Origin of the sequence: Myxococcus sp. XM-1-1-1 (assembly GCF_020037095.1) — a bacterium.
GTDB lineage: Bacteria > Myxococcota > Myxococcia > Myxococcales > Myxococcaceae > Myxococcus > Myxococcus fulvus.
Genome location: NZ_JAIQDH010000034.1, coordinates 1 through 55,141, shown reverse-complemented (window position 1 = coordinate 55,141; position 55,141 = coordinate 1). Strand labels below are relative to the sequence as shown.

53 protein-coding genes and 5 tRNA genes (1 of these 58 cut by a window edge) are annotated in these 55,141 nt (G+C 70.2%); 30 read left to right on the top strand and 28 right to left on the bottom strand.

The window, feature by feature from the left end:
• Positions 1–124, top strand: the 3' end of a protein-coding gene (locus tag K8640_RS39230; RefSeq protein ID WP_223751760.1) for a M48 family metallopeptidase. Its footprint begins 695 nt before the window's first position; only the last 124 of its 819 coding nucleotides appear in the window; its start codon lies beyond the left edge, outside the window; its stop codon occupies positions 122–124.
• 122 nt (positions 125–246) lie between these two features.
• Entirely contained in the window at positions 247–948 is a 702-nt protein-coding gene (locus tag K8640_RS39225) for a VOC family protein (RefSeq protein ID WP_223751759.1), read from the top strand.
• 33 nt (positions 949–981) lie between these two features.
• Here the strand turns inward: K8640_RS39225 and K8640_RS39220 are convergent, their stop codons facing one another.
• From K8640_RS39220 to K8640_RS39195, 6 genes are read right to left on the bottom strand one after another with little or no spacing between them, the layout of a single operon-like run.
• Positions 982–1,518 (bottom strand): AAA family ATPase, encoded by a 537-nt coding sequence (locus K8640_RS39220; RefSeq protein ID WP_223751758.1) that lies wholly within the window; start codon positions 1,516–1,518, stop codon positions 982–984.
• A 15-nt stretch (positions 1,519–1,533) separates the two neighbouring features.
• Positions 1,534–2,016, bottom strand: a complete 483-nt coding sequence (locus tag K8640_RS39215; protein WP_141332445.1) for a MaoC family dehydratase N-terminal domain-containing protein — start codon at positions 2,014–2,016, stop codon at positions 1,534–1,536.
• A 6-nt stretch (positions 2,017–2,022) separates the two neighbouring features.
• Positions 2,023–2,418, bottom strand: a complete 396-nt coding sequence (locus tag K8640_RS39210; RefSeq protein WP_223751757.1) for a MaoC/PaaZ C-terminal domain-containing protein — start codon at positions 2,416–2,418, stop codon at positions 2,023–2,025.
• 47 nt (positions 2,419–2,465) lie between these two features.
• On the bottom strand, positions 2,466–3,596 hold the full coding sequence (locus K8640_RS39205; RefSeq protein WP_194869521.1) for an SDR family oxidoreductase: 1,131 nt from the start codon (positions 3,594–3,596) through the stop codon (positions 2,466–2,468).
• A gap of 23 nt (positions 3,597–3,619) precedes the next feature.
• Entirely contained in the window at positions 3,620–4,216 is a 597-nt protein-coding gene (gene coaE, locus K8640_RS39200) for a dephospho-CoA kinase (RefSeq protein ID WP_223751756.1), read from the bottom strand.
• Between the two features lie 10 nt (positions 4,217–4,226).
• Positions 4,227–4,691, bottom strand: coding sequence for a hypothetical protein (locus K8640_RS39195; RefSeq protein WP_223751755.1), 465 nt, complete (start codon positions 4,689–4,691; stop codon positions 4,227–4,229).
• A 133-nt stretch (positions 4,692–4,824) separates the two neighbouring features.
• On the opposite strand from K8640_RS39195, the gene K8640_RS39190 reads away from it, so the two are divergent.
• The 6 genes from K8640_RS39190 (at position 4,825) to K8640_RS39165 (ending at position 11,094) form a co-directional block, all read left to right on the top strand.
• Complete coding sequence (locus tag K8640_RS39190; protein ID WP_141332449.1) at positions 4,825–5,331, top strand: cytochrome c3 family protein; 507 nt, start codon at positions 4,825–4,827, stop codon at positions 5,329–5,331.
• Positions 5,332–5,338: 7 nt separating this feature from the next.
• On the top strand, positions 5,339–5,986 hold the full coding sequence (gene yihA / locus K8640_RS39185) for a ribosome biogenesis GTP-binding protein YihA/YsxC (protein ID WP_141332450.1): 648 nt from the start codon (positions 5,339–5,341) through the stop codon (positions 5,984–5,986).
• 72 nt (positions 5,987–6,058) lie between these two features.
• Positions 6,059–7,726: a DUF6178 family protein gene (locus K8640_RS39180; protein WP_223751754.1), complete on the top strand. Its 1,668-nt coding sequence runs from the start codon at positions 6,059–6,061 to the stop codon at positions 7,724–7,726.
• 150 nt (positions 7,727–7,876) lie between these two features.
• Entirely contained in the window at positions 7,877–9,163 is a 1,287-nt protein-coding gene (exoJ, locus tag K8640_RS39175; RefSeq protein ID WP_223751753.1) for a spore coat polysaccharide polymerase ExoJ, read from the top strand.
• The gene (gene exoK / locus K8640_RS39170; RefSeq protein WP_223751752.1) at positions 9,153–10,301 is read left to right on the top strand and encodes a spore coat polysaccharide biosynthesis glycosyltransferase ExoK; all 1,149 of its coding nucleotides are present in this window, start codon (positions 9,153–9,155) and stop codon (positions 10,299–10,301) included. The genes exoJ and exoK overlap by 11 nt, the downstream gene beginning before the upstream one ends.
• Positions 10,302–10,407: 106 nt before the next feature.
• Positions 10,408–11,094, top strand: coding sequence for a DUF4097 family beta strand repeat-containing protein (locus K8640_RS39165; RefSeq protein ID WP_223751751.1), 687 nt, complete (start codon positions 10,408–10,410; stop codon positions 11,092–11,094).
• Positions 11,095–11,225: 131 nt separating this feature from the next.
• Here K8640_RS39165 and K8640_RS39160 read toward each other — a convergent pair whose 3' ends face one another.
• Genes K8640_RS39160 through K8640_RS39145 form a run of 4 tightly spaced genes read right to left on the bottom strand, consistent with a single transcriptional unit; the run spans position 11,226 to position 14,993 of the window.
• Positions 11,226–12,338, bottom strand: a complete 1,113-nt coding sequence (locus tag K8640_RS39160) for a quinone-dependent dihydroorotate dehydrogenase (protein WP_223751750.1) — start codon at positions 12,336–12,338, stop codon at positions 11,226–11,228.
• 9 nt (positions 12,339–12,347) lie between these two features.
• Positions 12,348–13,343: a hypothetical protein gene (locus K8640_RS39155; RefSeq protein WP_046713272.1), complete on the bottom strand. Its 996-nt coding sequence runs from the start codon at positions 13,341–13,343 to the stop codon at positions 12,348–12,350.
• A gap of 46 nt (positions 13,344–13,389) precedes the next feature.
• Positions 13,390–14,124, bottom strand: coding sequence for a Smr/MutS family protein (locus K8640_RS39150; RefSeq protein ID WP_223751749.1), 735 nt, complete (start codon positions 14,122–14,124; stop codon positions 13,390–13,392).
• Positions 14,125–14,171: 47 nt separating this feature from the next.
• The gene (locus K8640_RS39145; RefSeq protein WP_223751748.1) at positions 14,172–14,993 is read right to left on the bottom strand and encodes a molecular chaperone DjiA; all 822 of its coding nucleotides are present in this window, start codon (positions 14,991–14,993) and stop codon (positions 14,172–14,174) included.
• 55 nt (positions 14,994–15,048) lie between these two features.
• Here K8640_RS39145 and folD point away from each other — a divergent pair, with 55 nt between their 5' ends.
• Together folD and K8640_RS39135 are read left to right on the top strand one after the other, a co-directional pair.
• Positions 15,049–15,912 carry a bifunctional methylenetetrahydrofolate dehydrogenase/methenyltetrahydrofolate cyclohydrolase FolD gene (folD, locus tag K8640_RS39140; protein WP_223751747.1) on the top strand — a complete coding sequence of 288 codons (864 nt, stop codon included), beginning with the start codon at positions 15,049–15,051 and terminating at the stop codon, positions 15,910–15,912.
• A gap of 318 nt (positions 15,913–16,230) precedes the next feature.
• Positions 16,231–17,346 (top strand): triacylglycerol lipase, encoded by a 1,116-nt coding sequence (locus K8640_RS39135; protein ID WP_223751746.1) that lies wholly within the window; start codon positions 16,231–16,233, stop codon positions 17,344–17,346.
• A 22-nt stretch (positions 17,347–17,368) separates the two neighbouring features.
• On the opposite strand, the gene K8640_RS39130 is transcribed toward K8640_RS39135, so the two are convergent.
• The 3 genes from K8640_RS39130 to K8640_RS39120 form a co-directional block, all read right to left on the bottom strand.
• On the bottom strand, positions 17,369–18,004 hold the full coding sequence (locus K8640_RS39130; protein WP_223751745.1) for a TIGR02265 family protein: 636 nt from the start codon (positions 18,002–18,004) through the stop codon (positions 17,369–17,371).
• Positions 18,005–18,035: 31 nt separating this feature from the next.
• Complete coding sequence (locus tag K8640_RS39125; protein WP_046713278.1) at positions 18,036–18,656, bottom strand: TIGR02265 family protein; 621 nt, start codon at positions 18,654–18,656, stop codon at positions 18,036–18,038.
• A 406-nt stretch (positions 18,657–19,062) separates the two neighbouring features.
• On the bottom strand, positions 19,063–20,271 hold the full coding sequence (locus tag K8640_RS39120) for an OmpA family protein (protein ID WP_223751744.1): 1,209 nt from the start codon (positions 20,269–20,271) through the stop codon (positions 19,063–19,065).
• A gap of 270 nt (positions 20,272–20,541) precedes the next feature.
• Here K8640_RS39120 and K8640_RS39115 point away from each other — a divergent pair, with 270 nt between their 5' ends.
• The gene (locus tag K8640_RS39115; protein WP_223751743.1) at positions 20,542–21,498 is read left to right on the top strand and encodes an ADP-ribosylglycohydrolase family protein; all 957 of its coding nucleotides are present in this window, start codon (positions 20,542–20,544) and stop codon (positions 21,496–21,498) included.
• A 407-nt stretch (positions 21,499–21,905) separates the two neighbouring features.
• Positions 21,906–23,438, top strand: a complete 1,533-nt coding sequence (locus K8640_RS39110) for a sensor histidine kinase (protein ID WP_223751742.1) — start codon at positions 21,906–21,908, stop codon at positions 23,436–23,438.
• A 9-nt stretch (positions 23,439–23,447) separates the two neighbouring features.
• On the opposite strand, the gene K8640_RS39105 is transcribed toward K8640_RS39110, so the two are convergent.
• The 4 genes from K8640_RS39105 to metF form a co-directional block, all read right to left on the bottom strand.
• Positions 23,448–23,960: a hypothetical protein gene (locus tag K8640_RS39105; protein WP_223751741.1), complete on the bottom strand. Its 513-nt coding sequence runs from the start codon at positions 23,958–23,960 to the stop codon at positions 23,448–23,450.
• Positions 23,961–24,133: 173 nt separating this feature from the next.
• Entirely contained in the window at positions 24,134–24,685 is a 552-nt protein-coding gene (locus K8640_RS39100; RefSeq protein WP_223751740.1) for a hypothetical protein, read from the bottom strand.
• A gap of 177 nt (positions 24,686–24,862) precedes the next feature.
• Positions 24,863–25,285, bottom strand: coding sequence for a hypothetical protein (locus K8640_RS39095; protein ID WP_223751739.1), 423 nt, complete (start codon positions 25,283–25,285; stop codon positions 24,863–24,865).
• On the bottom strand, positions 25,282–26,154 hold the full coding sequence (metF, locus tag K8640_RS39090; protein WP_223751738.1) for a methylenetetrahydrofolate reductase [NAD(P)H]: 873 nt from the start codon (positions 26,152–26,154) through the stop codon (positions 25,282–25,284). The genes K8640_RS39095 and metF overlap by 4 nt, the downstream gene beginning before the upstream one ends.
• A gap of 95 nt (positions 26,155–26,249) precedes the next feature.
• Here metF and gcvT point away from each other — a divergent pair, with 95 nt between their 5' ends.
• The 3 genes from gcvT (at position 26,250) to gcvP (ending at position 30,756) form a co-directional block, all read left to right on the top strand.
• The gene (gene gcvT, locus K8640_RS39085) at positions 26,250–27,335 is read left to right on the top strand and encodes a glycine cleavage system aminomethyltransferase GcvT (protein WP_223751737.1); all 1,086 of its coding nucleotides are present in this window, start codon (positions 26,250–26,252) and stop codon (positions 27,333–27,335) included.
• A gap of 30 nt (positions 27,336–27,365) precedes the next feature.
• Positions 27,366–27,758: a glycine cleavage system protein GcvH gene (gene gcvH / locus K8640_RS39080; RefSeq protein ID WP_223751736.1), complete on the top strand. Its 393-nt coding sequence runs from the start codon at positions 27,366–27,368 to the stop codon at positions 27,756–27,758.
• 88 nt (positions 27,759–27,846) lie between these two features.
• Positions 27,847–30,756, top strand: a complete 2,910-nt coding sequence (gene gcvP, locus K8640_RS39075) for an aminomethyl-transferring glycine dehydrogenase (RefSeq protein ID WP_223751735.1) — start codon at positions 27,847–27,849, stop codon at positions 30,754–30,756.
• Positions 30,757–30,839: 83 nt separating this feature from the next.
• Here the strand turns inward: gcvP and K8640_RS39070 are convergent, their stop codons facing one another.
• From K8640_RS39070 to K8640_RS39060, 3 genes are all read right to left on the bottom strand, one after another.
• A complete protein-coding gene (locus K8640_RS39070) occupies positions 30,840–31,778 on the bottom strand; it encodes a cation diffusion facilitator family transporter (RefSeq protein WP_223751734.1) in 939 nt (312 codons plus the stop codon).
• A 63-nt stretch (positions 31,779–31,841) separates the two neighbouring features.
• Complete coding sequence (locus K8640_RS39065) at positions 31,842–33,086, bottom strand: energy transducer TonB (protein WP_223751733.1); 1,245 nt, start codon at positions 33,084–33,086, stop codon at positions 31,842–31,844.
• 121 nt (positions 33,087–33,207) lie between these two features.
• On the bottom strand, positions 33,208–34,989 hold the full coding sequence (locus tag K8640_RS39060; protein WP_223751732.1) for a SpoIID/LytB domain-containing protein: 1,782 nt from the start codon (positions 34,987–34,989) through the stop codon (positions 33,208–33,210).
• 120 nt (positions 34,990–35,109) lie between these two features.
• Here K8640_RS39060 and K8640_RS39055 point away from each other — a divergent pair, with 120 nt between their 5' ends.
• Positions 35,110–36,762, top strand: coding sequence for a nitrous oxide reductase family maturation protein NosD (locus tag K8640_RS39055; RefSeq protein ID WP_223751731.1), 1,653 nt, complete (start codon positions 35,110–35,112; stop codon positions 36,760–36,762).
• A gap of 98 nt (positions 36,763–36,860) precedes the next feature.
• Here the strand turns inward: K8640_RS39055 and K8640_RS39050 are convergent.
• A tRNA-Cys gene (locus tag K8640_RS39050) sits at positions 36,861–36,932 on the bottom strand.
• 160 nt (positions 36,933–37,092) lie between these two features.
• On the opposite strand from K8640_RS39050, the gene K8640_RS39045 reads away from it, so the two are divergent.
• The 4 genes from K8640_RS39045 (at position 37,093) to fdxA (ending at position 40,301) form a co-directional block, all read left to right on the top strand.
• Entirely contained in the window at positions 37,093–38,244 is a 1,152-nt protein-coding gene (locus tag K8640_RS39045) for an acyl-CoA dehydrogenase family protein (protein ID WP_223751730.1), read from the top strand.
• Positions 38,245–38,341: 97 nt separating this feature from the next.
• Entirely contained in the window at positions 38,342–38,695 is a 354-nt protein-coding gene (locus K8640_RS39040) for a rhodanese-like domain-containing protein (RefSeq protein WP_223751729.1), read from the top strand.
• A gap of 73 nt (positions 38,696–38,768) precedes the next feature.
• Positions 38,769–39,857, top strand: coding sequence for an aspartate-semialdehyde dehydrogenase (asd, locus tag K8640_RS39035; protein WP_223751728.1), 1,089 nt, complete (start codon positions 38,769–38,771; stop codon positions 39,855–39,857).
• A gap of 108 nt (positions 39,858–39,965) precedes the next feature.
• Entirely contained in the window at positions 39,966–40,301 is a 336-nt protein-coding gene (gene fdxA / locus K8640_RS39030; protein ID WP_223751727.1) for a ferredoxin FdxA, read from the top strand.
• Positions 40,302–40,391: 90 nt separating this feature from the next.
• Here the strand turns inward: fdxA and K8640_RS39025 are convergent, their stop codons facing one another.
• The 3 genes from K8640_RS39025 to K8640_RS39015 all read right to left on the bottom strand — a co-directional run bounded on the left by K8640_RS39025 (position 40,392) and on the right by K8640_RS39015 (position 43,560).
• Positions 40,392–40,973: a hypothetical protein gene (locus tag K8640_RS39025; RefSeq protein ID WP_223751726.1), complete on the bottom strand. Its 582-nt coding sequence runs from the start codon at positions 40,971–40,973 to the stop codon at positions 40,392–40,394.
• Positions 40,974–41,323: 350 nt separating this feature from the next.
• Positions 41,324–42,376, bottom strand: a complete 1,053-nt coding sequence (locus K8640_RS39020) for a hypothetical protein (protein WP_141332229.1) — start codon at positions 42,374–42,376, stop codon at positions 41,324–41,326.
• A gap of 14 nt (positions 42,377–42,390) precedes the next feature.
• Positions 42,391–43,560: an MFS transporter gene (locus K8640_RS39015; RefSeq protein WP_223751725.1), complete on the bottom strand. Its 1,170-nt coding sequence runs from the start codon at positions 43,558–43,560 to the stop codon at positions 42,391–42,393.
• Between the two features lie 78 nt (positions 43,561–43,638).
• Between K8640_RS39015 and K8640_RS39010 the strand changes: the two genes are divergently transcribed.
• Positions 43,639–44,115, top strand: coding sequence for a GNAT family N-acetyltransferase (locus tag K8640_RS39010; RefSeq protein ID WP_141332227.1), 477 nt, complete (start codon positions 43,639–43,641; stop codon positions 44,113–44,115).
• Positions 44,116–44,127: 12 nt separating this feature from the next.
• On the opposite strand, the gene hrpB is transcribed toward K8640_RS39010, so the two are convergent.
• The 4 genes from hrpB to K8640_RS38990 all read right to left on the bottom strand — a co-directional run bounded on the left by hrpB (position 44,128) and on the right by K8640_RS38990 (position 50,090).
• Entirely contained in the window at positions 44,128–46,692 is a 2,565-nt protein-coding gene (gene hrpB / locus K8640_RS39005; RefSeq protein WP_223751724.1) for an ATP-dependent helicase HrpB, read from the bottom strand.
• 305 nt (positions 46,693–46,997) lie between these two features.
• Positions 46,998–48,563, bottom strand: a complete 1,566-nt coding sequence (locus K8640_RS39000; RefSeq protein ID WP_223751723.1) for a hypothetical protein — start codon at positions 48,561–48,563, stop codon at positions 46,998–47,000.
• Between the two features lie 149 nt (positions 48,564–48,712).
• A complete protein-coding gene (locus tag K8640_RS38995) occupies positions 48,713–49,417 on the bottom strand; it encodes an HAD family hydrolase (RefSeq protein WP_223751722.1) in 705 nt (234 codons plus the stop codon).
• 34 nt (positions 49,418–49,451) lie between these two features.
• Positions 49,452–50,090, bottom strand: a complete 639-nt coding sequence (locus K8640_RS38990; RefSeq protein ID WP_223751721.1) for a HEAT repeat domain-containing protein — start codon at positions 50,088–50,090, stop codon at positions 49,452–49,454.
• 87 nt (positions 50,091–50,177) lie between these two features.
• On the opposite strand from K8640_RS38990, the gene K8640_RS38985 reads away from it, so the two are divergent.
• The 9 genes from K8640_RS38985 to K8640_RS38945 all read left to right on the top strand — a co-directional run bounded on the left by K8640_RS38985 (position 50,178) and on the right by K8640_RS38945 (position 55,057).
• Positions 50,178–50,570, top strand: a complete 393-nt coding sequence (locus K8640_RS38985) for a hypothetical protein (RefSeq protein ID WP_223751720.1) — start codon at positions 50,178–50,180, stop codon at positions 50,568–50,570.
• 251 nt (positions 50,571–50,821) lie between these two features.
• Complete coding sequence (gene cglB, locus K8640_RS38980) at positions 50,822–52,105, top strand: adventurous gliding motility lipoprotein CglB (protein ID WP_223751719.1); 1,284 nt, start codon at positions 50,822–50,824, stop codon at positions 52,103–52,105.
• Between the two features lie 84 nt (positions 52,106–52,189).
• Positions 52,190–53,185 carry a RimK family alpha-L-glutamate ligase gene (locus K8640_RS38975; protein ID WP_223751718.1) on the top strand — a complete coding sequence of 332 codons (996 nt, stop codon included), beginning with the start codon at positions 52,190–52,192 and terminating at the stop codon, positions 53,183–53,185.
• 63 nt (positions 53,186–53,248) lie between these two features.
• On the top strand, positions 53,249–53,698 hold the full coding sequence (locus K8640_RS38970; protein WP_223751717.1) for a hypothetical protein: 450 nt from the start codon (positions 53,249–53,251) through the stop codon (positions 53,696–53,698).
• 5 nt (positions 53,699–53,703) lie between these two features.
• Complete coding sequence (gene rlmB / locus K8640_RS38965) at positions 53,704–54,510, top strand: 23S rRNA (guanosine(2251)-2'-O)-methyltransferase RlmB (RefSeq protein ID WP_223751716.1); 807 nt, start codon at positions 53,704–53,706, stop codon at positions 54,508–54,510.
• A 128-nt stretch (positions 54,511–54,638) separates the two neighbouring features.
• Positions 54,639–54,711: transfer RNA gene (locus tag K8640_RS38960), tRNA-Thr, on the top strand.
• Between the two features lie 75 nt (positions 54,712–54,786).
• Positions 54,787–54,870: transfer RNA gene (locus K8640_RS38955), tRNA-Tyr, on the top strand.
• Positions 54,871–54,879: 9 nt separating this feature from the next.
• Positions 54,880–54,955 (top strand) — tRNA-Gly (locus K8640_RS38950).
• Positions 54,956–54,981: 26 nt separating this feature from the next.
• Positions 54,982–55,057 (top strand) — tRNA-Thr (locus tag K8640_RS38945).
• Positions 55,058–55,141 lie beyond the last annotated feature (84 nt).

Sequence of the window (55,141 nt, the reverse complement as noted above, 5' to 3'; positions counted from 1 at the left end):
GCTCGCGCAGATCGACGGCGCCGTGACGTTCGAGGACCTGTTCTCGCTGTCGGGGATGACGCGGCTGGATACCGCCCGCATCCTCGCGCAGCTCCTCGACGAAGGCGTCATCGCCGCCGCCTGAGTCCCGATTCGGCTGCTGCACCTCCATTCCGTCTGGCCTGATTGACAGTTGGCTGTCTGGATGACAGGTTCCTGTCTTGTCGCGCGGCTTTCCAGGACCGCGTTTGAAGAGGAGCACCTGCCATGCACGCGGATGCCAGCATCCCGGCGTTGCCCTGTGTGGAACTGGAGTCGACGCTCGCGTTCTACGGCTTGCTGGGCTTCGACGTGACGTACCAGCAGCGCACGCCGAATCCCTACGCGGCGACCCGACGAGGGGGCGCTCATCTCCACTTCTTCGGCTTGAAGGGCCTGGACCCGGCGACGGCCTTCAGCACCTGTCTCATCATCGTGGACGAGGTCGAACGTCTGCACGAGCACTTCGCGAGCGCCTTGCGCGAGCAGTACGGAAAGCTGCCCCTGCGTGGCGTCCCCCGAATCACCCGGATGCGGACGGGGCAGTCGCGCTTCACCATCGTCGACCCCTCTGGGAACTCGGTCATCTTCATCCGTCGTGACGAGCCCTCGGGCCACGGGGATGACGGGCAGGAGCCCCAGTCCGCCCTGGCCAAGGCGCTGAAGACCGCGCGCCGCTTGCGCGACTTCAAGAACGACGATGCCTCCGCGGCCAAGGTCCTCGATGTCGCGCTGAAGAAGCCCGACGGGGGGACGGTGGTGGAGCGGGCACGCGCATGCCTGGCGCGCGCTGAGTTGGCCGTGGTGCTGGACGACGCGCCGAGGGCGAAGTCCCTGCTGCGAGAGCTGGACTCCCTGACCTTGTCGAAGCTGGAGCGGGGCTCCCTGCAGGACGAGCGTGAGTCCCTGGAGCGCCTCCTCCGAGTCTGAGCCGTCAGCCCATGGTCCGCGGCGGGCGCCTCGTTACCGTGAGAGGTGCTCGAGGATCTGCTTCGCGCGTGTCCTCGGACTCCCCTCGACTTCGAGCACCGCCACGCCGAGCCCATGCGGGTTGTCGAGGAGCAGCTCCTTCAACGTCTCATCCACGGCTTGCCGCAGCTCCGCGTCCTCCGAGGCGGAGAGCGCGATCCGATCCGGCGACTCGATGCCGACGAACACCACCAGGTCGAGCTTGCGCAGGGCCTCGCGCACCCGCGGCAGCCACGCGTCCAGGTCGAACGCGTCACCGTCCTCGTGGGCCCGGAGGTAGCCGAGGAAGTCCACGGGGCACCGGTCGAACAACACGTCGCGCCCGTCCTCCTCCGCCAGGTTCTCGAGGGAGCGAACCAGCTGCGCCTCGAAGTCCTCCAGGGACGGGGGCTGCGCGAACTCGTGCCCCTCTTCCTCCAGCTGGTGGTACGGCTCATCCACCGTCACGTAGGAAGAGGGCAGCAGCTCCGCCAGCTCCTCGAGGAGCGTCGACTTGCCCGCGCGATGGGTACCGCAGAAGGCGATCCTCATGGCGCGAGCGGGGGACTACGAACCGCGGATGACGGCGGTCCAGGTGCCCTTCACCACCACGTCGCCGCGCTGGTTGCGCGACTCGCTGGTGACGACGACGAACTCCATGCCCGCCTTCTCATAGATGTTCGCGATGCGGCCCGTGGTGGTCATCACATCGCCCGGCCGCATGACGTCCAGGAACTCCAGCTCCTGCTCGCCATGCACCAGCATCAGCAGATTCACGCCCAGCTCCGGGTCCGCCACCGCCGAGCCGAAGGGCCGGATGGCGAAGACGACGGCGAAGCTGGGGAACGCAATCAAATCCCCATACGGCCCCGCCTTCGCGGCCTGCTCGTCGTGGAGGAGGGGACTGACGTGCGCGGGAGCCTCGCCCGGCGTGCCCGCGGCCGGGTGCGCGCCGCCGAGCGCCAGCGCGAACTCGCGCAGCTTCTCCGCGCCAATCGTGTACGTGTACGGGCCGTATTCCCGGCCGATGAAGCGCTTGTCGATGGCCATGGTGGTCTATCCCAGGGAGGCTTCGACGACGGCGCCCTTGAGGACGGCCTCGCCGCGCTGATTGGTGGCGGTGACTTCGGTGACCACCCGGTCGCCCTCGATGGACGTCACCTTGCCCTCGAACGTCACGGTGTCCTCGGGGCGCACGGGGCGTGAGAAGCGCACCTTCACCCTGCGGATGCGGCCCGGGTCTCCCACGAAGACCGCCACGGCCTCCACCGCCCAGCCCAGGGTGCACAACCCCTGGAGGATGACGCCCCCCAGGCCGGCCACCTTGCCGACCTCCGGGTCGATGTGGATGGGATTGAAGTCCCCGGATGCGCCCGCGTAGTAGATCGGCCGGTACAGGTCGCACTCGCGGACATGCGTGAAGGTGTCGCCTACCTGGAACGTGCGTGCCATGAGGCCATCCTGTCTAGCACGGCCGGCCCCACGCCCAGCCCACGAACTCACCCCGTCGCGGTGCCCTGGTCCAGCGGGTCCTCCACCTCGGAGCCCTCGCGGCGCTTGCGGTACTGCTCCCGCACGTACGCCACCAGCTGGTCCAGATACGACGACAGGGGAGGGCAGCGCACCCCCGAGCCATCGAGCAGCTCCAGCGTGTTGTGGCAGTTGTAGATGGCCAGGTGGTTCACGTAGCTGATGGCCGCGCGCTGCGGACGCGCCAGCTTCTCCAGCACCGGCAGCCGCAGCATCACGTCGGCGGCGCGCGCGGACAGGTTGAAGCGCGGCAGCTTCTTGTTCGCCTTCTCCGCGATGAGCTCGTACACGCGCCGCGCGCTCATGGGGTTCGGGTCCACCAGGTGGAAGGTGCGCCCCGCCGCGCGAGGGTCCTTCGACAGCCGCCACACCGCCTCCACCACGAAGTCCACCGGCACCACGTTCAGCGGCGCCACGCCGTTGCCCGGCAGGGGCAGCGGCACGACGAGCGGCGACGTCACCAGCAGGATGCCCAGGTAGTAGGGCCCCTCGAACTTGTCGATCTCCCCCGTGCGCGAGTCGCCCACCACGCTGGAGGGCCGGTACACCGTCACGGGCAGCGTCGCCCCCGCGCGCGTCACCAGCCGCTCGGCCTGGAACTTGGTCTCCTCGTACGGGTTCCTGAAGCCCTGGCCCCGGTCCAGCTCGTCCTCGGCGATGACGCCCAGCCGGTCTCCGGACACGTAGCAGGTGGAGAAGTGGTTGAAGCGCGCCAGGTGCTCGCAGTCGCGCGCCAGCTCCAGCATGTTGCGCGTGCCGTCCACGTTGACGCGCCATGCGGTGTCCTTGGGCACGCCCAGCTGCGCGACGGCGGCCAGGTGGAAGATGTCCGTCACCCGCTCGCACAGGCGCTGGTACTCCTCGCCCGACAGGCCCAGGTGCATGTCCACCACGTCGCCGGTGAGCAGCTCCACGGTGGCGCCCTTCAGCTTGGAGGCGTGCTTCTGGGCCTCCTTCAGCGCCTTGGGCTGGACCAGCGCGTACACGTGGCCCTTCGGGTCCTCCCGGGCGATGTGCTCCACCAGCCGCTTGCCGATGAACCCGGGGTAGCCGGTGATGAAGTACGTCCCGCCGCCGGCCTTCTTGCGCGTCTCGCTCATTGCGCGCGCAGCATACTCGCCCGTCAGCCGCGCGCGAGCATGGCGCGCCAGACCGACTCCACTTGCTCCCGGGTGGACGTCAGATCCCCGCTGTTGTCGATGACCCACGTGGCCACCGCCCGCTTGTCGTCCAGGGGGAGCTGGGAGGCCAGCCGCGCCTCCGCCGCCGCCGCGTCCAGCCCGTCGCGCGCCATCAGCCGCGCCTTCTGCACGTCCCGGGGCACCCACACCACCGCCGTGCCCTCCATCCAGGCGTGCATCCCGGACTCCACGAGCAGCGGGACGTCGTAGACCACCCGGGTGACGCCTCGGGCCTCCAGGGCCAGGACCTTCTCGAGGAAGGCCTCGCGCACCAGGGGGTGGGTGATGGCGTTGAGGGCGGCGCGCTCCTCGTCGTTCCCGAAGACGCGCGCGCCCAGCTTCGCCCGGTCCAGCCGGCCATCCGGGCCCACCACGCCGGGGAAGCGCTCGGCGATGGCGGCCAGCCCCGGGGTGCCCGGCTCCACCACCTCGCGGGCGAGCACGTCCGCGTCGAGCACCTCCGCGCCCAGCTCCCGCAGCATCCGGGTGACGGTGCTCTTGCCGGAGGAGATGCCGCCCGTCAGCCCGAAGACGTGCACGGGCGCGGACCTACTTCGCGGCCTTCTGCGTGGTGAACGTGAGCGACTGCACCGTCTTGCCGTCCTCGTTGAAGAAGATGGCCAGCCCCAGCTTGGGGTAGAGGAAGTAGGTGCGGAAGTCGTCCGTCAGCTTGCGCTGGTAGCAGGGCGCCGAGGGCACCGGACCCGAGGGGCACGCGGGGCCGTAGCTCGTCTCGATGGTCTCCTTGTCGATGATGGGCCCGGGGAACACGTCGATGCGCTCGATGACCCCGCCGGCATCCACCTTGAACTGTGCCTGGCTGGTGCCCTTGATGGCCTCCTTGCCCAGGTAGGCGATGGTCTCCTTGCCGTCCTGGCTCACGGTGCGCGAGGGCTCACCGAACTTCTTGACCACCTCGTCCTTCTTCGTGACGCCGGGCTCCACGCCCTGCCAGGGCTTGGCGACAGCGGGAAGGGAGACGGCCACCACGGCGAGCGCAATCAAGGTCCTCATCACGACATCCTCCCTAATGGAAAGGGCGGGCGGGGCTCAAGCGCTGCCCTCTCTTTTCAACGGACGATTCCCGCTGGCATTCAACCACGAGACGCCTTGCCCCGTCCGGGGGGGAGTGTTACTTCGCGAGGTCATGCGCGCTCCTGGCATCCGGCTCCTGCCCGTCCTCCTGCTGGCCCTCTGCGGCGTGGCGGGGGCGGCTGATTTCGTCGGCGCTGACAGCTGCAAGGGCTGCCACCCGGAGGCCTACGAGGCGTGGATGCAGTCCAAGCACGCCCGGGCCGTGAGCTCCCTGTCCGAGCAGCAGCAGAAGGACGGCCGCTGCCTGTCGTGCCACTCGCCGGATCAGGTGGCCCAGACGCAGGCGAGTGTGAGCTGTGAGACATGTCACGGCGGGGGGCAGTACTACTCGCCGGAGTACGTGATGAAGGACCCGGAGCTGGCGCGGCTGGTGGGGCTGGTGGACCCATCCGAGAAGCAGTGCCGCTCCTGCCATGACGCCTCCTCGCCCTCCCTGCGGCCGTTCGACTTCAAGGAGTCGCTGAAGGCCATCGACCATTGGTCCGCCGAGCGCGCCCGCAGGGCCGCCCGGACCGAGGCGACCCCGGCGACGCCTCCTCCCGCCACCGCGAAGAAATAGCCGCAACGTGATCAAGATTCTCGACGCCCGCTTCGTCATCACCGCCGTGGAGCCCAAGGGCTATCCGCAGGGGCACACCGCGGAGGTGGCCTTCGTGGGCCGCTCCAACGTGGGCAAGTCCTCCATGATCAACACGCTCACCCACCGCAAGAAGCTGGTGCGCGTGTCGAACACCCCCGGACGCACGCGCACGCTCAACTTCTTCGACGTGGACCTGGAGCGCGGCACCGCCCGCTACCAGGTGCGCCTGTGCGATCTGCCCGGCTACGGCTTCGCCCGCGCCAGCAAGACGGACAAGGCCCAGTGGGAGAAGATGATCACCACCTACCTGGAGAAGCGGCACCGCCTGGAGGTCGTGGTGAGCATCATCGACGCGGAGGTGGGTCCCACGCCGGACGACCTGGCCACGCTCGACTACCTCCAGGCCCACAAGCGCAAGGTGATGGTGGTCGCCACCAAGATCGACCGCCTCACCAAGGCGAAGACGCGCCCCCGGCTCCAGGAGCTGGCGAAGCTGATGGACCTGCCGCTGGAGGCGGTGCTGCCCTTCTCCTCCACGGAGCGGCGGGGCGTGGACGAGGTCTGGGGCGCGCTGCTGGACACCTTCGGCCGCGCCTCGAGGGTGCGCGCCGAAGCCGCCCAGGACCCGGACTGACTCCATCGGGTAGTGGCCGCTTGGGCGGGGTTCCCCTCCCGGTGGGAGGGGCCCTGTGGTAGGCACGCCGCCGTGTCCGAGAACGGCAAGGGAAATGGCAGGGATTCGCAGCTCGCCTTGCGCGAGCTGCAGCAGCGGTTGATGGGGCTGTCGCCCCGGCGGCGGATGGAAGCGCTGCTGGAGGGCGCGGATGCGGGCGCGGTGGTGCGCGCGCTGCCTCCGGAGAGCCTCTACCTCACCATCCAGGAGGTGGGCCTGGCGGACGCGACGGAGCTGGTACAGCTCGCGTCCCCCGCGCAGTTCCGCGCCTTCGTGGACCTGGGCGCGTGGAAGCGCGACAAGGTGGACCCGCACGCCGCGCTCACGTGGCTGCGCGCCGCGCGCGGCGGCTTCGACGACACCGCCGAGTACCTGCGCAAGCTGCACGCGCTGGACCTGGAGGTGCTGGAGCTGGTGCTGCGCGAGTTCGTCGTGCTGCATGACCGGGAGGAGAACCCGGACGTCAACCCGCAGGGCGTGACGCTGGAGACGCCCGAGGGGCGCTACCTGGTGGAGATCACCGCCGAGGGCGTGGAGATGTCCGCCGTGCGCGCGCTCGTCAACGACCTCATCGCGGAGAACCCCTTCGAGGCCGTGCGCCTGCTGGAGGCCGTGCGCTGGGAGATTCCCGGTGAGCTGGAGGAGACGGCCTTCCAGTTCCGCAGGGGGCGCCTGGTGGACATGGGCTTCCCGTCGCTGGAGGACGCGGTGGCGCTCTTCAGTCGCGTGGACCTGGCCGCGCCGAAGAAGCCCCTCGTCACCAGCGCGCTGGCCGCTTCGCAGGGCCACGTGGACTACCTCGATGCGTCCTTCCGGGGCCTGACGGCGCTGGAGCGGCAGAACGCCGAGGACGAGCTCGCGGGCGTCGCCAACGCGGCGCTGGTCGCGGAGCTGGAGGACCCGGGCGACCTGGACGCCGTGCGCCGCGTGGGGGAGATGACGCGCGACTCCCTGTCGCTCGGCCTGGAGTACCTGACGGGCGCGGACCCCTCGCAGGCGACGGAGGTGCTGCGCGACGTGCCCCTCAGGCGCGTCTTCCAGACGGGCTTCACGCTGACGCTCCAGCTCAAGTACCGCGCGGACCGGCTGGCGAAGTCTCCCGGCGCCGTGGTGGACGGCGTGCTGCTGGTGCTGCCGGAGGAGGCCGCCGCGCTGGAGGCCCTGCGCCGCAAGCGCCCCCGTCGCGCGCTGAAGGTGGAGGGCGCGGAGCCCGTGCCCTTCCGCTCCCTGCGGGAGATTTCCGCCAGCGAGGCGGTGCTCACGCGCGCGGAGGCGCAGGTGGACGTGCTGCGCGGGGTGCTGGGCGGGACGCCCGAGGCGGCGCGCCAGGCCGTGGCCCGCTTCGGCGCGCCGCTCGAGTCGCTGGGGGTCCCGCGCCTGTTCGCCGCCGTGGTGGCCATGGCCATCCTGGACGGCCGGGCGGAAGCGCGCCCCGTGCCCCTGGGCCGTGGGGCGGAGCTGGGCGCCCGTCTCTTCGAGGGCACCCCGCAGGCGCCCCGGCTGCATGCGTCCGCGGCTGAACGCGCGCTGGCGGGGCTGGAGGGCGCGGTGCCCCAGACCGCCCGCGAGGAGCTGCGCCGCATGGTGGGCGTGACGCTCGCGAAGCTGCTGGAGGAGCTGGGCGCGGCGTGGCTCGAGGACACGACGTGGAGCCCCGTGGCCTCCGAAGTGCTCCCGATGGAGAGCGGCCCGGTCCCGTAGCTTTTTCAGCCTGGGAGGGTCTCCGTGCGCCGGAGGCCCTCCGGGCCCGTGGAGATCCAGGCGGTTGCGAGCCCGACTCCTGGCACGCCCTCTGCTTTCAGGCAGCCCCACGCGGAGGTGTACGCGCGTGACTGCCAGAGGAGGAGGGACATGGTGCCGGGAGAGCAGGGGCAGCGCCGTGACGTGTGGGCCTTCTATTCGCTGACCGCTTTCGCCGCGGTGATGTACGCGGTGCCGGGCGAATGGATTCCGGCCATGGCGCCGCTGCGGCTGGCGCTGATGACGTCGGTGGTGGCGGCGGGTTTGATGTTGATTCGCAGGTTGGGGCGCGGCGAGCCGCTCTACCTGGACGGAGCGCGAGGGTGGGCGCTCATCGGCTTCTCCTCGCTGGCGGTCCTGTCCGTGTCGTGGGCGGTGAACGCGGAGGTCGCGCGCTACACGGGCATCGAGCTCTTGAAGCTGACGGCCATCTACCTGACGCTCGTCAACGTCATCACCAGCGGCAAGCGGCTGGTCGTCGTGTGCGGCGCCATGGTGCTGGCCTCGGTGGTGACGTCCATCGGCGTCATCAACTGGTACATGGTGGGCGAGGACCTGGTGGAGGGCTTCCGCGCGCGCTGGGTGGGCGTGTACGCGGATCCGAACCACATGGCCATGAACCTGGTGCTGGTGGTGCCGCTGGCGGTGGCCTTCGTGGCCCGCAAGGGCAGCGCCTGGGTGTGGCGGATTGCCTGTCTGGTGGCGGCGGTGCTGGCGGTGGTGGCCATCGTCCTGTCGCACTCGCGCGGCGGCTTCATCGGCCTGACCGTGGCGATGGGCCTGTGGGCCTTCCGTGAGAAGCGCCGCATCCAGGCCATCGTCGTGGGCTCGCTCTTCGTGGTGGGCCTGGTGGTGTTCGCGCCGGAGAGCTTCTGGGCGCGCAACGAGACGGTGGCGGCCTTCCACGAGGACGCGTCCGCCATGGGCCGCGTCTACGCGTGGCAGGTGGCCAGCCGCATGAGCCTGGACAAGCCGCTGTTGGGCGTGGGCGCGGGCAGCTTCCGCTACGCGTGGGCGGAGTACGCGCCTCCGGAGGCGACGCGCGCGTACGTGGCGCACAACATCTTCCTGGACGTCATCGGAGAGCTGGGCTGGGTGGGCCTGGCCTTCTTCCTGGTGTTCGCGGGAGGCGCGTCGGGCGGGGCGTTCGCCGCGTCGGCCAGCCGCACGATGGGGTGGATGGCGCGAGCGCTGTCGGCCTCGGTGGCCGGCTATCTCGTGTGTGACTTGTTCTCCGGCTACATCCTGTCCGCGCACTGCTACGTGCTCTTCGGCCTGGCGGCCGCCGCGCACCGCATCGCCCGGGCGGAGGAGGCCAAGGAGTCGCTGGGTGTGCCAGAGGGGCGCTCGTCCGCCGCACCGGTGGGGGCGTGGGAGGGGTCGGGACATGCGGCGTGAAGAGGTGATGATGGGGGCCAGGCCCATGCGCCTGGTGCAGTTCACCCGCTCGTTCCACATCGGCGGGACGGAGGTGCAGGTGCTGGAGCTGCTCCGGGGCCTGCCCCCCAGCTACCAGCTCCAGGTCGCCGTGCTCGAGGACGCGGGCCCGCTGATGGGCGCGGTGTGGAAGCTGGGCCACACCGCGGAGAGCTTCCCGCTCAAGGGCTCCGTCGCGCAGCCGAACACCGCGTACCAGGTGATGCGCATGGCCCGGTGGCTGAAGTCCAACCGCGTGGACCTGGTCCACGTGCACGACTTCTACTCCACGCTCATCGCCGTGCCCGCCGCGAAGCTCGCCGGCGTGAAGGTCATCGTCGGCCGGTTGGACTTGTCCCACTGGCAGGGCACCGCCCGGCGCGCCGTGCACTCGCGGCTGACGGCCATGGCGGACCACGTGGTGGCCAACGCGGAGGCCATCCGGCGCATGCTGGTGGAGGAGGAGGGCCTGTCCGCCTCCCGCGTGTCCGTCATCCACAACGGCCTGGACCTGGCCCGCTTCGATGCGCGCATGCGCGAGGGCCTCAAGGCGCCGCTGCCGGACACCGGTGACGCGCCGGTGCTCGTGCACGTCGCCAACATGAACCACCCGGTGAAGCGCCAGGAGGACCTGCTGCTCGCCCTGGCCATGCTCCACCACGGCGGCACGCCGCTGCATGCCTTCCTCGTGGGCGACGGTCCCCGCAGGAAGGGCCTGGAGAAGCTGGCCGCGGAGCTGGGCGTCTCCGACACCGTCCACTTCCTGCGTCATCGCACGGACGTGGCCGCCATCCTGTCTCGCGCCACCGTGGGCGTGCTGTGCTCCAGCGCGGAGGGCATGTCCAACGCCGTCATGGAGGGCATGGCCGCGGGCCTGCCCATGGTCGTGACACGCGTGGGCGGCAACACCGACCTGGTGCGCGATGGCGAGCGCGGGCTCGTCGTCCCGCCCGAGCGCCCCGCCCAGCTCGCCCAGGCCATCAGCCAGCTCCTCTCGGACCCCGAGAAGGCCCGTCGCATGGGCCGCTCTGCCCGGGACTTCGTCGCCCGCGAGCTGTCCCTGGAGCGGCTGATCCGCCTCCATGACGCGCTGTATCAACGGGTGGTCCACGGCCACTAGCCAGGGAATGTCAGACCGCCGTGGATACTTCGCGTCGTTCGCCGGCAATGGGGGGCCGGCTCCTCCGTAGGGTGGGGTGGACCTACCCTACCTCGGAGCACCCGCCATGTTGCTGCCCCTCCTGGCCATCCTCGCCGCCGCGCCGGCGACCCAGACCTGGAAGTTCGACACGGACGGAACCCCTCAGGTTCACCTGTCCAATGTTAATGGCGCCGTTCGCGTAGATGCGGTAGACGGGAATAGTGTGGTAATCGAGGCTGTTCCGGAAAATCCCGGAGATTCCGGTCCTCGGATGGACGTCGAGGTCACCCAGGAGGGTGACGAGGTGCGGGCGAGGGCGTGCTGCGGCCCCTGCGAGGAGCGGTGGCAGTCGTGCAAGGGCACGGCGGGGGCGGTGCGCTTCGTGGTGAAGGTGCCGAAGGCGTCGGAGCTGGAAGTGTCGGTGGTGAACGCGGGGGTGGTGGTGAAGGGGGTGACGGGCCCGCAGAAGCACTCCACCGTCAACGGCCGTGTGGAAGTGAACGGCTCGGAGCGACGTTTGTCGGTGAGCAGCGTTGAGGGAGAGGTGGTACTGGCTCCCCGGAAGCTCGAGGACACGGAGGTCAGCACGGTGTCGGGCAACGTCCGGCTGAAGCTGCCGGAGCGAGCGGACGCGCGGGTGGAATTCAGTTCCGTGGGGGGCAGTTTCAACGGGAGCTCTGTCAGCCTCGGGTCGAAGAAGAAGACCTACGGCGCGGGCACCCACACGGTGGAAGTGAGCACTGTCGGAGGCTCGCTGACCGTCCAGGAATAGCTTTCGAGGCCCGTCTCCAAGTCAGACGGCCCGGGGCGCTCGCCGGTGAAACTCCAAGGCGCCGGCGAGCGCTCACTTTTTTACGCGGGGCCCCTCGTCCTCCCATGGCGGAGCGAGGGGCCCTTCGTGTTTCAGGGCGCGTCGTCGTCGCCCTGGACGGTGCCCGGGTCTCCGCGGTGATCCGCGCCCACCAACTGGGCGACGCTCTGGTACCCATCCCTCTCGAGCATCTGGGCCAGCGTGGGCAGAAGCCCCCGCACCATGCCCGGCCCCTCGTAGATGAAGCCCGTGTAGACCTGCACCAGGGACGCGCCCGCGCGCAGCTTCTGGAACACGTCCGCCGCGGTGAAGACGCCGCCCACGCCGATGATGGGCAGCTTCCCGCCCGAGCGCTGGTACGCGCGCGCGATGACGGCGTTGGATGCCTCACGCACGGGCGCGCCGGACAGGCCGCCGGCCTCCTTCGCGAGCGGGTGCTCGAAGGGCCGGGCCACCGTGGTGTTGGTGGCGATGAGGCCGGCGAGCTTCTGGGCCAGCGCCACGTCCACCACCTCGTCCACCGCCTCGGGCGTCAGGTCCGGGGCGATCTTGAGGAACAGCGGCTTGCCCGGCGCCACGGTGTCCAGCCGCGCCCGCACCGTGCCCAGGAGCGCCGACAGCACCTCCGGCTCCTGCAGCTTGCGCAGGCCCGGCGTGTTGGGGGACGACGCGTTGACCACCACGTAGTCACCCAGGGGCCCGAGCGCGTCCACGCACGCGACGTAGTCCTCCACCGCGCGCTCCAGCGGCGTGTCCTTGTTCTTGCCCAGGTTCACGCCCACGGGACCGGGGTGCCAGGTGCGCGCGCGCAAGTGCTGGGCGGCCACGGCGGCGCCGTGGTTGTTGAAGCCCATGCGGTTGATGACGGCCTGGTGCTCCGGCAGGCGGAACAGGCGGGGCGTCGGGTTGCCGGGCTGGGGGCGGGGGGTGACGGTGCCCACCTCCACGGCGGAGAAGCCGCAGGCGAACAGGCCGTCCACCGCCTCCGCGTCCTTGTCCAGGCCCGCGGCCAGGGCCACCGGGTGGGCGAAGCGCAGCCCGGCGACCTCCACCGCGAGCGAGGCCGGCACGCCCTCCAGCGCCCGCTCCCGCAGGGACTCGCACAGGTCGCGCGAGTGCCCCAGCTGGCGCAGGCCCCAGAGCCCCAGCCGGTGCGCGCGTTCGGCGTCCAGCTTGAAGAGCAGCGAGCGAGTCAGTCCGTACATGCTCGCTGCTCAGCCCGGGATGAACGACGCCTGGCGCGCCCACGCCAGCGTCTGGTCCACCTGCTCCGGCGTGAGGATGCCGTGGCTCTCGATGAGCTCGATCTCCCGGCGCATGTCCGTCTCGAGCAGGTAGGGGCCGTCGGTGTTGATGGTGAACTTCACCTTGCGGTCCCAGAACGTCCGGACGATGTGGCGCAGCTCCTCGATGCCCTCCACCGCCTTGGTGTGCAGGTTGGAGGTGGGGCACAGCTCCAGGACGATGTCCTGCTCGCGCAGCACCTTCATCGCGTTCTCGTCATAGGCCGCGCGGATGCCATGGCCGATGCGGTGCGGCTTGAGCTTGTCCACCACGGACATGACGCCCTCGGCGCCCGTGCCCTTCGTCTCACCCGTGTGCACCGTGCACTTCAGGCCCGCCTTGCGCGCCCGGCCGAAGAGGTCCTCGTACTGGGCCACCACCTCCGGCTTGAGCTCCATCGCGTTCGTCTCCGTGCCGGCCAGGTCGATGCCGTACACGCCGCGCGTGCGGTACTTGATGGCCTTGTCCACGAGGATGCTGTTGAGCCGGTGGTCGAACTCGCGCGCCAGGCAGAAGATGAAGCCCACCTTCACGCCGTACTCGAGCACCGCCCGGTCCATGCCGCGAAGCGCGGCGTGGATGATGTGGTCCAGGTCCAGCTCCGAGTGCAGGTTGCGCTTCATCGGGTTGAAGCGCAGCTCGATCTGCGTCACCCGGCTGCCGCGGTACTCCTTGCCGATGATCTCGTAGACGGAGCGTTCGATCGCGCTCGGCGACGACTGGATCTTCTCCGTCCAGGTGTGGAGGATCTTCAGGTAGTCATCCAGGCTGCCCACCTTGCCCGGACGGGAGGTGATGAGCTCCACGAAGTCGAAGTACGTCTTGACGGGGAGCTTGAAGCCTTGCTGATGGGCGATGGACCAGAGGATGTGGGGGGCCACCGAGCCGCCCACGTGGATGTGCAGGTCGATCAGTTCGCGTGCCATGGCGGCATGTATGCACAGTGCCGGGCGCGCGTAAAGGATACGGCCGTCACCTGCGCAGCAGCAGGTACAGCGCCCCCGTCCCACCGTCTTGCGGACGTGCGGTGCAGAACGCCAGCACCGCCGCGTTGATGCGCTTCTGCGCGAGCCACGCCTTGAGCAGCTCCTTCAACACCGGCAGCTGTTGCTTGGAGTGCAAACCGCGGCCGTGGACCACCAGCACGCAGCGGCGGCGGGCGCGGCGGCTGTCGGACAGGAAACGCTCCAGCGCGGCGCGGGCCTCCAGCTGCGTCATGCCGTGCAAGTCCAGCTGCCCCTGGATGGAGAAGTCCCCGCGCCGGAGCGAGCGCAGCAGGTTGCGGTCGACGCCGGGCCCCAGGCCCTCGATGTGCTCGCCCACCTCGGCGATGTCGAACTCGCCCGGGCCGCCGGCGACCAGCTCGCTCAGCTCCGCGAGCGCCTCCGCGTTCTCGTCCACCAGCTCCGGCAGGCGGGGGTTGGACTTGGGGGGCTCGCCGCGGTGGGTGATCTGCGCCACGCCGTCCATGGCGGAGAAGAAGAGGGACGCCTCGTCCTCGGGGCTCTCGTGCGCGGCTTGGCTCTTGCGCGCGGGGGCGGCGGGCGGGGGCGCCTTCTGCTTGCGAGCCTCCTCCGCCGCGCGGGCCTGGGCCTCCTTCTCCTTCTTCTCCTGCTCCTGGATGCCCTTGATGGCGCTCTTGAAGGGGTTGTTGTGGAAGGCCTCTTCCTTCTTCTTGGGCGGGGGCGGCTTGCGGTGCTGGCTCATGGGGGGGGCTTTCTCTTCGAGTCGCTCGCGCGGGTTGTAACCCAGGGCTACAGGCCGCGCAGGCGTCGGATTTCCTCGTAGGCGTCGCGGACCTCCTGGAAGCGGCGGGCCACCTCGTCGGCGTCCTCGCCCTTCAGGTGGGCATGCTTGTCCGGGTGCAGCTCGGCCGCGAGCCGGCGGAAGGCGCTCTTCACCTCGGAGTCCGTGGCGCCGGAGGACAGCCCGAGCGCCTCGTAGTGGGCCGAGGCGTCCCCCAGGTGCAGCGCGGCGATGGCGCGCTGCTCGTCGGCGGACAGGCCCAGCGCGTCGCCCACGCGGGCGAGCACCTCGCGCTCGGAGCGCTGCAGCGCCCCGTCCACCAGCGACAGCTCGTACAGCGCGTCCAGCAGGCGCCGCCGCTCGAGTGACGGCAGGGCCTCCTGGCAGGCGGCCGCGGCGTCCTCCAGGTCGGGCGGCACGGCGATGAAGTCCTTGAGGCGGCCGCGCACGAAGTCGAGCGAGTCCGGGCCGTACTTGAGGACCTCCTCGAAGTAGCGGCGGATCTCCTTCACCTCCTCGCGGCGCACCTCCCCGTCGGCGCGGGCCACCTCGACGAAGAGCGCGCACAGGCTGCGGGTGAGGTGGGCGTCGGCCTCCTCTTCCACGGAGCGCGCGTCGAGTGGCGCGTTGGGGGTGCTGAAGCCCGGGTGGGCCAGGGGAGGGAAGTCCGCGAGCGCGTCGGGGGACTCGGCGGGCAGGGCGTTCATCTCGTCGAAGCGGTGGCCGACGACGCCGCCGACGACTCCGAGCAGGATGATGGCCCAGGGGCTGCCGATGAGCAGCCCGACCATGAGACCTATCATCGCCCCCAGCACTTTTCCTGAGCCCATGGCCGCCGTTTACCTCCCTGCTCGCGGGGGAGTCTCTCATAGAGTGGGGTGACCTATGGCCCAGTTGATCGATGGCAAGGCAGTGGCGGCGCGCGTCCGGGCGGAGGTGAAGGCGGAGGTGGACCGCCTCAAGGCGGAGCAGGGCATGGTCCCCGGGCTCGCGGTGGTGCGGGTAGGGGAGGACCCCGCGTCCAGGACGTACGTCACCGGCAAGAAGAGGGCGGCCGAGGAGGTGGGCTTCCGCTCCTGGGAGCACCACCGCGACTCCACCGTCTCCCAGGACGAGCTGCTCGCGCTGGTGCGTCGCCTCAACGAGGACCCCGCCGTGCACGGCGTCCTGGTGCAGCTGCCCCTGCCCCGGCACATCGACCCGGACGTCATCATCTCCGCGGTGCGGCCGGAGAAGGACGTGGACGGCTTCCACCCCCTCAACGCGGGCAACCTGGTGCTGGGCCGTCCCGCGACGCGCGCGTGCACGCCGCTGGGGGTGATGCGCCTGTTGGAGGAGATCGGCTGCGAGCCCTCCGGCAAGCGCGCGGTGGTGGTGGGGCGCAGCAACATCGTGGGCAAGCCCATGGCGCTGATGCTCCTGCAGCGCAACGCCACCGTCACCCTATGCCACAGCAAGAGCGACCTGCCCTCCGAGGTGTCCCGCGCGGACATCCTCGTGGTGGCCGCGGGCGTGCGGGAGCTGGTGAAGGGGGCGTGGATCAAGCCCGGCGCCGTCGTCATCGACGTGGGGATGAACCGCAAGGAGGAGGACGGCAAGCTGGTGGGGGACGTGGAGTTCCAGGCCGCCGCCGAGCGCGCGTCGTTCATCACCCCCGTGCCCGGGGGCGTCGGGCCCATGACCATCGCCATGCTCATCCGCAACACGCTCGAGGCCGCGGTGCGTGGCGGGGCCCCTTCGGCGGCTTGAACCGACGGTGGTTGTCCTTTCCTCCCATTGACAGACTCACGGAGTGAACGCCTCCGTGAGTCATCCTGGCGGGTGTGTGTGTGTTTCAGGACGTCGCTGGCGCCCGTGTCCGCGCCGTCGTCGGTTGCCTCGTAAGAAAGACAGACGCTCACCGGCGAGTCCTCCGCCCGGGCCACCTTGGGCCCGTCGTCTCGCGCCGCACCTTGACCGTCGGCGGGCCCCTGCCTGATTTCATCGGGCCGGACACGAGCCGTGCGGGAAAGGGGGATGCCCGCATGGCGTTGCGCCCGGCGAGTGCCGCGGGCATGGAGTCGCGACATGAGTGTCATTCGAAGCGTGGGCCTGCTGGCCTGTGTCTGGTTCATCGTGGGGCCGCAGACGGCGTGGGCCCAGCGCGCGCAGCGCACGCAACATCCGGTGGTCTTCGCGCATGGCCTTGCCGGGTTCGACAAGCTGCTGGTGCTCGACTACTTCGGGGACGAGCTGGGCAGCTTCGTGGGAGACGCCTGTGACGAGCTGCTGGAGCTGGCCTGCAATCCCTTCCTGAATCCCGGACAGAAGGCCTTCGCCGCGCAGGTCCTGGCCTTCCACAACTCGGATGTCCGGGGGCTGGACCTGGCGTCCGACATCGAGGGCGTGCTGGCGACGACAGGCGCGGCGCGGGTGAACCTCATCGGTCACTCGCAGGGCGGAATCGACGCGCGCAAGGCGGCGCGGGTGCTCGCCGAGCGGCGGGGACGGCCCGTGGTGGATGTCCTGGTGAGCGTCTCCTCGCCGCATCGGGGCTCGCCCGTGGCGAAGTTCGTGCTGGACCTGAACCCCACCGTGACGGAGCTGGCCAACCTCCTGGCGGCGGTCTACGGGAACATCATCTACGAGGCGGGCAATGACGGCTTCGCGGCCCTCAAGCAGCTCGTCTACGACGACTACGACGCCAATGACGGCGTCATCACCGGCGCGAAGGCGTTCAACCAGAACCACCCCATGGACCCGCGCTATGCGTCCCACTACGCGTCGTTGATGACCGCGCAGGCGGGGTTGGACGTCAGCCCCGTCTTCCTGCTCGTCCAGAAGACCGTCTATGACATCGACGGGGATGGGTACTGCGTGGATGACTGCGACAATGACGGCGCCGCGGGGCAGGGCGACGGCATCCGCGACGAGCGCGATGACGACGGTGTCGTCGGCATCAACTCGCAGCAGATGGGCCCGCGCCTGCGCTACACCGAGAACCTGCTGGGCCTGGGCGCCGTCACCGTGGATGCGTCCCTCGGCCCCGTCACGGACCTGAACGCGCCGGGCCCCGCGCAGATGACGTCCCTGTCCAGCGTCATCGACCAGGACCACCTGGATGTCGTGGGCTTCGGGCCGGACCTCTTCAGCGAGCGCTCGTTCTACGCGGCCATCATCCAGTACATCAGCCAGAACGAGTGACCGCCGCCGTGCGCGTGGCGCCTCACTCCCAGGACAACGAGTAATCACAGTCGAGCAGCTCCAGCTCGCGGCCCTCGATGCGCACGTGTCGCGCGCCGAGGGCCTCGAGCGCCGCCCTCAGCACGCCGTGGTGATACGGCGGCGGCATGAAGTCCCCACGCACGTGCAGGCAGCCCTCGCGCTCGCTGCTCCATGACACGGTCCGCTTCCCGTAGCTGACGGACGCCGCGTAACCCCACGGCATGTTGTCCACCAGCCTCCGCGGTGAGCCATTGGCCACGCTCAAGAGCGTGCGGCCCACCGCGGACTCCAGGAAGTCCTTCGTGGCCTTCTCGCCCAGGGTCTTCATCGCCGCGTCGAAGCCCCCCAGCCGGGGCGCGAGCAACCCCGCCGCGCAGTACGTCAGCCGCAGGAAGTCATTGACGGGGTAGAGGAAGAACGGGACGAACCTGCGCTCCTTCGAGGCCCGCGCGCAGCGCTCCCGCGTCGCCTCGCCGGCGATGGCGCGCACCACGTCCAGCGTGCCCAGGAAGAACATGCCCCGCGTCTTGTCCTGGGCGGTGGCCGAGGCCAGCCTCCGCGCGAGCTGCGTGAGCGGATCCACCACCCTGCCGGGCTCGGAGCCCGCCTGCGCCGCCTCTTCCGATTGCGTGCTCACGTCCATGTCCCGGATGAGATTGCGTCGCTTCCTACGCCCAGGACACGACGTACTCGCAATCCAGGAGGCTCAGCGGTCGTCCACGCACCCGCGCCACCCGCGTGCCCACCGCCTGCAACACCGCCAGCAACACCCCCTCGTGGTAGGTGTGCGGCATGAAGTCCCTGAACACGTTGATGCAGCCCTCCTGGTGGCCCTTCCACGTGACATGGCGCTCGCCGTACGTGACGGCCGTGCGGTAGCCCGACGGCAGGTTGTTCACGAGCCGACGCGGATCTCCCGCCGCCAGCATCAGGAAGCTGCGCCCCACCACCGAGTCCAGGAAGTCATGGGTGGCCTGCGCGCCGATGATGCGCATCGCCGTCTCGAAGCCTCCCAACCTTGGCGCCAGGATCTCCGCCGCCGCGAAGGACATCCGCAGGAACGCGCTGACGGGGTAGAGGAAGAACGGCACGAAGCGCCGCTCCCCGGACGCCGCCAGACATCGCGCCGCCTGCGTCTCACCCGCCTCGCGCCGCACCACGTCCAGCACGCCCAGGAAGAACATGCCGCGCGCGCGGTCCTCGCTCGCGGCCAGCCCCAGCCGGCGCTCCAGCTCACAGCCAGGGTCCAGGACCTCCCTCTCCCGGCTCCGGAACGCAATCACAGTCATGGACTCCCCCCGTCATGGAACTCGCGACCCGCGCCACTTCGCGCCCGGGCTGCCTCCCCTTGAAAGTGAGGCAAACCGCGTAGCCTGGAAAGCCCGCCTGGCTGCGACGCGAGTCGGTGTGCGCTGTCCTTGTGGGGACAGTTGAGGGCGCCTCCAGACGGAGGGCCAGGGCGCGACGCGTGCAGACGGCCTTGGCGCGAGGTGACGGCCAATGCACAGCCCGCGCTGCGGGCCGGGGGCGTTCTGGCGTTTTCTGGTCGTTCCTCGAGGACCACGCCTGGAGGAAACGGGGCCTGACGGGACGTGTCGCATGGAAAAGGCATCCAGGGCGGACGCCGCGATGCGACAAGCCCCCCGCGCGAGGGCTCGCGCGAGGGGCCTGGATGCCCAGGGAGGGGAGGGCGCTTCAGCGGCTCAGTACCTGGACCTCGATGCGGCGGTTCATGTCGCGCCCCTGCGCCGTGTCGTTGGACGCCACCGGCTGCCCGGAGCCCACGGCGGCCACGTCCACGCGGTTGGCGGAGATGCCGTCCGCGACGAGCGCCGAGCGCACCGCCTCCGCGCGCTGCTGGGCCAGCTGCCGGTTCACGTTCGCGTCGCCGGTGGAGTCGGTGTGCCCCTCGATGCGCACGCGCGCGTTGGGCTTCTCGCGCAGCACGGAGGCCAGCTGCCCCACGCTCGCGTCGCTCTGCGGCGTCAGGCGCGCGGAGCCCTCCTCGAAGCCCACGCCGGCGAGCACGAAGCTCTTCGCGCCCCCCTCGATGGCCTGGCGCATCGTCTGCGCGTCCCGGGCGATGGTGGGCGTGCTCATGCCCGCGGTGCCCGCGCCGCCCACGCCGGTGTCCGTCTGCTGGCGCGGCGCCGGCTGGGTGACGCTGGCCTGCTGCCGGCGGGGCTCGTCGCGCCGCGAGCGGGTGAGGAACCACCCGGCCAGGAGCGCGAGCAGCGCCACCGGGATGACCCAGCCCAGGTTGCGCTTCTTGGGCTCGTCATGGTGCACGGGCATCCGCTCGATGGGCTGCTGCCGGCGCACCGTCTCCACCGTGGGGATGGAGCGCGCCTCCTGGACCTCCTCGACGACGCGGGGCCCCGCGCCGCCCATGCCCAGGATGCTGCCCAGGCCCGCGGGCATCGCCGCCGCGAGCAGGGATCGCTGGCCGCCCAACAGCTGCGACAGGCCGGAGGCGCCCATGCGGTTGTCGCGCACGTGCTTGCCGATGACCCCCATCACCATGGGCGCCACCATGGCCATCATCCCCGTGGCGGACCTGCTGTTGCTGAAGCCGCCCGTGCGGCCCAGCGCGCTGGAGACGGCGCCCAGCTTGTCGCCGAACAGCCCGCTGAGCATGCCCTGTCCGCGCTCAGCCATGTCCGGCGCGAAGATGTCCTCGTTGCCCGCGTTGGGCCCCGTGAAGCCGCCTTCGTTGAGCTGGGACAAGAGCCGCTGCGCGCCACCCTCGGTGGAGCCCCGCTCCGCCACGCTCCCGCCAATCGCGGCGATGGCGCCCGGCAGGGCCCGGCCCAGCGACATCGGGTCCTCACCCAGCGAGGACCCCATCTTCTGCATCACGTTGCCCGTGAAACGCTCACGCACCATGTCGATGAGGTTGAACATGTGATTTCTCCTCCGCTTCGTTCGGCACCAGTCGCCCCGGTGCGGGGAGTCGCTCTCGGACGGCATGGAGCTCCGGGCTCCGGTGCGAACGACTCTTCAGGGAACGAAGGTGCGGAGCGCGTCGCCAGGGCACATCGCCCCGATGTCGCGCTCGGGCGCGGAGGCCTCCGCCCGTCCGGCCGCATGCGTCCAGCCAGGCCGCTGGCGGGGCTTGACGCCGGGAGGGCTCGGCGGGAGCGTCGCCTCCTGTCGGTTCGAGGGAGGACGAGCGTGCCATCGCGTGAGGAGCGGCTGGAGGGCGGGCTCTGGGGGTTGCTCGTGGGAGATGCCCTGGGGGTGCCCTATGAGTTCCACGCCCCGGAGGCGATTCCCCCGGCGCGCGACATCGAGCTGGAGCCGCCCGCGGGCTTCCACCGCGCGCACCCGGGCGTGCCGGCGGGGACGTGGTCGGACGACGGCGCCCATGCGCTGTGCCTGCTGGACTCGTTGCTCTTCAAGGGCCACCTGGACCTGGACGACCTGGGCCGGCGGCTGGTGAACTGGCGCGAGTGGGGCTACCTGGCCGTGGACGGGCAGGTCTTCGACGTGGGCATCCAGACGGACCGGGCCCTGGCGATGTTTCGCGCCGGCGCCCCCGCCACGAGCGCCGGCCCCTCGGGCGTCCAGGACAACGGCAACGGCTCCTTGATGCGCGTGCTGCCGCTGGCCCTGTGGCACCGGGGCAGTGACGCCCAGCTCGCCTCGGACGCGATGCACCAGTCCCTGGTGACACATGGCCACGTACGCGCTCGCGTGTGTTGCGCCCTGTACTGTCTTTGGGCCCGCCGCGCGCTGGAGGGCGCCGCGCGTCCCTGGGACGAGGCCGTGTCGGGCATGCGCGCGCTGTACCCACCGGGCAGCGAGGCCCGCGAGGAGCTGGACGGCGCCATCCTCCCGCTCGGCGCCGAGGACACGCCGGGCCACGGCACCGGCTACGTGGTGGACTGCCTGCGCTCGGCGCGCGACTGCGTGGCCACGGGCGGTGACTTTGAAGGCGTGGTCCGCGGCGCCATCCGCCTGGGCCACGACACCGACACCACGGCCGCGGTGGCCGGCGGAATCGCGGGCGTGCTCGGGGGCGTGCGGGCGATTCCTTCGCGCTGGCGCTCGGCCATGCGGGGCACCGAGCTGGTGGCGCCGCTGCTGCGCAAGCTGCTGGCGCACCACGCGAGCCCCTCGGCGCAGTGAAACCACGGGCTCCACTCCGCCCACCCCCCCGGGGGCGGAGCGGAGCCCTGAACCAACGCCAGCCGTCGGCGGGACCTCGGGCCCGGGTTGGAATCGCCCTGCTGACTCCGACAGGCTTCGAGCCGGGTCCTTACGCCAGCACCACGCGCGGATGATATGACCCGGGTGATTTCCTGCAACTCGATTCAAAACGGGATTGTGGGGATGTGTGGACGTCTGGCTTTGGAATTGTACCTGGGTACAATGCCTGTCATTGCAGCCAGGGTGTCGGCTGGTCCTGGAGCGCGACGAAGATGTCGTCGGCACCACAACCGGTCTAAGTGGAAATAACTGTATTGCTGGATAGGTGCGTCGCGTTAAGATGGCGCGGATCCTGAGGGGCCAGTACGGCCGGGGTGAGCCTGAGGATGGCGACCAATCTTGAAGTGGAATCGCTCGTGGGCCGGGCGACGTCGGCTCATGCGGGCAAGCGGGAGTCCCGCTCGAGTCCCACCGTGCCGACGACGGAGTCCGGGCGGCTGGCCTCGCTGTCGTCCGATGGGGCGATGGCGGCGCGTGTGCGAGCGGTGGTGGCGGAGTACCTGGCCGCGGTGCGGGCCCGCGCGGACCGGCTGTGCCTGGGGCTGATGGTGGGCCAGTGGCTCTTCGCGCTCGGCCTCGCGTGGGTGACGTCCATGCCCTCCTGGGGGCCGGAGCCGCACCTGTCGCCCCAGCCCTTCTGGGGGGCGGTGTTGTTGGGCGGGCCCCTGTCCATCATCCCGGTGACGCTGGCGTTCCTGCGGCCGGGCGCGGTGGTGACGCGGCAGGTGATGGCGGTGTCGCAGGTGCTGTGGTCCGTGCTGCTCGTGCACCTGTCGGGTGGGAGGCTGGAGACGTACTTCCATGTCTTCGGCTCGCTGGCGCTCCTGAGCTTCTACCGGGACACCCGCGTGCTGGTGACGGCGGGGGTGACGGCGGTGGTGGTGCACGTGGCGCGCAGCATCGGCTGGCCGGAGCCTGGGGCCGCGTTCGCGGGCGGGCCGACGTGGGGCGCGCTGGAGCTGACGTTCTGGGTGGGGCTGGTGGATGCGGTGCTGGTGCTCGCGTGTCAGGGCGCGGTGCGCGAGATGACGCGCGTCGCGGAGCGGCAGGTGTTGCTGGAGCGGGCGTGTGAGCGCGAGCGGCAGGAGCGCGTGCGCCTGGTGGAGAACAGTGGCCGGGAGCTGCGCGACTCGCGGGAGCGGGTGGCCCGGATGGAGAAGCTCGCGACGGTGGGGCAGCTCACCGCGACGGTGAGCCACGAGCTGCGAAACCCCCTGGCCGCGGCGCGCACGGCGAACGCGGCGGTGGTGCGGCGGCTGCGCAGCGTGAGTGGCGCGCAGGAAGACGAGCGGATCCAGCGCTTCCTGGGCATCATCGAGCGGGAGCTGTCCGTCTGCGCCAGCCTCACGTCGGAGATGCTGGAGCTGGTGCGTGACAGGCCGCTGGTGCTCCAGCCGTGCTCGCTGCATGGGCTGGTGGAGGAGGTCATCGACCTGGTGCCCGCGCGCGAGGCCGTGCACGTGGTCAACCACGTGTCCGTGGGCCTGGAGCCGCCCTGGGTGGACCGCGAGCTCTTGCGCAAGGTGCTCATCAACCTGGTGCAGAACGCGGTGGAGGCCATGCCGCGAGGCCGCGAGGGCAGGGTGGAGGTCTCCGCGGAGATGGCCACCGGGCGCGCCTTCCACATCCGCGTGGCCGACAATGGGGATGGGATTCCGGCGAGCGTGCTGGAGCGCATCTTCGAGCCGCTCTTCACCACCAAGGAGCACGGCACCGGCCTGGGCCTGACGGTGGTGTCCTCCACCCTCCGGCAGCACGGCGGCACGCTCCGGGTGGAGAGCCGCGAGGGGGAGGGCAGCGTCTTCACGGTCAGCCTGCCCGGGACGCAGGCTGCGAGCGGTGTCGCCTGTCCGTCGTGACGGCCCGGCTCAGAACAGCCGGGTGAGGCGCAGCGTCGTCGGGCCCGACAACGAGTGGAGGCCCGAGTACAGGCATGGCGCCAGGTCCATGGTGGAGAGCGCGTGGGTCATCACCACCGCGTCGCCCTGGAAGCGGCCCTCCGTCACCATGCCGATGGACACGTAGGCGCGCGTCCCGTCGATGTTGTGGATGCCCGCGCCCTGGACGGAGAGGGTGGACATGGAGCCGTCGTCCCACGTCACGGTGGCCTGGAGGGGGCCCAGGTTGGACGCGCAGCTGGTGGTGTGCCGGGCCAGCGCCACCAGCCTGCCCGAGGTGACGAGCGGATCACTCGAGGAGCAGCGCTCGTAGGTCGTCTCGTTCGAGTAGATGACGTCCCGGTTCGACAGCCGCAGGCCCGGGTCCCACGCCTGATAGGCGGCGCCGGTGCACGTCAGGTCCGTCATGCCCACCTGCGCCCGGGCGGGTGGGGTGAAGAGGACGAGCGGGGCCAGGAGGACGGGGAGGAGTTTCGAGGGCATGGGTCGGCTCCGTGGAAACGGACGGCTCGGGGTGAGCCGTCCGTGCCTCGCTCGCCAGTGGCGGTGCGGGGACGCCGGATGAGTGGTGCCCCTCCGGGAGCGTCACCAGTCCGCCTTTCGGTCCCATGCGCCTGTCGGGAATCGGCCGCGCGGAAGGTGCGCGGTCCGCCGCGTCACGGCTGGGGCAGCGGCAGCGGCAGTGACGGCGTGTTGATGATGAGGGCCGCCCTGCCCTGCAGCGCCCGCAGGCCCATGGGCGTCAGACATGCCAGGAAGTCCCGGGCGGCGAACGCGTTGGTGAGGGACACCAGGCCGCCCTCGAACTGACCCGACGTCACCCGGCCGAGCGAGGTGAAGATCTGCAGGTTGCCCACGACGTTCACGCCGATGCCCAGTAGCGAGACGGTGGACTCGCTCCCGTCGCTCCACTCGATGACCGCCTCGACCCGCTCGATATTGGCCAGGCAGCTGTTGTTGAACGTCTCGTCGACGCGGATCCTCCCGGAGGTGATGCCGGTGGACGCCGACGTGCACTCGGTGAAGTCCGTGTCGTTCGTGTAGCGCACGTCCGCGGGCAGCACCTTCAACCCCGGCGTCCACGTCTGCTTCACGGTCCCCTTGCAGGTGATGTCCGTGAGCTGGACCTGGGCGGAGGCGGGGGCGGCGTGCAGCAGGACGGCGGCGAGCAGCGAGGGAAGGATGGACAGCAGGTGACGCGGCGACATGACGGCTCCGTGAGGACTGGGCTGGACGGTGCATCCGGTCCAGCACCCCGGGCCGACACGCTGGATGGGCCGGTCATCGGGGCTCCGAATGAGTGCTGCCCCACCCGGTCCCCATCACCCGGACCACGGGTGCCGGATGACTGTCGGCTCCTCCGTGCCCCTTGCGCGCGCCGTCCGTCAGCTCCGGAACGCCTCACGCACGCCCTCGCGGCGCAGCGTGAAGAGCATCCAGATGGCCACCGGCACGCCGACGACACACGCGGGCGACAGGATGTAGAGCGCCGTGATTCCGCCCACCGTGGCCAGCCCGTAGCCCTTGAGGTTCATCGCGCTCATCGCGCCCCACGCGGAGAGCACGCCGCACAGGATGCCCACCACCAGCATCAGCGCCAGTGACCAGCTCAGCTCCAGCGTCGTCGCGGGTGCGCCCGCTGGCACCAGCGGCGACGTCACGTGCATCGCGGCCAGCACGAAGCCCGCCAGGTTGAAGAAGACGTTCAGCACCCCGGTGCACAGCAGGAAGAAGGCCGGGGCCCGGATGATCTCCACGACCTTGTAGCGGGGATCATCGGGGGGAAGATGGAGACCAGGACCGCTCATAGATGGGCTCGAAGGGCGCTCACGATCATCCGCGTCGCCGGGGACTTGTTGAGCGTATAGAAGTGGATGCCGGGCACGCCGCGCGACAGCAGCTCCATGCACTGCACCGTCGCGTGCGCCACGCCCAGCTGCACCAGCGCCTCCGGCTGGTCCTTCACCCGCTCCAACTGGAGCCCCAGGCGCATGGGCACCGTGGCTCCGCACATGCGCGTGAAGCGCTGCACCTGCTCGTAGTTGGTGATGGGCATGATGCCGGGGACGATGGGGATGTTGATGCCCGCGCGGCGGGCCCGCTCCACGAAGTCGAAGTAGAACGCGTTGTCGAAGAACAGCTGCGTCACGACGAAGTCCAGCCCCGCGTCGACCTTCGCCTTCAGATGACGCAGGTCGTCGTCACGGGAGGCCGTCTCCACGTGGCCCTCCGGATAGCACGCGCCCCCCAGGCAGAAGTTGAAATCCTCTTCTCGGATGAATCGCACCAGCTCCGACGCATAGGAGAAGCCGCCCTCGGTGGGCTGGAAGGTCGTCTGGCCCTGGGGCGGGTCCCCGCGCAGCACCAGCACGTTGTCCAGCTTCGCGTCGGCCAGGCGCTGGAGCACGTCCCGCAGCTCCTCCCGGGTGTGCCCCACGCACGTCAGGTGGGCCATCGCCTCGATGCCCGTCTGCTGCTTGATGCGGCTGACCAGCTCCAGCGTCCTGTCGCGGGTGCTGCCGCCAGCGCCGTACGTGACGGACACGAACCCCGGCTCCAGGGGCGCCAGGTCCTCCAGTGTCCGGAGCAGGTTGGCCACCCCCTCGTCCGTCTTCGGGGGGAAGAACTCGAAGGAGAAGCAAGGGTTGGACGGATTCAACCGATTACGAATCTTCATGTCGGACCCAGTGTAGACGTTCCGCGTCGGCCTTGATCGGCGAAGGTGCGCGGCTATAGTCCGCGCCGTTTTCATCCCCCCTTCAGGAGAAGCCGATGACCCGGCGTACGCCGCTCAACGAGGCCCACCGCGCGCTGGGCGCTCGGATGGTCGACTTCGCGGGCTGGGACATGCCCGTGCAGTATTCCTCTGTCATCGCCGAGCATGAGGCGGTGCGCAACGCCGTCGGCCTCTTCGACGTGTCGCACATGGGCGAGGTGGAGTTCAAAGGCCCGGGCGCGCTGGAGACGGTCAACGGCCTCATCTCCAATGACCTCGCCCGCATCGCGGACGGCCAGGCGGTCTATGCGGGCCTGCTCAACGAGCAGGGAGGCTTCGTCGACGACGTCGTCGCCTACCGCTTCAGCCCCGAGCGCATCCTCATCTGCGTCAACGCCAGCAACCGCGAGAAGGACTTCGCGTGGATGAAGGAGCACGCGCGCGGCGTCACCCCCGTGGACCGGGGCGACGAGTACGCGCAGATCGCCGTGCAGGGCCCCAAGGCGGTGGGCCTGGTGCAGCGGCTGACGAAGACGGACGTGTCCAAGGTGGGCACCTACCGCTTCGCCGAGGGCGAGGTCGCTGGCAAGCCCGCCATCATCTCCCGCACCGGCTACACGGGCGAGGACGGCTTCGAGCTGTACTGCGCTCCGGGTGACGCGGCGGCCCTGTGGAGCGCGCTGCTCACGGAAGGCCAGCAGGACGGCGTCAAGCCCTGCGGCCTGGGCGCGCGCGACAGCCTGCGCACGGAGATGAAGTACGCCCTCTACGGCAACGACATCGACGACCACCACACCGCGCTGGAGGCGGGCCTGGGGTGGATCGTCAAGCTGGACAAGGCGGGCGGCTTCATCGGCAAGGACGCGCTGGTGGCCCAGAAGGCCGCGGGCGTGAAGCGCAAGCTGGTGGGCTTCGAGCTGACCGGCGCCGGCATCCCCCGCCACGGCTACCCCATCAAGAAGGACGGCACCCTGGTGGGCGAGACCACCAGCGGCACCATGGGCCCCACGGTGAAGAAGCCCATCGGCATCGGCTACGTCCCCACGGAGCTGTCCGCCGAAGGCTCCACGTTCGACGTGGAGATCCGCGGCCGCGCCGTGCCCGCCGTCGTCGTCAAGACGCCCTTCCTCAAGAAGTCCTGAACCCTTCCCGCCCCCTGGCAGGAGCACCCCATGTCCGACGCGAACATTCCCGGCGACCTGAAGTACACCGCAGAGCACGAGTGGGCCCGTATCGAGGGCAACAAGGTGGTGGTGGGCATCACCCACCACGCCCAGAGCACCCTGGGTGACGTCGTCTACGTGGAGCTGCCCAAGTCGGGCGCCAAGCTGGAGAAGGGCAAGCCCTTCGGCACCGTCGAGTCCGTGAAGGCCGTCTCCGAGCTGTTCAGCCCCTTGTCCGGCACCATCACCAAGGTGAACGAGGAGCTCACCGCGAGCCCCGAGACGCTCAACGAGGACCCATACGGTGACGGGTGGATCATCGAGCTCGAGCTCTCGGACAGCAGCCAGCTGGGCGAGCTGCTGGACGCCGCCGCCTACGCCGAGCTGCTCAAGAACGCCTGAGAGGGAAACGCCGAGCGGCCGTTGTTAGTGACGGTCCTCGAATTTTCCGACTCGGATGTCTTCGAGTCGCCAGCGAGTCACCACCGCCATGTCCCTGAACTGGAAGTACCAGGAGTCGTTCGCCGGCCGGCACATCGGTCCGGATGAGCAGGAGCTGAAGCAGATGCTGTCCGCGCTGGGCGTGGACTCGCTCGATGCCTTCATCGACCAGACCGTGCCCCCGGCCATCCGCTCCAAGGAGCCGCTGCGGCTGGGGCAGGCGCGCGGAGAGCACGAGCTGCTCGCGCAGCTGGAGACCATCGCCGCGAAGAACCAGGTGTTCCGGTCCTACATCGGCATGGGCTACCACGACACGCACACGCCCAACGTCATCCTGCGCAACATCTTCCAGAACCCGGGCTGGTACACGCAGTACACGCCCTACCAGGCGGAGATCGCCCAGGGTCGGCTGGAGGCGCTGCTCAACTTCCAGACGGTGGTGATGGACCTGACGGGGCTGGAGGTCGCCAACGCGTCGCTGCTTGACGAGGGCACCGCCGCCGCCGAGGCCATGTCGCTGGCCCTGCACGTCAAGGGGGAGGACGCGGGCGTCGCCTTCTTCATCTCCGAGGCGTGCCACCCGCAGACGGTGGACGTGGTGCGCACCCGCGCCGAGCCGCTGGGCGTCGAAATCGTCGTCGGTGACCACCGCACGGTGGACCTGACGGCGAAGAAGTACGTGGGCGCGCTGGTGCAGTACCCGGCCACGGACGGCGCGGTGGTGGACTACCGCGCGTTCGGCGAGAAGGTTCACGCCGCGGGCGGCCTGCTCATCGTCGCCGCGGACCTGCTGAGCCTCACGTTGTTGACGCCCCCGGGCGAGTTCGGCGCGGACGTGGCGGTGGGCAGCGCGCAGCGCTTCGGCGTGCCCATGGGGTACGGCGGTCCGCACGCGGGCTACTTCGCGACGAAGAACGCGTACACCCGCGTGATGCCGGGCCGGCTCATCGGCGTGTCCGAGGACGCGCAGGGCCGGCGCGCGCTGCGCATGGCGCTGCAGACGCGCGAGCAGCACATCCGCCGCGAGAAGGCGACGAGCAACATCTGCACCGCGCAGGTGCTGCTGGCCGTCATCGCCAGCATGTACGCCGTCTACCACGGGCCCAAGGGGCTCAAGGCCATCGCCGAGCGCGTGCACGGGCTGACGGTGGTGCTGGCGCGGGGCCTGGCGAAGCTGGGCCTGAAGACGCGGCACGAGCAGTACTTCGACACGCTGTGCGTGGAGCTGACGGCGCCGCAGGTGCGCGCGGTGCTGGCGGCGGCGGAGTCCGCGCGGATGAACTTCCGCCGCATCGACGAGAAGACCCTGGGCGTGGCCCTGGACGAGACGACGCGCGCGTCCGACGTGGAGGCCATCCTCACCGCCTTCGCCACCGGCGCGGGCAAGGCCTCCCAGGTGCCGTCGCTGGACGACGTGGGCGCCAACGTGGAGAGCTCCATCTCCCCGGAGCTGCGCCGCCGGAGCGAGTTCCTCACGCACGGCGTCTTCAACAGCTACCACTCCGAGACGGAGATGCTGCGCTACATCCGGCGGCTCGAGGCCAAGGACCTGTCCTTGACGCACTCGATGATTCCGCTGGGCAGCTGCACCATGAAGCTCAACGCCACCGCGGAGATGATTCCGGTGACGTGGCCGCAGTTCGGCCGGCTGCACCCGTTCGCGCCCACCTCGCAGGCGGCCGGCTACAAGGTCATCTTCGAGCAGCTGGAGCAGATGCTCTCCGCCATCACCGGCTTCGCGGGCTGCTCGCTGCAGCCCAACGCCGGCAGCCAGGGCGAGTACGCGGGCCTCTTGGTCATCCGCGCGTACCACCAGGGCCGGGGCCAGGGGCACCGCGACGTGTGCCTCATCCCGTCCTCCGCGCACGGCACCAACCCAGCCTCCGCCGTCATGGCCGGCTACAAGGTCGTCGTCACGAAGTGCGATGAGAACGGCAACATCGACGTGGCGGACCTGCGCGCCCGCGCCGAGGAGCACAAGGACAAGCTGGCGGCGCTGATGGTGACGTACCCGTCCACGCACGGCGTGTTCGAGGAGGAGATCAAGGAGATCTGCTCCATCATCCACGAGCGCGGCGGCCAGGTTTACATGGACGGCGCCAACCTCAACGCGCAGGTGGGGCTCACCGCGCCGGGCCTCGTCGGTGCGGACGTCTGCCACATCAACCTGCACAAGACGTTCTGCATCCCGCACGGCGGCGGCGGCCCGGGCATGGGGCCCATCTGCGTGGCCAGCCACCTGGTCAAGCACCTGCCGGGGCACCCGGTCATCCAGACGGGCGGCTCGGACGGCATCGGCGCCATCTCCGCGGCCCCGTGGGGCAGCGCGAGCATCCTGCTCATCTCCTGGGTCTACATCTCGATGATGGGCGGCGAGGGCCTCACCCGCGCCACGAAGCTGGCCATCCTCAACGCCAACTACATCGCCGAGCGGCTCCAGCCGCACTTCCCGGTGCTGTACCGCGGCAAGCGGGGCAGGGTGGCGCACGAGTGCATCGTCGACCTGCGCCCGCTGAAGAAGACCTCCGGCGTCGAGGTGGAGGACGTGGCCAAGCGGTTGATGGACTACGGCTTCCACGCGCCGACGGTGTCCTTCCCCGTGGCCGGCACGCTGATGATCGAACCGACGGAGAGCGAGTCCCGCGCGGAGCTGGACCGCTTCTGCGACGCGATGATCGCCATCCGCCAGGAGATTCGCGACGTGGAGGAGGGGCGCATGCCCAAGGACAACAACGTCCTGAAGAACGCGCCCCACACCGCTCGCGTCATCACCGGGCCGGAGTGGAACCGTCCGTACTCGCGCGAGCTCGCCGTGTTCCCGGCGGCGTGGGTGCGCGAGAACAAGTTCTGGCCGTCCGTGGGCCGCCTCAACAACGTGCTCGGGGACCGCAAGCTCGTGTGCTCGTGCCCGCCCATCGAGGACTACATGACGCCGGAGCCCAAGCCCGCCGTCGCCTGACGCGGGCCCTCGGGGCTCGAGCGTGACACCGAAGGGCCGTCTCCCTCAGCGGGAGGCGGCCCTCGTCGTTGCGGGGACTGGCTTCAGTGGGACTCGGTGGCCGGGGCCCGCGCGTGTGCCGAGGCGCCGTCGTGCTCGGGCTCCACGTGCACCACCACGTCCACCACCTGGGGATACGCGGTGTGCAGCGTGCGCTCCACGCGGTCCGCCACCTCGTGGGCCTGGGCGGTGGTGAGGTTCGGGTCGACCTCGATCTTCAGGTCGACGTAGACGCTCTCCTCCATGCCCCGGCTGCGCACGTCGCGGCAGCTGCGCACGCCCGCCACGCCCATGGTGTGCTGCGCCACCTGCGCGGGGTCCAACCGCGCCGTGTCGGAGAGGATGCCCACCGCCTGCCGGACGATGCCGTAGGCCACCCACGCGACGAAGACCATGACGCCCAGCGCGATGATGCCGTCCGCCTTCGGGTAGCCCAGCGCCACCAGCCCCAGCGACGCGAGCACCGCCAGCGAGACGTAGACGTCGGACATCGTGTGGCTCGCGTCCGCCATCAACAGGCTGCTCTGGTACTTGCGCCCGTAGTGGCTCTCCACGCGCGTCACCGTGATGTTGACCACGAGCGTCAGCCCCATCACCACCGCCATGGCGGGCGTCACCTGCGCGTGCACGTCATGCAGGAGCGAGTCGAGCGCCATGCGCCCCAGCTCCAACATGCCGATGCCAATCATCGCGCCGATGCCCAGCGACGCGAGCGCCTCGAACTTGCCGTGTCCGTAGGGATGGTCCGCGTCCGCGGGCCGAGAGGCCACGCCCATGGCGACCAGCCCCAGCACGTTGGAGCCGCCGTCGATGAAGGAGTGCAGGCCGTCGGCCGTCACCGCGGCGGACTGGCTCAGCAGGCCGAAGACGAGCTTCGCGCCCGCCACCACCCAGTTGGCCGCGAGGATGGCGAGCAGCACCCCGCGGATGCGCTGGCTGCGTTGCTGGAGCGCGGCGCTCCGGTCGGCGAGGGTCGTGTCCACGGCGCGGCACCGTAACCAGAACCGCGCTCGGGCGCGAGGACCTGCCGCGTGTTCCGCGCGACGTCAGTTGGGTTGGCGGAACAACCGCATGCGGGGCCCGCCGCCCATCTCCAGGAAGAACCCGAAGGAGAAGCGCACCCGGGAGTCGTCACCCAACAGGCCTGGCGGCGGGTTGGGGAAGGGCTGCGCGCGCTGGAACGAGGACACCGCCTCCATGTCCAGGAAGTCCAGGCCGCTGCTCTTCTCCACCTGGATGTCGGTGATGCGGCCCTTCTCGTCGAGGGTGATCTCCAACAGCGTGTGCCTGTCACGACCGGAGTACGTGCGGCCCGTCGGGTCCCTGCGGCGCAGCGACTCGTTCGGGTTCCAGTGCATGCCCACGCTCTGCTTCACGCGGTTGAAGAAGCTGGCGTACTTCCACTCGCGCGAGTTGAGCAGGGTGCCGTCGCCCTCCTCCACGTCCTTCAGGTGGTCATTGGGCGCGGCGCCCAGCACCTTGTCCATGGCCGCGCGCGAGGGCATCAGCGCGGCGATTCCCGGCGAGCCCACGCGCCCCGCGGAGCCTTCTTCCTCTCCGCCCGTGCCGGGCTGGATGCGCAGCCGCTTCGAGTTGCCCGTCAGCTCGTCGCTCTCGGTCTGGTTGTTCACCGCGACGCCACCCGGCGAGGTGGGGTCCGACTTCACCTTCACCTCGTTCTTCTTGTGGATGTCGGGGATCTCGAACGCGAACTTCTGTCCGCCCTCGGCCAGGGGCCGATCATCGTTGCCCATGCCGTTGTTGCCGGCGATGCGCGGCGCCGTGGGCTCCACGTCCGCGCCGTCCTGCTTCTGGGGGGCGGTGCGCTGGGGCATGGCGTTGCGGTAGAAGGGCGTCTGCTCGCGGGCCCGCGTCTCCTTGTCGACGCGGTTGTTGTGCTCGGCCAGGTACTTGGCGTCCGGGGCCTCCTGCTCGTTGCCCGGCGCCAGGTCCACCACCTGTCCCTGGGGGCGCGTCTCCGGCTTCTTCTCCTCGGGCTTCTTCTCCTCGACGCGCGGCCGGCTGGACAGGTTGGGCTGCGTCTTGGTGTTCGCCTGGCCCCGGTTCTTCGCCCACTGGGATTCCGTCATCGGCCGGACGGCCACGGAGGTGGGAGGGCGGGTGACGGCCTTGCGCTCACGGGGCGTCACCGGGAGTGTCCCGGTGAACAGGACGACGGCCAGGTAGCCGCCGTGCACCAGCAGGGCGAGCACCACCGCGGCGACCAAGCGCCACGGAGAGCCTCGCCGCCGCTTGCGGCGCCAGTCTGTGGGAGAAGAACCCGTGCTCACGGCGCGATGATAAACCTCCGGGCCCGCTGCCTAGTCCCGTCCCGTTCGCGGCAGAACAGGTGGACTGGGAGGGACATTCGCGAAACGTGCACGGTTCCCCGCGCGCGCCCCTTTTTCGAACTCAGTAGATGGGGGCGACTTCAGCACCATTGAAGTAGTGGCGGAGGATGTCCTGGTAGCGATGTCCGGCCTCGGCTCGGCCGATGGCGCCAGTCTGACACATCCCTACTCCGTGGCCCCAGCCGCCGCCACGGAAAAGCCAGTGGGTGGGCCGGCCCTCGGCGTCCCGCTCGGCGTCCACCAGGGCCATGCTGCTGTTGAGCATCCCGAAGAGCCTGCGGATGTTCAGCTCTCCACGCACCTGCGTGGCCCCCTTGTCCCCGGACAGCGTCAGCACCCGCGCCCGGCCGGACACGCCCCGCTCGGTCAGCTCCATCGCCTGCACGCGGCCCACGCCCAGCCGGGCCACCAGCGCGTCCACCTGGGCCGCCGTGAAGCGCTTCTCCCAGCGGAACTTGCTCGGCTGCGCGAAGCTGGAGAGCCGGCAGGCGGCCCCGACCTCCGACGTGGCCAGCCACGCGGCCAGGCGGGAAGGGGAGGGGCCCGAGGCCACCGGCACGAGGATGTCCGGACGTCCCCGGAGACTCGGGTCCGGAGGGCCGCCCCAGACGATGTCGTTGTCCTCCGTGTGGCCGCCGCACACCGCGCTGTAGACGGAGTCCACCAGCCGGCCCTCCGCGCTGAAAAGCGCCTCGCCCCGGGTGGCCTCCACCGCGGCGGTGGTGCTCACCGCCTCGCCCGTGCGTCCCCGGTACACCGCGCAGTGCTGCTCCGAGCAGAGCAGGTACGGGTCCGCCAGGTGCTTGATGCCCACCTTCGCGAGCACCTCGCCGCGCGCGGTGACGGCCTGGGCCTTGAGCGCCTCCGAGTGGGCGCGCGCGAAGATCTCCGCCGGCACCAGGCCCTTGAGCAGGTCCTCCAGGGGCACCACGTTGACCACCGCGAGCAGGCCCGCGCGGTCCACGGCGAACTGGAGCGAGCCCCGGAACGTGCGGTCCTCGAAGCCGTGGAAGTCGTAGCCCACGCCGAACTCCACCTGGCGCACGTCGAAGCCCGCGCCGTCCGGCGTCTCCGTGTCCAGCCGGTCCTGCGCCAGCCCCACCACCGCGCCGGACTCGTCGCGCACCTCGAGGATGCCGCGCCCCGGCGTCTTCGCCTCCTCGAACAGCGTCGTGCGCACGCCGAACGTGCGCAACAGCTCCGCCTGTCGCGCCGCCGCCTCCTCGGGCGTGAGCGTCTCGTCGACGAGCAGCAGCGTGCGCCGGTTGTCGATGACCTTGCCCGCGATGCCGTACACCGCGCCCAGCACGTGCGTGCGCACCGCGAGGCCTCGCGCCTTCCACTCCTCCTGCGCCGCGGCCAGGCCCTCCTTGTCCGCGAAGCGGTGCTCGCTCAGCTGCACCCGCGCGGACAGCACCGCGGCCTCCGCCTGCGTCACGCGCACCGTCCACCGCGTGCCCGCCGCCGCGTCCAGCACCTTGTCCTCCGGCCCGCCGAAGCGCATCCGCATCCGCCCTCGGGGCGAGAACGTCGCCTCGCGCCGGCCCTCCATGAGGCGGATGGGCAGCCGGGGCTCTCCGCCTCGGAAGTCCAGGCGCTTGAGCTCTCCCGGACCGGGGATGCCCTGCGACAGCGCGTCCGGGAGCGGCGCGGGAGCAGGGGGCTCCTCGCCCGCGTCCGCGGCCCCTGCGTCCACGGGCGGCCGCGTGCCCGCGTCGACGGGCACCTCCTGGCGCTCGTCCGCTCGCCCGTCCACCGGGGTGGTGGTTCGGGACGGCGGCTTGGGGCTCGCGCAGGTGGCGAGCAGCAGGGCGGAGAGCAGGAGCGGGACGGCGGTGCGCACGGGGGGCGACACCGTACCCGTCAGTCCGGGGCGTGTCACGGACCGGACGCCCGTGAGCCCGTCCGGGTCCACTTGTCCTGTGGCGAATAGAACGCGGCGCGTCTCGCGTTGGTCCTGCTCATGCGAATTTCCAAAGGCAACTTCCTGAAGCTGAAGACTCCCGTGGCCGCCGTGGCCACCAGCCTGCTCATGCTCGGTACGACTGCTCACGCAGCGGGCCTGGATGCCTTCGTTCCCACGCCGAACATCCCTGGCGTCTCCACGACGCGCGCGCCCGCGTCGCAGCCCACGACGGGCAGCCTGCCGGCCATCGGCGTGCAGCCCGTGGCGGGGACTCCCGTGGAGGCGTTGCCGGACCACGCGGACCACGCCGTCATCGCCACGCCCTCGCCGCAGCCGGGCATCCAGGCGAACGGGCTCGCGCCCGCCTCCGCGTCCGCGCAGTCCTTCACCCGCGAGTGGGTGGTGAGCCCCTCGGGCGACGACAACGGGGACGGCAGCGCCGCGCAGCCGCTGAAGACCATCACCAGGGCCGTGAGCCTCGCGGGCCCCGGTGAGGTCATCCGCGTGCAGGCCGGCACCTACGCCGAGCGCGTCATCATCGGCGCCAACGCGAAGGCGGGCACCGAGGGCGCGAAGATCACGCTGCAGGGCGAGGGCAGCCCGCGCATCGTCCCGGGCCCCGGCAGCGGCGGCATGGTGCAGGTGCGTCAGCCGCACTGGGTCATCGACGGGTTCGAGCTGGACGTGCAGCGCCAGCCCATCTTCGGTGTCACCTTCGAGGGCGACGTCACCGGCTCCATGCTGGTGAACTCCCACCTGCACCACGGTGGCGGCGGCGCGGCCGTGACGACCTTCAACAAGGCCACGGGCGCCATCATCGAGAACAACCACATCCACGACTTCCTGAAGACGACGGGCAACCAGGACTCGCACGGCGTCGTCGTGCAGCCCACGTCCAAGGACATCACCGTGCGCAACAACGACATCCACTCGAACTCGGGCGACTCCGTGCAGTGCCTGGGGCCGGAGGGCTTCAGCTCGCTGCCGCCCGCGGATGGCCTCGTCGTGGAGAACAACCACTTCTACGCCAACCGTGAGAACGCGGTGGACATCAAGACCTGCTACGGCGTGGTCATCCGCAACAACCGCATGCACCAGTTCCTCCCCACGAGCACCGCGAAGGGGGACGTCGTCGTCATCCACTACTCCGCGAGCAACGTGCTGGTGGAGGACAATGAAATCTACGACGGCGCCAAGGGCATCTCCGTGGGCGGCAACCACGAGGGCCCCGTGCCCTCCGGCATCGTCGTGCGCCGCAACCGCGTGCACGGCATCTCCAACGCCAACGGCGGCGAGGGCACCGGCATCCGCCTGGAGAACTCCCAGGGCACCGTGGTGGTGAACAACACCGTCACCGGCACGACGACCGGCCTCATCATCGGCCACGGCACCGGCGGCCCCACCCAGTCCGCGGTGGTGCAGAACAACATCCTGGATGGCTCCGTCGCCGTGGACCTGGGCGGTCAGGCGCCGGGCCTGAAGCTGGGCAACAACCTCTTCGCGGCCAGCGGCCAGTTCAAGAGCCAGGGCGCCATGGTGGGGACCGAGCAGTTCCTCGCCACCACCGGGGACGCGTCGTCCTCCAGCGGCTCCGCCGACCTGGGCGAGGCCTTCGGTCCCGGTCCCCAGGCCGTGGACCGGGGCGTCGACGTGGGCCTGCCGTTCTGCGGCGGCGCCCCCGACATCGGCGCCGTCGAGATGGGCTGCTGACCCGGCCGACGGCCTGCTCCGCGGGGGAGGGCGCACCTGACGCCCGGAAATGAAAAGGCCCGATGCGGAGCGACTCTCCGCATCGGGCCTTGTCTATGAGGCGCCACCCGGATTCGAACCGGGGAATGAAGGTTTTGCAGACCTTTGCCTTACCACTTGGCTATGGCGCCGACGACTTGGGGCCGGGTTTATACGCAGCCAGCCACCACCCGGTCAAGGAATCAACGGAACCGGCCCCCGGGTCCTGACGTGACGGTACGATTCGCGCGGAAACGGTGATGTCCGCCTCGGGTGGACGTCGCGTGCTCGAGACGACCGAGGAGTCGCGTGATGCTGCATGGGCATGGGGTGTACCAGGAGGAGCACGAGGCCTTTCGCCGTACGGTGAGGGCGGTGGTGGAGAAGGAGATCCTCCCTCACGTGGCGCGCTGGGAGGAGGCGGAGGAGTTCCCCCGGGAGCTCTTCGCGCGCTTCGGCGAGCTGGGCTTCCTGGGCCTGAAATACCCGGAGGCGTACGGCGGCACGGACGCCGGCGTGCTCTACGAGGCGGTGCTCCTGGAGGAGCTGGGCCGCTGTGGCTCGGGTGGGGTGTCCGCGGGCCTGGGTGCCCAGTTCACCATCTCCACCGGACCGCTGCACCTGTTCGGCACGGACGAGCAGAAGCGCCGGTGGCTCGCCCCCGCGATTCGCGGCGAGAAGATCGGCGCTCTCGGAATCACGGAGCCGGACGCCGGCTCGGACGTCGCGGGGCTGCGGACCACCGCGCGCCGTGACGGGGCGCACTACGTCGTCAACGGCTCCAAGACGTACATCACCAACGGCGTGCGCGCGGACTTCATCGTCCTGGCCGTGAAGACGGACCCCTCCAGGGGCCACAAGGGCCTGTCCATGCTGGTGGTGGAGAAGGACACGCCTGGCTTCACGGTGAGCCGCAAGCTCAAGAAGCTGGGCTGGCGCGCCTCGGACACCGCCGAGCTGTTCTTCGAGGACTGCCGGATCCCCGCGGAGAACCTGCTGGGGGTGGAGGACCAGGGCTTCTCGCAGATCATGGGCAACTTCCAGTGGGAGCGCCTGTCGCTCGCGCTGGGCGCGGTGGGCGCCATGGAGGACATGCTGGAGCGCGTCGTCGAGCACGTGAAGTCGCGCCGCGCCTTCGGCCAGTCGCTCAGCCAGATGCAGGTGGTGCGGCACAAGCTGGCGGACCTGTTCACCGCCCGCGAGTGCGCGCGCCAGCTCACCTACCACGCGCTCCGGCTGCACGCGGCGGGGGAGTGGGCCGTTGCCCAGACCTCCATGGCCAAGAAGGTGGCCACCGAGACGGCGTGCCGCGTCGCGGACGAGTGCCTGCAGCTCCACGGCGGCGCCGGCTACATGATGGAGTACGACATCCAGCGTCACTGGCGCGACGCCCGCCTGGGGCCCATCGGCGGCGGCGCCAGCGAGGTGATGAACGAAATCATCGCCAAGCAGCTCGGCCTGTAGGCCGTTCGGGACGTGGGGGAGGGGCAGGCGACCAGGCGGGACGGAAGAGGCCCCGGGGGCCCCGGGTTGAGACCGGAGAGCCCCCGCGGAGGTGTTGGTGGAGCCCACCATCCTGTGTACCGAGCTGTACCTGCGCCTGGGAGATGACGAGCTGCTCGTCATCGACTGCCGGGCCCCCTTCGACTGGGAGCACCACGACTTGCACATCCCCGGTGCCCTGAGGATGTTGCCCACGGAGGTGGCCCGGGACCACCGGATGCTGCCCGACGACGAGCTCATCGTCCTCTGTGGCGGCGCGCCGGACGGCTCGGATGTGCGCCGCGTCTGTCGCCTGCTGCGCATGCACGGGCGCAAGGCCGTCTGCCTCGACGGAGGCCTCCCCGCCTGGATTCGCGGGGGCTATCCCACCGAGCGGCACGTCCGTGCCCAGGTGGCGGGCCTGCACCGTTAGGTTTCTCCTGGATGCGGTGCGTCGTCAAAGGGTGTATGGAGCGGCGGACTTCCTCCCTTGGAGAACCGTTCCCATGGCCAAGCTTCGTGCCGCCCTCATCGGCGCCACCGGACTCGCGGGGCAGCAGTTCATCGCCGCCCTCAGGAACCACCCGTTCATCGAGCTGACCGGCCTGGCCGCGTCGCCTCGCTCGGCGGGCAAATCCTACGGGGACGCCCTGCGCACGGCCAACGGCATGACGGCGTGGTTCGTCTCCGAGCCGCTCTCGCCTGAAATCGCCCGCATGCAGGTCATCAGCGGCGACGCGCTCCAGGCCCAGGACTATGACTTGGTCTTCTCCGCCGTGGAGGCGGACGTCGCCCGGGAGCTCGAGCCCCGGCTGGCCCGGGACATCCCCGTCTTCTCCGCCGCGAGCGCCTTCCGCTACGAGGACGACGTCCCGCTGCTCATCCCGCCCGTCAACGCCGCGCACGCGCCGCTTGTGCGCGAGCAGCAACGCCGCCGCGGCTGGAAGGGCTTCATCGTCCCCAGCCCCAACTGCACGACGACGGGCCTGGCCGTGACGCTCGCGCCGCTCGTCGAGCGCTTCGGTGTGAAGGCCGTGCTGATGACCAGCCTGCAGGCCATGTCCGGCGCCGGCCGCTCGCCGGGCGTCATCGGCATGGACATCCTCGACAACGTCATCCCCTACATCCCCAAGGAGGAGCACAAGGTCGAGGTGGAGACGAAGAAGATCCTCGGCGCGTTGGGCCAGGACGGCTCCGCCCTCACGCCCCACGACCTCCGGGTCTCCTGCACCTGCACCCGCGTGGCCGTGATGGAGGGCCACACCGAGTCCGTCTTCGTCTCGCTGGGCACCAAGGCCACGGTGGTTGAAGTCACCCAGGCGATGCGCGAGTGGCGCGGCGCCGAGGTGGCCCGTGACCTGCCGTCCTCGCCCCCCCGCTGGATCGAGGTGCTGGACGACCCGTTCCGTCCTCAGCCCCGGTTGGACCGGGAGACCCATGGAGGCATGGCCACCACCGTCGGACGCGTGCGCGAGGATGGTGTCCTGGAGAACGGCTTCAAGTACGTGCTCGTCTCCCACAATACGAAGATGGGAGCGGCGCGCGGGTCCATCCTGGTGGCCGAGCAGCTGCGGGCCCAGGGGTTGCTCGGCTGACACCGCCGCGCGTCGGACCGATGGCACAAATTCAGGGTGCCATCCCTGTAGCGAACCATTAGTCTGCGCGCCCACGGACGCGCTGAAGATTTCTAGAGGAGAGCTTTCATGGCCTACGTCGTCGCGGACCCTTGCATCAAGTGCAAGTACACAGACTGTGTCGAGGTCTGCCCGGTCAACTGTTTCTACGAGGGTGCGAACTTCCTGGTCATCCACCCGGACGAGTGCATCGACTGTGGCGCGTGCGAGCCCGTGTGCCCCACCAAGGCCATCTTCCCGGAGACCGAGCTCCCCGCGAAGTGGAAGGACTACAAGGCGCTGAACGCGGACTTCTCGTCCAAGTGGCCCAACATCGCGGAGAAGAAGACGTCCCTCCCCGAGGCCGAGGAGTACAAGGACAAGGAGGACAAGCGCTCCCTCCTGAGTGACGCGCCCGGCAAGTAGTCCGCTGGCGCCTGTCGCGCCCGTGAGTCTCGAGAAGGCCCTCCCGCTTGTTTCCGGCGCGAGGGCCTTCGCCATTGCGGGGCGCCTCATTCAGCCCGCGCTCAGCGAACGCAGCCGGAGCCCGCGTGCCTCCAGGGCCTCGCGCAGTCGGGTGAGCTCCGTGTCGGGGACGGGCCCCTGGTGGCCCTGGATGCGCAGCGAGACTTCACGGGGACCCGTCCGCTCCACCTCCACCGTGGCGTGCAGGCTGCCTCGGACGCTGAGGCTCAGCGCGGGGCGCTGTGACTTCACCAGGACCTCGATGCGCTCGATGACCTCCAGGGTCGACTCCACGCGGCTCGGTGGCTCGGGTGGGCTTGCTCCCGTCGACGCCGGGGCCAACTGCCGCGCCTCCAAAGGCGTGCCCTCCTGGGTAGGGACCGGCCGTGGGTTGTCCACGGGGACGGGCTCGGTCCTGGGAGTGCTCGACCCGCGCGTCGTGGGGAGCTGCGCCGCCTGACGGGAGACCTCCCGGACGACGAGCTCCGTGAGGCGCTGCTCGGTCCGCTCGTGATTCAGGACCTGCGCTTCACTCCGCACCGCACCCAGCCGGTGGGACTCGACGTGCATCGCCTGTCGGACCATGCCCAGCCGCTCGGGACTGGCCAGCACCCCGCGGGAGGTCGAGAGCACGGTGGTGGTGGTTCGGACGGTGGCGAGGCTCCGGGCTCCGAGCGGGAGGCTCGGCGGACGCGCCTTCACCCCTGCCGCAGCCTTGGGTTCGCCGGGAGCGGGCCGGGGTGGGGTGGCCGGAGGACGCCGTGGGGCGGACTCCTGGAGGGCTCGTTGGAAGCGCTCTCCGTCGGCGGACCGTCGGGTGGAGGCAGCGCTGTCGGTGGAGGCGTCGGTGTCGACCTTCATGTCATCCCTCGCTGGAGTGCGGGGGCGACACGAAGCAGCGGTCATGCCAGGAGGCTCCCCATGGGACGGTGGCGTCACCGTCCCAGCCGATGGAGGTCCAGGCTCTGGCGTGGGATGGGCCTTCAGCGCGGCTTCGAGCCGAACGCTCCGGGCTGCACCGGTGCGATGCCGGTCAGGTCGTTGACGGCCAGGGGACAGGAGGCCAGCGCCATGGGCTCCACGAGCCCGCCGATGCGCGCCCAGTCCCGCTCCTGGAAGAGGAGCGCGTCGCGCAGCTCGATGGACGACAGGCCCTTCTTGTACTCCCAGAAGCGACCCCTCACGAGGACGGTGTTGCCCTTGAGCAGCTTGTTGAGGTCCACGTACTGCTTGTCCTGGAGGATGGCGACGACCTCCACGCGCTCGCGCTTGCGCGGCTTGCCGAACTGGAACTCGTAGGTCGCCGTCGGCGCGGGCTCGGGCTCCGTCCAGATGAGGCGGGCCACCATGCGCTCCGGCTCCGGCTCCTCGCCCTTCTTGAGCTTCTTCTTCTTGGGCTTCTCCAGCTTCACGTCCACCAGCTCCAGGCCGCTGAACGCCAGCTCGTGGTCCAGGTAGTTGTCGCGGAACAGGGCCTCGGCGGTGGAGACGGCCACCGAGTTCACCCGCTGGACCTCCTCCTTGTACCGCTCTCGCAGCACCGGCAGCGTGAGCAGGAAGCTGTCCACCGGCTTCGTGCCGTCGGCGAGGAAGCGCAGCCGTGCCATGTCGATGGCCGGGTAGTAGGGGACGAGCGACTCGGCCGTCTTCAACCAGTCGGGGCGCAGCTGCTTGTCGATGAGCACCCGTCGCACCATGGTGACGAAGTAGCTGTTGCCCGGGAAGCGGTCCGTCACCAGCTGGGTGTTCAGCGCCTGCACGAGCGCCGGATCCAGCATGAAGTTCTCGTCGCGCTTGTGGAACTGCGTGCCCACCTCGCCGAGCAGCGTCAGGTACGCGCCCACCACCTGCGCGCAGTTGGCGTCGGCGGTGCCCTGGTCCAGGGCCTGGAACAGGCGCGTGCGCAGGAAGCGTTTGTCGATGGCCTCCTCGCGGAAGACGGGAGCCTCTCCGGTGCCGAAGAAGAACTCGGGCTGGGCGAGTGCGGGGCTGGCCAGCAGCCCCAGGGCGAGGACGAGCAGTCGGGCGGTACGCATCACCCGGCAGCCTATCATCCCGGGCTCGTCGTGGAGAGTGGGGCGGGCACGGCGGACGCCCGCAGGACCAGGCCCGCGGCGACCAACTCCACCACGCCTGCCACCGCGAAGAGCCGATGGCCGCCGAGCCAGTCGTAGCCCACTCCCGACGACAGGTAGCCCACCAGTCCGCCGAGTCCGAAGGTGAACGCCGCGAACAGCGCCTGCCCGGACGCGCGCAGCTCCGGGGGCACGCGTCGCGACAGGAACGCCACGCTGGCCACGTAGAACGCGCCGAAGGTCATCCCGTGCAAGGGCGCTATCAGCACCATGCCCTCGGGGGACGACACCAGGGCCATGCCGCCCCAGCGCACCGCGCTCGCGACGAAGGCCACGGCCAGCACGACGCGCGGCGCGGTGTCCTTGGCCACGCGCGAGTAGAACGCCATCACCGCCACCTCCGCGATGACGCCGATGCCCGCCACCGTGCCGACCACCGCGGGCGACAGGCCCAGCGACATGACGTGGATGGAGAAGGTCCCGTGGAAGGGCGCGCACGCCATCCAATGCAGGCTGGTGGCGGCGAGCAGCCAGCGCAGGTCCGGGTGTCTCAGGAGCGCCAGGCCCGCCAGCGGGCTCAGGCCCCGGCTGGGCGCGGCGGTGTCCCGCAGGGTGAAGCTCCAGGGCACGAGCGCGGACAGCAGCGCGAGCGGGACCAGGACCACCCACTCGTTCACGCCCGTGACGAGCCAGCCGAAGAGCACCGTCGAGGTGATGAACCCCACGGAGCCGAAGAGCCGCACGTGCGCGAAGCTGTCCCCGGTGCGCGCGACATGGTGCAGGGTGAGGCTGTCCATGAGGGGCGTGAAGGCGCAGACGAAGCACGCGTACAGCGCCATGGCCGGCACGAGCGTGTCGAAGGTCCGCGCGCGGCCCACGAGCGCGAAGGCGAGCGCCGCGCCGAGCGCCAGCACGGTGAGGACCCGGGACGCACGGCCGGTGCGGTCGGCGAGGTGGCCCCACATCGGCGGAACGAGCAGGGAGGCCAAGGGGCTGAGGCACAGGAGCAGCCCCACCTGCGTCGCGGACAGCGACAGCGACTTGAACCAGGCGGGCAGGAACGGGAGGACGATGCCCACCGCGGCGAAGTAGAGGAAGTAGAAGCCCGCCAGCGGCAGGCGGCTGGCGACGGGGCGGGGGCTCATGGACGGTTGGGACCTTGACATGTCCGGGTGCTTTTCCGCCTGTTGACCTCGCTGCCTTTTGTGTACCTTGCCCTCGACATGGCCAGTTCCACGGACATTTCCGCGCCCGTCACCGTCGCCCAGATCCGGGACGAGGCGGAGCTCATGCAGGCGCTCGCCATCCGCGAGGTGGTGTTCATCGAGGAGCAGCACGTCCCCGAGGGCATCGAGCGCGACGCCGAGGACGCGAACGCGTACCACATCATCGCCCACCAGGGAGGCCACGCCATCGGCACGGGGCGGCTGGTGATGTTGCCTCAAGCGCCCGAGGGCGAGCAGGGCCCCTGGGGGCAGGTGGGGCGCATGGCGGTGCTGCAGGCGCATCGCAAGGCCCGCGTGGGCTCGCTGCTTTTGACGACCCTGGAGGCGGAAGCGGTCCGCCGCGGGGTCAAGGGCATCATGCTGCACGCGCAGCTCTACGCGCTCGAGTTCTACAAGAAGCACGGCTACACCGAGGTGGGCACCGTGTTCCTCGAGGGCGGCATCGACCACCTGGAGATGCGCAAGCGCTTCTAGGTGGCCGTGGTTTCAGCGGCGCGGAGGACGGGGCGCGGGAGGCTGTGCGTGCCTGGGGTCCTCCGGCCAGGAGTGGCGCGGGTACTTGCGCCCCAGCTCCTTGCGCAGCGCCGGGTAGTGTCGCTCCCAGAAACCCGCCAGGTCGGTCGTCACCTGCACGGCGCGCATGTTGGGCGCGAGCAGGTGGAGCACCAGCGGCACGCGGCCCGCGCACACGCTGGGCCCCTGCGCCATCCCGAAGAAGTCCTGGAGCCGTGACTCCACCCAGGGCGGCTTGCCCGGCTCGTAGTTCACCTTGACGCCCCGGCCGCCCGGGAGGGTGACGCGCTCGGGAGCGTGTGTGGCGAGCAGTCGCTGCTGTTCCGAGGTGAGGCGCGCGTAGAGCGCGTCGAGCAGCGAGACGCCCTCCAGGTCCTTGAAGCTGCGCGCATCCGAGCACAGGGACGCGAGCGCATCGCGCAGGAAGGTGTCGTCGACGGTGGGGAACTTCGCCTCGGGGAAGGCCTGGGCGAGCAGGGCCACGCGGGTGCGCCATTGCTCCAGCGCCTCGGGCTCGGCGAAGCGGCCGGGGCCGGCGGCGAGCGCGGCTTCGACGAGGACGCGCGCTGTGGCCTCGGAGGCGGGCGCGGGCGTTCGGGTCTCCTCGAGGACGAGGTTGCCGTAGGACAGGCGGGTGAGGCGCTCCACGCGGCGCGCCTCGGCGTTCCACTGGAGGGTGTCCACCTCCTCGAGCGTCTCCGGGTAGAGGTCCAGCAGCCACTCGGGCTCCACGGCGCTGGCCAGTCGCACCACGGCGCCGCGGCCGGGGCGCTCCTCCGCGTCCGCGGCGACCATCAGGTCCGCGTCCTGGACGACGCTCAGCTCGGAGAGGGACGCGGTGCCGCCGCCGAAGAGCAGCAGCTCGGGCGCGCGGGGTCGACGACGTCGCGCGACGCGGTCCGGGTAGCCCGCGAGGACGCTGAGCATGAGGGCCTGTTCCACGTCCTCGGGTCGGTGTGGGCGCTCGCCCTGGCTTCGCACGGCGCGGCGGAGCTGCTTCTGCACGCGGTCCACGGACTGCACCGCGCCCTGTTCGAGCGAGAGGGAGTGGAGGCGTCCGGAGGAGAAGTTGGAGCGCTCGGCTTCGCGGAAGCGTTCGAGGAGCTCGAGCAGATCCGAGGGGCCACTGACGACGGCGGCGGCGCGCTGGCCACCCCCGAGGTTGGCGCGAGCCTCGCGGCGGATGTCGCGCTCGCCCATGAGGGCCGCGAGGGTGGCCGCGTCGGCGCCGACACCGCGTCGCTCGCCTTCGACGATGATGCGAGCCTGGCGCGGGTGGACAGGGAAGCGCAGGAGGCGCTGGCCCACGTCGGTGACGGCCCCCTTGGCATCCACCGCGCCGAGGCGACGCAGCAGCGTCTCCGCCGCGTCGAGCGAGGCGGTGGGAGGTGGCTCGAAGAAGGGGAAGGCGGTCAGGTCGGTCACGCCGGAGGCGCGAAGGGACAGGATGGTCTCCGCCAGGTCCATGCGGCGGATCTCGGGCGCGTCCTGTTCCGGGCGACCGTCGAAGTCGTGCTGGGTGTAGAGGCGAAGGCAGTGCCCGGCGCGGGTGCGGCCGGCGCGGCCTGCGCGCTGGACGGCGGAGGCGCGGCTGACCTTGGACAGCTTGAGCGTGGGGAGTCCTGACCAGGGCGAGTGGCTGGCCACGCGCGCGAGGCCCGTGTCGATGACCACGGCGACGCCGTCGATGGTGACGGAGGTCTCGGCCACGTTGGTGGAGAGGATGATCTTCCGGCGCGAGCTCCTGCGCACGGCGCGGTCCTGCTCCGCGGGGGACAGGTCGCCGTGGAGGGGGAGGACGTCGGTGTCGTGGCGTTCGGCGAACTCGGCGCAGGCGTCGCGGGTGCGGCGGATCTCTCCGGCGCCGGGGAGGAAGACGAGCACATCGCCGTCGACGCCCTGGGTGAACAGGCGCTTGATGCCGGAGAGGACCTGCTGGTCCAGGTGCCGGTCATCGGGAGTCGGGAGGTATTCGACGCTCACGTCGAAGCGGCGTCCCTGGGAGCGAAGAGAGGGACAACCTCCGAGGTACGCCCGGACGGGTTCGGCCTCCAGGGTCGCGGACATGACGACGAGCTTGAGGTCCGGGCGACGCGTCTCCTGGAGTCGACGGAGCATCGCGAGGGAGATGTCGGCGGACAGGTGGCGCTCGTGGAACTCATCGAGCACGACGATGCCGACGTCGCGGAGGGTGGGGTCGGAGAGGAGGCGTCGGCCGAGGACGCCCTCGGTGACGAAGGACATGCGCGTCTTCGCGCTGCGGACATCCTCGAAGCGGACCTGGTAGCCGACAGTTTCTCCCACGCGCTCGCCGATCTCCTCGGAGACACGCTGGGCGGCGAGCCGGGTGGGCAGTCGGCGCGGCTGGAGGACGACGATCTCCTTGCCCGCGCCGAGGCCAGCTTCGAGCAGGGCGCGCGGGACTCGGGTCGTCTTGCCCGCGCCGGGAGGTGCTTCGAGCACGAGCGAGCGAGCGCCGCGCAGCGTGGAGACGATCTCCGGGAGGAGCGGGTCGATGGGAAGGGTGGCATCCGCCATGGCGGGTGTCCTCTCAGGGGCGAGCCGGGGCTCGCTCACGGGGCGTCGCACAATGGCGCGTGCGGCACGCAGTGGGGAAGGGCGGCATCCATTCAGGCGCGAGCCGGGGCTCGCTCACGGGGCGTCGCACGATGGCGCGTGCGGCACGCAGTGGGGAAGGGCGGCATCCATCCTGGCCGGAGTGCTCTCGCGCACGCCTTGGGCTCGCATGGGTGAACGGGCCTCGCCAATGTGGAGAAGCCCGCTGGAAGGGGCGGTCGGCATCCGTCATGTCCGGTCTCCGCTCAACGCGCGCGGAGGCTCGCTCACGGTGTCTCGCTGCCCGCCCCGCCGGAAGGCGACGTCGCGTTTCGCTTCTTCCGCACGGAGGGGGCCTGCGCCCGAGCCGCCTCGGAGTCTCGGGCACCGCGAGTGCGGTGCTCCTGGGGGGCCTCGGTGTCGTCGCTCGACTCACGCTTCCGGCCACGAGGAGTGCCACCCGTATCCTCTCCGGAACCGGATGGGGCGCCCGGGGATGCGCCTGTGCCTCGCCGGCCGCGTGGGGTCGAGGTGCCTGCGTCGTCCGAACCCGCGCTGTCATTCGCCGTCAGGTTCGTTCTGCCCTCACGCCTCCGTCCACGTCCCGTCGAGCCGCGAGGCCCTTCGGAAGAAGCCGCTCCATCGCTCGGGCTTGAAGCCGCTTCCTCGGAACCCATCGAAACAGAGGCCGTGTCCTCAGTGGAGCCCGAGTGGGTGGTCGCGCCATGCCGAGCGTCCTGTGTCGAAGCGACGGGAGGCGCATCTGCCCCCGCGTCGGCCGCATCGAGATGGGCACCGGGCATCGACGCAGCGCGGGCGGTGTCTGCGCCGGTTTCGGCCGCACCCGAAGCACGTCGGGGGCCGCGACCCGCCTTCACGCGGGGCTCCTCCGCCGTTGTGCGCCCACCTGTCGCGGCAGGGACCGTCACGACGGCAGCCGTGGCGCGCCCGTTCACGTGTTCCGCGGAGTCCACATCGGCATTCACGGTTGCATCTGCCACACCATCGTCAACAATGGCGAGGTCCGCGGAGTCTCCCTCCCTTGCCCCAGTGGGCTCATCGAGAGCCGGCTGCTCCACCTCGGATGTTTCGAGCGGAGCTGCGGGCGGCGCGTCACCCTCCTCGAGAGGAGAGTCGAGCGCGGCGACCTCGGCGAGCTCCGCCTCGGTGGGCTCCATGGAGTCCGAGGGCTCGAGGTCGAGCGCGCCGAGTCCCTCGTCGGACGGAGCGAGACCGCGTCCCGCGCGGCGCTTGGGCTTGAGTCCGAGCGCCGCGGCCTCATGGACGCTGGGCACGGGAACGAGCGCGGCCTCGGAGAGAAGACGCGCCTGGCGCAGCGCCACTTCCAGCTTGCGGCCGAGGTTGACCAGTTCCTCGCGCAGCACCGCCTCCTGTTCCGGGGACAGCGGCGCGGGCTCATGGCTGGAGCGCCAGGCGGCGTGCGCCGTGGCCACCTGCTCCATCACGGGCCGGACGAGCGCGAAGTCGTCGCGAGCGAAGATGCGCGTGACGTAGGCGCTGCGGGTGCGACGGTCGTAGGAGGTCGCGTACTCGAAGATGGTGTCCCGGGGGGCGCGGCGGAGCTGGGCGAACTTGAGGTGGGGGAAGAGCGCCTCGATGACGGGGGCGCGGCTGCTCGCGGTGAAGGTGATGCCCGCGTGCAGCTTCTCCAGCGCATCGACCCACAGGCCTTGCTGGTGGAAGGCGAACTCCTCGCGGGCCTCATCGAGCTCGGGCAGGTCCTTCACCCGGTCGACGACCCCAGCCGCGGGAGCGCGGGTGGTGCGCACCAGTTCCAGGGCGGTGGCCAGCCAGCTCTTCTCGGCATCGAGGCCGGGGCGGCCAGCGAGCATCTCCCCCGCGGTGGCGAGCCGTGCCTCGAAGGCCTCGGCGAAGCGGATGAGCTCATAGGACTCGAGCGTGGATGACATGCGGCGGGCTCCTCGAAAGGGCGGCGGGAGATACCACAGCCCGGGCTCGGCTCCGAGCGCGGGCGGGGGCCTCAGCTTCGGCCGAGCAAGGTCGGAAGGGCGTCGCGGTGCGAGAAGTCGGCGAAGGCCGCGTGAGCGCCGGCCTTCAACAGGGCCTCGGCGGTGAAGGTCCCGGTCCCCACGCCGATGCACTCGGCGCCGATGCCCAGGGCCGCGTCGACGTCCTTGGGGGTGTCGCCGATGATGACCACCCGGCACTCCTCGCGAGGCACCCCGAGCAGCGACGCGCCCGCCTCCGCGCCCCGGCGGATGAGCTCCACGCGGTCCTCGTGGTCGCAGCCGAAGCCACCGAAGGCGAACTGGTCATGGATGCCGACGCGCTCCAGCTTCACGCGAGCGCCCTCGCGCACGTTGCCGGTCCCCAGTCCCACCGCGAAGCCCTCGAGGCCACGCGCCGCCTGCACGGCCTCGCGCATGCCGGGGTAGACGAGGTAGCGCTGCGCGTCGACCTTCCGCACCTCGTCCGCCAGGTGCGTGAGGTAGGCGGCGATGCCCGCGTCGATGGCCGCTTCGGTGTCCTCGACGCCGATGACGCGCAGGGCCTTCCGGACGATGCCCCGGTCGGTCATGCCGGACATGGGGAACGAGTCGCACGCATCGCGGCGGCCGTGGAGCTGCTCGAAGGCACGGTCCATGGCGCGGCGGCCCGCGCCGCCAGTGGTGATGAGGGTGCCGTCGATATCGAACAGGAGGACCGTGGGACGCATGGACCCCATCTAACGGAAGGCTCGGGCCGAGGCGAGCGCCGAGTCACGGCTCCGCGAGGCTGAGGCCGCGCTGGAGCGCCTCTCGCACGAGGGGACGCTCCTCCAAGGGGAGTCGTTCCTCGAGTGCCTGTCGGACCTGCTGTCCGCCGAGCCGTCCGAGCGCCAGGGCGACGGCCTCCCGCACGGGCTCCTGCTGGTCCGTGAGGCGGGCGGAGAGCGAAGGAATGGCGTCGATTCCCAGGCAGCGCGCCAGGGCTCCCGCGGCGCTCGCGCGAACGTCCGCGGGAGCGCGTGCGTCCTCCAGCACCTCCTGGATGGAGTGCGCGCTCTGCGTCGGGTCCACCAATGCCAGCGAGGCCACGGCCCGGGCCCGTCGCGTCGAGGGCGCGGAGCCATCCATCACCAGCGAGCTGAGGACAGGCACGGCCTGAGGCCCGAGCCGTCGGAGTTGCTCGTCGCGCGGTGTGCCCTGGGATGCATCGAGCAGGGACTCCACCTGCGCGCGCAGGTCGCGAGGAGGAGTGGCCGTGGGAGGAGGCTCGCCAGCGCCCCGGGAGTAGGCCAGCGCGGAGCCAGCGGAGGTGGCCAGCAGTCCGGCGCCGAGCACGAGGGCGCGCCATCGTCGTCCCCGCGTGGCGCGAGGAGCGAAGGTGGAGGGGGGCGGCGAGGTCGGGGTCGACATGGGGCGCCTCGGCGAGGGGAGGGGGGAGGTCCAGGGTTATACGCCTTTTGCCCGCCCGGACTCGAACCCCGGTAAGGTGCTTCGTCGATGGCTGGACGGGTCTTCTTCTTTCTTCAGCACGCCACGTATGAGCCGGCGTTCCAGGCCGCCTCCATGGGCATCACCGCGGTGGCCATGGGGGACGAGGTCTACTTCGTCCTCGCCTTCGATGCCCTCCGTGCCTGGGTGGACGGAACCTTCGGTCACCCCGACGGCGAGCGCGAGCAGGAGGAGCACGCGCGAGGTGAGAGGCTGGGCGTGCTGGCCCCCGCGAAGATGCTGGAGGAGGCGAGGGCGCTGGGGGCGAGGTTGATCGCCTGCGACACCACGGTGCGCCTGTGTGGCTACCCGCCGGAGGCACTGAGTGGCGCCCTGGACGAGGTGATGGGGCTCGCCTCCCTCTGGCGCCTCACGCAGGGCGCCCGCACGCTGTCGCTCTAGCCACTCCACCCCGAGGCGCGCCAGGCAGGCGACAATGTCGTCTGCTCCGCTCCGGGTGTGTGCCTGACGAAGAGGCGCGTCGGCTCCTGCTGTAACCTCGCAGTCTCATCCGAACCCTCGGACCCCTCCTCTTGAGGCTGTAGCCTCCAGGGGGAGTCACGCGTTACTCTTGCGCCCAAGCCGTCCCCCTGAAGAGCCCGGCCGCGCGGAGCTCCGCGTCCCCCCATAGAAGCAGAAGGAATTCATCACCTATGCGCGCCAAGTTGAACCTCCTGAGCCTGAGCGCCCTTGCTCTGGGCGCCCTCGCAGGCGTCGTCACGGGCTGTCAGTCCTACGACTTCGAGCCGGTGGAGCCGCTCGCCATCGCGCAGACGACGGTCGAGGAGACCATCTCGGCCCTGTCGAGCAAGCCCAACATCATGCTGTTGGTGGACGTCTCCGGCTCCATGACGCTGCCGGTGAATCCGAGCGAGCCCACCTGCATGGTGCGCAACAACCAGGGCAACCTGGTGGTGTGCGGCCAGTCGCTGGCGTGCCCCACGGACACGTGCCCCACGCGCTGGACGGATCTCCAGGCCGCCGTCCCCCAGTTCCTCGCGACCAGCGGTCCGTTCGTGCGCTTCGGCCTGACGACCTACCCGGAGGCCACGGGCAACTCGGGCGTCGAGGCGTGCACCAAGGCCTCGGCGACGTCCGTGCGCAAGGACCTTCCCGCCGTCGAGGACGACGGCTCGCTGCTCGAGCACGCCAACTCCATCAACGCCATCCTCCAGGGCATCCCCAACTTCGGCACGGGGCAGCCCATCGGCGGCACGCCCACCAGTGGCAGCCTCCGGTTCGTCGGAAGCCTGGAGGCGTTGAAGGACCCGGACCGCAAGAACTTCGTCATCCTGCTGACGGATGGTCTGCCCAACTGCAATGAGGCCAATGAGTACTCCGGTGCGGAGAACCCGGCCCAGTGCAAGTGCACCATCTCCGCCACCGGTTGCTCCACGGCGGGCACCGCCTTCGAGCGGCGCGGCTGCCTGGACACGAACGCCTCCGTGACGGCGGTTCAGGAGTTGAAGGCCGCGGGCGTGACGACCATCGTCATCGGCTTCGGCGCGGAGACCGCGACGGGCGAGGGCACCGCGGTGCTGCAGGCCATGGCCGCGGCGGGTGGCTTCGCCCGCTCCTGCGCGGATGACCCGACGGCGTGCGGCGCCAATGACACCTGCATCGCGGCGACAGGCCTGTGCAGCCGGACCTTCTACCAGGCGGGCAACCAAGAGGAGCTCGCGGCGGCGCTCGAGCGCATCAGCAAGGAAGTCATCAATCCCGAGCCGTGCCTGATCCCCCTGAAGGGCCCGCAGCTGCCGTCCAACCCCCAGCTCATCGTCGTGTACGTCGAGGAAGAGCGGCTCCAGGCGGGTGATGGGACGTGGAGCCTCACGGACGAAGGTGTGCTCTTCAACGGCGCCACGTGCGACCGCATCAAGAACTCGCGCCCGGAAGATCCCATCAAGATCGAGATCCGCGCCATCCGTCAGCGCTGAGCAGGCGGCCGGGGGCGGCTTTACCCCGGGGGTGGTGGGGATTATAGGTCCCGTCCGCCTCCGGCCCGGTTGCCGCCCCTGCCCATGAAAGTCACCCTTCTCTCGCGCTCCGCTTCCATTCCGTCCACCCGACGTCTTGTCGAGGCGGGGCGCGCGAGGGGGCATCAGCTCCGCGTTCTCAACCCTCTCCGGGTGCAGATGCACCTGGATGGAGGGGGAAGCGCCACCCTCTATTACGACCGCAAGAAGCTGGCGCCCACCGACGTGGTGCTGCCGCGCATCGCCCAGTCCATCAACACCTATGGCCTGGCGGTGGTGAACCAGTTCGCGCTCCACGGCGTGCCGCTGGTGAACCACGCGCAGGCCATCGCGCAGTCGCGCAGCAAGATGCGCTCGCTGCAGCTGTTGTCCGCGCACGGCATCGACATCCCCGCCACGGTGATGGCGCGCGACGCCGCCCAGCTCAAGGAGATGGTGGGCCTGGTGGGCGGTGTCCCCGTCCTGGTGAAGCTGCTGCAGGGGCAGGAGAAGCACGGGGTGATGGTGTGCGAGAGCCTCCAGTCCCTGGAGGCCGCGCTCGAGGCGGTGCTGGGCCTGGGGCACAACCTGGTGATGCAGGAGTACGTGAAGAGCACCAGCCAGGATGTGCGCGTGCTGGTGGTGGGCGGCAGGGCGATCGCGGCCGTCCGCAGGCGTCCTCGCCCGGGCCGGCTCGCCCACACGCTCATCAAGGGCGCGCGTCTGGAGGAGATGGACCTGTCCCCGGGGCAGCGGGCCACGGCGGAGAAGGCCACCCGGCTGGTGGGCCTGGAGGTCGCGGCCGTGGACCTCCTGGACGTCCAGGGCCAGTCCAAGGTCTTCGAGGTGAACAGCTCTCCCGCGCTGCCGGAGATGGAGGCGGTGACGGGCATGGACCTGGCCACCCCCATCATCATCCGGGCCGAGGAGCTGGTCGCGGGCGCGGAGCCTGTGTCGATGCCGGACCTGCTCCCACCGAGCCCGCTCGCGAGTGCCCTCGTCCCATCACCGCGCAAGAAGCGCGCGAGCCGTGCGCCGCGGAGCGGCTCGGAGGGCGCGTGAACAGAATCCCGGCACCTCACGTCGAGGCGTGATACGCAACCCCCGCATCCAGGAGACCCAGCCATGTCGCACATCCGAAGCGTCACCTCCGTCGCCGCCCTGCTGGTGGCCTGCGTCTGGGCGGTCCCGGCGTCCGCGAACGAGGTGGACCCCGCCAGCCTCTATGACGTGTCCACCGACGGCTCCTCCTCCCAGGTGAAGGCGGGAGAGAAGGGCGTGTTCGTGGTCTCGGTGAAGACGAAGTCCGGCGCGCATGTCTCCGAGGAGGCCCCGCTGAAGCTGGACGTGAAGGGCACCCAGCTCACCGTGGCCAAGGAGAAGCTGGGCCGCGAGGACTCGGTCTCCAAGAAGGCCGCGGGTCAGGAGTTCGCCGACCCCCGCTTCGAGGTCCCCTTCACCGCGGCCGCCGCGGGCAAGGGCTCGGTGGACGCCAAGCTTGTCTTCTTCATCTGCACGGAGAAGATCTGCGCGCGTCAGCAGAAGACCCTCTCCGTCCCTGTCGAGGTCCTCTAGTCCCCATGCGTGAGCGTTCCTCCCGAGGTGGTCGAGGCGAGCGCGAGGGGGGAGATTCCTCCGCGCGGCACGTCTATGGGGTGAATCCGGTCCTCGAGGCCCTGCGGGCCCGGCCGGATGAGGTCGAGCGGTTGTTCATCGTGGAGGGACAGCTCGCGGCCAAGGCCGCGGGGGAGCTGCTCAGCCGCGCCCGGGACGCGGGCGTCCGCGTCGAGAAGGTGTCGCGCGAGCGGCTGGCCGTGATGGCCGACGGCGGCGTGCACCAGGGCGTGGTGCTGGAGCTCCGGGGCTTCAAGTACGCGGAACTCGAGGACCTCCTCGACGCGGCCCAGGCCAGCAAGCGGCCCGCGCTCGTGGTCGTGCTCGACGGCATCCAGGATCCGCACAACCTGGGGGCCATCATCCGGTCGGCCCATGCGCTCGGGGCGCATGGGGTGGTCATCGCCAAGGACCGGGCCGTCCAGGTGACGGGGACGGTGGCCAAGGCGTCCGCCGGAGCGGTGGAGCACTGCCTCATCGCCCGGGTGGTGAACATCTCGCGCGCCCTGGAGCAACTGAAGGAGGCGGGGCTCTGGGTGGCCGCGGCCGACGTGGACGCGACCGAGCCCATGTGGAGCGCCCGGCTGGACGGCCCCCTGGCCCTCGTCGTGGGCGCCGAGGGGGGAGGGGTGAGGGAGGGTGTGCTCAAGCACTGCGACCACCGCCTGCGGATTCCCATGGCGGGTCAGGTCGGTTCACTCAATGCGTCCGTTTCGGCCGGCATTCTGCTATACGAGGTCGCCCGCCAGCGGGGGAGCAGCTCCTCCCGTTAGTCGGTCTGAACCCGGGATCAATCTCCTTGACTTGGGTGATGGGGACTTCTAAAAGGGCGCGCCTCGCACATCGGAGTCGGGTGGTTGACGGCTTCGGTGCAGGTAGGGTAGGGCAGGAGCCGATGAGTGCCGGTGTAGCTCAGTCGGTAGAGCAACTGATTTGTAATCAGTAGGTCGCGGGTTCAAGTCCCGCCGCCGGCCAAGCAGGACGGGGCCGCGGATGAGGGCCCGGGACGAGCAGTGCGGGGGCAGTTGAAGTCGGCGGTTCAAAATTCTGGAGGGATACCCAAGCGGCCAAAGGGAGCAGACTGTAAATCTGCCGGCTCTACGCCTTCGATGGTTCGAATCCATCTCCCTCCACTCGGCATTGCGGGAATAGCTCAGTTGGTAGAGCGTCAGCCTTCCAAGCTGAATGTCGTGGGTTCGAATCCCATTTCCCGCTCCAAACGTTGTAGTTCATAGCATCGCCAAGCCCTGATAGCTCAGTTGGCAGAGCGCATCCTTGGTAAGGATGAGGTCACCAGTTCAATCCTGGTTCAGGGCTCCATTTTTTAGAGGAGTGTCATGGCCAAGGAGAAGTTCGAGCGTAACAAGCCCCACGTGAACATCGGCACGATCGGACACGTGGACC

Excerpts from the sequence above, each read along its gene's own strand:
- K8640_RS39225 (WP_223751759.1), top strand. The coding sequence starts at position 247 with ATGCACGCGGATGCCAGCATCCCGGCGTTGCCCTGTGTGGAACTGGAG.
- K8640_RS39220 (WP_223751758.1), bottom strand. The coding sequence starts at position 1,518 with ATGAGGATCGCCTTCTGCGGTACCCATCGCGCGGGCAAGTCGACGCTC.
- K8640_RS39215 (WP_141332445.1), bottom strand. The coding sequence starts at position 2,016 with ATGGCCATCGACAAGCGCTTCATCGGCCGGGAATACGGCCCGTACACG.
- K8640_RS39210 (WP_223751757.1), bottom strand. The coding sequence starts at position 2,418 with ATGGCACGCACGTTCCAGGTAGGCGACACCTTCACGCATGTCCGCGAG.
- K8640_RS39205 (WP_194869521.1), bottom strand. The coding sequence starts at position 3,596 with ATGAGCGAGACGCGCAAGAAGGCCGGCGGCGGGACGTACTTCATCACC.
- K8640_RS39195 (WP_223751755.1), bottom strand. The coding sequence starts at position 4,691 with ATGAGGACCTTGATTGCGCTCGCCGTGGTGGCCGTCTCCCTTCCCGCT.
- K8640_RS39190 (WP_141332449.1), top strand. The coding sequence starts at position 4,825 with ATGCGCGCTCCTGGCATCCGGCTCCTGCCCGTCCTCCTGCTGGCCCTC.
- exoJ (WP_223751753.1), top strand. The coding sequence starts at position 7,877 with ATGGTGCCGGGAGAGCAGGGGCAGCGCCGTGACGTGTGGGCCTTCTAT.
- exoK (WP_223751752.1), top strand. The coding sequence starts at position 9,153 with ATGCGGCGTGAAGAGGTGATGATGGGGGCCAGGCCCATGCGCCTGGTG.
- K8640_RS39165 (WP_223751751.1), top strand. The coding sequence starts at position 10,408 with ATGTTGCTGCCCCTCCTGGCCATCCTCGCCGCCGCGCCGGCGACCCAG.
- K8640_RS39160 (WP_223751750.1), bottom strand. The coding sequence starts at position 12,338 with ATGTACGGACTGACTCGCTCGCTGCTCTTCAAGCTGGACGCCGAACGC.
- K8640_RS39155 (WP_046713272.1), bottom strand. The coding sequence starts at position 13,343 with ATGGCACGCGAACTGATCGACCTGCACATCCACGTGGGCGGCTCGGTG.
- K8640_RS39150 (WP_223751749.1), bottom strand. The coding sequence starts at position 14,124 with ATGAGCCAGCACCGCAAGCCGCCCCCGCCCAAGAAGAAGGAAGAGGCC.
- K8640_RS39145 (WP_223751748.1), bottom strand. The coding sequence starts at position 14,993 with ATGGGCTCAGGAAAAGTGCTGGGGGCGATGATAGGTCTCATGGTCGGG.
- folD (WP_223751747.1), top strand. The coding sequence starts at position 15,049 with ATGGCCCAGTTGATCGATGGCAAGGCAGTGGCGGCGCGCGTCCGGGCG.
- K8640_RS39135 (WP_223751746.1), top strand. The coding sequence starts at position 16,231 with ATGAGTGTCATTCGAAGCGTGGGCCTGCTGGCCTGTGTCTGGTTCATC.
- K8640_RS39125 (WP_046713278.1), bottom strand. The coding sequence starts at position 18,656 with ATGACTGTGATTGCGTTCCGGAGCCGGGAGAGGGAGGTCCTGGACCCT.
- K8640_RS39120 (WP_223751744.1), bottom strand. The coding sequence starts at position 20,271 with ATGTTCAACCTCATCGACATGGTGCGTGAGCGTTTCACGGGCAACGTG.
- K8640_RS39110 (WP_223751742.1), top strand. The coding sequence starts at position 21,906 with ATGGCGACCAATCTTGAAGTGGAATCGCTCGTGGGCCGGGCGACGTCG.
- K8640_RS39105 (WP_223751741.1), bottom strand. The coding sequence starts at position 23,960 with ATGCCCTCGAAACTCCTCCCCGTCCTCCTGGCCCCGCTCGTCCTCTTC.
- K8640_RS39100 (WP_223751740.1), bottom strand. The coding sequence starts at position 24,685 with ATGTCGCCGCGTCACCTGCTGTCCATCCTTCCCTCGCTGCTCGCCGCC.
- K8640_RS39095 (WP_223751739.1), bottom strand. The coding sequence starts at position 25,285 with ATGAGCGGTCCTGGTCTCCATCTTCCCCCCGATGATCCCCGCTACAAG.
- metF (WP_223751738.1), bottom strand. The coding sequence starts at position 26,154 with ATGAAGATTCGTAATCGGTTGAATCCGTCCAACCCTTGCTTCTCCTTC.
- gcvT (WP_223751737.1), top strand. The coding sequence starts at position 26,250 with ATGACCCGGCGTACGCCGCTCAACGAGGCCCACCGCGCGCTGGGCGCT.
- gcvH (WP_223751736.1), top strand. The coding sequence starts at position 27,366 with ATGTCCGACGCGAACATTCCCGGCGACCTGAAGTACACCGCAGAGCAC.
- gcvP (WP_223751735.1), top strand. The coding sequence starts at position 27,847 with ATGTCCCTGAACTGGAAGTACCAGGAGTCGTTCGCCGGCCGGCACATC.
- K8640_RS39055 (WP_223751731.1), top strand. The coding sequence starts at position 35,110 with ATGCGAATTTCCAAAGGCAACTTCCTGAAGCTGAAGACTCCCGTGGCC.
- K8640_RS39045 (WP_223751730.1), top strand. The coding sequence starts at position 37,093 with ATGCTGCATGGGCATGGGGTGTACCAGGAGGAGCACGAGGCCTTTCGC.
- asd (WP_223751728.1), top strand. The coding sequence starts at position 38,769 with ATGGCCAAGCTTCGTGCCGCCCTCATCGGCGCCACCGGACTCGCGGGG.
- fdxA (WP_223751727.1), top strand. The coding sequence starts at position 39,966 with ATGGCCTACGTCGTCGCGGACCCTTGCATCAAGTGCAAGTACACAGAC.
- K8640_RS39020 (WP_141332229.1), bottom strand. The coding sequence starts at position 42,376 with ATGCGTACCGCCCGACTGCTCGTCCTCGCCCTGGGGCTGCTGGCCAGC.
- K8640_RS39015 (WP_223751725.1), bottom strand. The coding sequence starts at position 43,560 with ATGAGCCCCCGCCCCGTCGCCAGCCGCCTGCCGCTGGCGGGCTTCTAC.
- K8640_RS39010 (WP_141332227.1), top strand. The coding sequence starts at position 43,639 with ATGGCCAGTTCCACGGACATTTCCGCGCCCGTCACCGTCGCCCAGATC.
- hrpB (WP_223751724.1), bottom strand. The coding sequence starts at position 46,692 with ATGGCGGATGCCACCCTTCCCATCGACCCGCTCCTCCCGGAGATCGTC.
- K8640_RS39000 (WP_223751723.1), bottom strand. The coding sequence starts at position 48,563 with ATGCTCGCTGGCCGCCCCGGCCTCGATGCCGAGAAGAGCTGGCTGGCC.
- K8640_RS38995 (WP_223751722.1), bottom strand. The coding sequence starts at position 49,417 with ATGGGGTCCATGCGTCCCACGGTCCTCCTGTTCGATATCGACGGCACC.
- K8640_RS38990 (WP_223751721.1), bottom strand. The coding sequence starts at position 50,090 with ATGTCGACCCCGACCTCGCCGCCCCCCTCCACCTTCGCTCCTCGCGCC.
- K8640_RS38985 (WP_223751720.1), top strand. The coding sequence starts at position 50,178 with ATGGCTGGACGGGTCTTCTTCTTTCTTCAGCACGCCACGTATGAGCCG.
- cglB (WP_223751719.1), top strand. The coding sequence starts at position 50,822 with ATGCGCGCCAAGTTGAACCTCCTGAGCCTGAGCGCCCTTGCTCTGGGC.
- K8640_RS38975 (WP_223751718.1), top strand. The coding sequence starts at position 52,190 with ATGAAAGTCACCCTTCTCTCGCGCTCCGCTTCCATTCCGTCCACCCGA.
- K8640_RS38970 (WP_223751717.1), top strand. The coding sequence starts at position 53,249 with ATGTCGCACATCCGAAGCGTCACCTCCGTCGCCGCCCTGCTGGTGGCC.
- rlmB (WP_223751716.1), top strand. The coding sequence starts at position 53,704 with ATGCGTGAGCGTTCCTCCCGAGGTGGTCGAGGCGAGCGCGAGGGGGGA.